The 56,183-nt window shown below is 70.9% G+C and carries 51 protein-coding genes and 1 pseudogene; 20 read left to right on the top strand and 32 right to left on the bottom strand.

The genetic code is table 11. The annotated features are described in order from the left end of the window. Positions 1 to 18 precede the first annotated feature (18 nt). Together ACWD3C_RS22690 and ACWD3C_RS22685 are read right to left on the bottom strand one after the other, a co-directional pair. Positions 19 to 756, bottom strand: coding sequence for a methionine ABC transporter permease (locus tag ACWD3C_RS22690; RefSeq protein ID WP_451146618.1), 738 nt, complete (start codon positions 754 to 756; stop codon positions 19 to 21). After that, positions 753 to 1,805 carry a methionine ABC transporter ATP-binding protein gene (locus tag ACWD3C_RS22685; protein WP_451146616.1) on the bottom strand — a complete coding sequence of 351 codons (1,053 nt, stop codon included), beginning with the start codon at positions 1,803 to 1,805 and terminating at the stop codon, positions 753 to 755. Before ACWD3C_RS22685 ends, ACWD3C_RS22690 begins: the two co-directional genes overlap by 4 nt. A gap of 564 nt (positions 1,806 to 2,369) precedes the next feature. Here ACWD3C_RS22685 and ACWD3C_RS22680 point away from each other — a divergent pair. Continuing rightward, positions 2,370 to 2,729 carry a hypothetical protein gene (locus ACWD3C_RS22680; protein WP_451146614.1) on the top strand — a complete coding sequence of 120 codons (360 nt, stop codon included), beginning with the start codon at positions 2,370 to 2,372 and terminating at the stop codon, positions 2,727 to 2,729. Between the two features lie 79 nt (positions 2,730 to 2,808). After that, positions 2,809 to 3,177, top strand: coding sequence for a hypothetical protein (locus tag ACWD3C_RS22675; RefSeq protein ID WP_451146718.1), 369 nt, complete (start codon positions 2,809 to 2,811; stop codon positions 3,175 to 3,177). 9 nt (positions 3,178 to 3,186) lie between these two features. Here ACWD3C_RS22675 and ACWD3C_RS22670 read toward each other — a convergent pair whose 3' ends face one another. The 3 genes from ACWD3C_RS22670 to ACWD3C_RS22660 form a co-directional block, all read right to left on the bottom strand. Beyond that, positions 3,187 to 3,684: a GNAT family N-acetyltransferase gene (locus tag ACWD3C_RS22670; RefSeq protein ID WP_451146612.1), complete on the bottom strand. Its 498-nt coding sequence runs from the start codon at positions 3,682 to 3,684 to the stop codon at positions 3,187 to 3,189. 44 nt (positions 3,685 to 3,728) lie between these two features. After that, positions 3,729 to 4,235 (bottom strand): RNA polymerase sigma factor, encoded by a 507-nt coding sequence (locus ACWD3C_RS22665; protein WP_451146610.1) that lies wholly within the window; start codon positions 4,233 to 4,235, stop codon positions 3,729 to 3,731. A 73-nt stretch (positions 4,236 to 4,308) separates the two neighbouring features. Next, entirely contained in the window at positions 4,309 to 5,475 is a 1,167-nt protein-coding gene (locus tag ACWD3C_RS22660) for a glycerophosphodiester phosphodiesterase (protein ID WP_451146608.1), read from the bottom strand. A 441-nt stretch (positions 5,476 to 5,916) separates the two neighbouring features. Between ACWD3C_RS22660 and ACWD3C_RS22655 the strand changes: the two genes are divergently transcribed. Then, positions 5,917 to 6,591, top strand: a complete 675-nt coding sequence (locus ACWD3C_RS22655; protein WP_451146606.1) for a lysophospholipid acyltransferase family protein — start codon at positions 5,917 to 5,919, stop codon at positions 6,589 to 6,591. A gap of 109 nt (positions 6,592 to 6,700) precedes the next feature. On the opposite strand, the gene ACWD3C_RS22650 is transcribed toward ACWD3C_RS22655, so the two are convergent. The 10 genes from ACWD3C_RS22650 to ACWD3C_RS22605 form a co-directional block, all read right to left on the bottom strand. Next, positions 6,701 to 7,957: a sensor histidine kinase gene (locus tag ACWD3C_RS22650; protein WP_451146604.1), complete on the bottom strand. Its 1,257-nt coding sequence runs from the start codon at positions 7,955 to 7,957 to the stop codon at positions 6,701 to 6,703. Next, positions 7,954 to 8,622, bottom strand: coding sequence for a response regulator transcription factor (locus ACWD3C_RS22645; protein WP_451146602.1), 669 nt, complete (start codon positions 8,620 to 8,622; stop codon positions 7,954 to 7,956). The genes ACWD3C_RS22650 and ACWD3C_RS22645 overlap by 4 nt, the downstream gene beginning before the upstream one ends. A 17-nt stretch (positions 8,623 to 8,639) precedes the next feature. After that, positions 8,640 to 9,554, bottom strand: coding sequence for a trypsin-like peptidase domain-containing protein (locus ACWD3C_RS22640; protein ID WP_451146600.1), 915 nt, complete (start codon positions 9,552 to 9,554; stop codon positions 8,640 to 8,642). 79 nt (positions 9,555 to 9,633) lie between these two features. After that, complete coding sequence (locus tag ACWD3C_RS22635; RefSeq protein ID WP_451146598.1) at positions 9,634 to 10,584, bottom strand: VWA domain-containing protein; 951 nt, start codon at positions 10,582 to 10,584, stop codon at positions 9,634 to 9,636. Beyond that, positions 10,581 to 11,522 (bottom strand): DUF58 domain-containing protein, encoded by a 942-nt coding sequence (locus tag ACWD3C_RS22630; protein WP_451146596.1) that lies wholly within the window; start codon positions 11,520 to 11,522, stop codon positions 10,581 to 10,583. The genes ACWD3C_RS22635 and ACWD3C_RS22630 overlap by 4 nt, the downstream gene beginning before the upstream one ends. Next, positions 11,519 to 12,520, bottom strand: coding sequence for an AAA family ATPase (locus ACWD3C_RS22625; RefSeq protein WP_451146594.1), 1,002 nt, complete (start codon positions 12,518 to 12,520; stop codon positions 11,519 to 11,521). The genes ACWD3C_RS22630 and ACWD3C_RS22625 overlap by 4 nt, the downstream gene beginning before the upstream one ends. Continuing rightward, the gene (locus tag ACWD3C_RS22620) at positions 12,517 to 12,765 is read right to left on the bottom strand and encodes a hypothetical protein (RefSeq protein WP_451146592.1); all 249 of its coding nucleotides are present in this window, start codon (positions 12,763 to 12,765) and stop codon (positions 12,517 to 12,519) included. Before ACWD3C_RS22620 ends, ACWD3C_RS22625 begins: the two co-directional genes overlap by 4 nt. Positions 12,766 to 13,213: 448 nt before the next feature. After that, positions 13,214 to 14,185 (bottom strand): aldo/keto reductase, encoded by a 972-nt coding sequence (locus ACWD3C_RS22615; protein WP_451146590.1) that lies wholly within the window; start codon positions 14,183 to 14,185, stop codon positions 13,214 to 13,216. Positions 14,186 to 14,280: 95 nt separating this feature from the next. Next, on the bottom strand, positions 14,281 to 15,708 hold the full coding sequence (argH, locus tag ACWD3C_RS22610; RefSeq protein WP_451146588.1) for an argininosuccinate lyase: 1,428 nt from the start codon (positions 15,706 to 15,708) through the stop codon (positions 14,281 to 14,283). 136 nt (positions 15,709 to 15,844) lie between these two features. Then, positions 15,845 to 17,038: an argininosuccinate synthase gene (locus ACWD3C_RS22605; RefSeq protein ID WP_451146586.1), complete on the bottom strand. Its 1,194-nt coding sequence runs from the start codon at positions 17,036 to 17,038 to the stop codon at positions 15,845 to 15,847. Positions 17,039 to 17,293: 255 nt separating this feature from the next. Between ACWD3C_RS22605 and ACWD3C_RS22600 the strand changes: the two genes are divergently transcribed. The 6 genes from ACWD3C_RS22600 (at position 17,294) to ACWD3C_RS22575 (ending at position 22,917) form a co-directional block, all read left to right on the top strand. Next, positions 17,294 to 18,250 carry a hypothetical protein gene (locus tag ACWD3C_RS22600; protein ID WP_451146584.1) on the top strand — a complete coding sequence of 319 codons (957 nt, stop codon included), beginning with the start codon at positions 17,294 to 17,296 and terminating at the stop codon, positions 18,248 to 18,250. A 125-nt stretch (positions 18,251 to 18,375) separates the two neighbouring features. After that, complete coding sequence (locus ACWD3C_RS22595) at positions 18,376 to 18,963, top strand: pyridoxamine 5'-phosphate oxidase family protein (protein ID WP_451146582.1); 588 nt, start codon at positions 18,376 to 18,378, stop codon at positions 18,961 to 18,963. A 2-nt stretch (positions 18,964 to 18,965) separates the two neighbouring features. Continuing rightward, entirely contained in the window at positions 18,966 to 19,667 is a 702-nt protein-coding gene (locus ACWD3C_RS22590; protein WP_451146580.1) for a L,D-transpeptidase family protein, read from the top strand. Between the two features lie 169 nt (positions 19,668 to 19,836). Further along, positions 19,837 to 21,219 carry a ferredoxin reductase family protein gene (locus ACWD3C_RS22585; protein WP_451146578.1) on the top strand — a complete coding sequence of 461 codons (1,383 nt, stop codon included), beginning with the start codon at positions 19,837 to 19,839 and terminating at the stop codon, positions 21,217 to 21,219. Positions 21,220 to 21,248: 29 nt separating this feature from the next. Further along, positions 21,249 to 22,130, top strand: coding sequence for an FMN-binding protein (locus ACWD3C_RS22580; protein WP_451146576.1), 882 nt, complete (start codon positions 21,249 to 21,251; stop codon positions 22,128 to 22,130). Between the two features lie 49 nt (positions 22,131 to 22,179). Next, a complete protein-coding gene (locus ACWD3C_RS22575; RefSeq protein ID WP_451146716.1) occupies positions 22,180 to 22,917 on the top strand; it encodes an FAD:protein FMN transferase in 738 nt (245 codons plus the stop codon). Positions 22,918 to 23,012: 95 nt separating this feature from the next. On the opposite strand, the gene ACWD3C_RS22570 is transcribed toward ACWD3C_RS22575, so the two are convergent. The 5 genes from ACWD3C_RS22570 to argC form a co-directional block, all read right to left on the bottom strand. Further along, a complete protein-coding gene (locus ACWD3C_RS22570; RefSeq protein ID WP_451146574.1) occupies positions 23,013 to 23,549 on the bottom strand; it encodes an arginine repressor in 537 nt (178 codons plus the stop codon). A gap of 7 nt (positions 23,550 to 23,556) precedes the next feature. Then, positions 23,557 to 24,780, bottom strand: coding sequence for an acetylornithine transaminase (locus ACWD3C_RS22565; protein ID WP_451146573.1), 1,224 nt, complete (start codon positions 24,778 to 24,780; stop codon positions 23,557 to 23,559). Then, positions 24,777 to 25,694: an acetylglutamate kinase gene (gene argB, locus ACWD3C_RS22560; RefSeq protein WP_451146571.1), complete on the bottom strand. Its 918-nt coding sequence runs from the start codon at positions 25,692 to 25,694 to the stop codon at positions 24,777 to 24,779. Before argB ends, ACWD3C_RS22565 begins: the two co-directional genes overlap by 4 nt. After that, complete coding sequence (argJ, locus tag ACWD3C_RS22555) at positions 25,691 to 26,845, bottom strand: bifunctional glutamate N-acetyltransferase/amino-acid acetyltransferase ArgJ (protein ID WP_451146569.1); 1,155 nt, start codon at positions 26,843 to 26,845, stop codon at positions 25,691 to 25,693. Before argJ ends, argB begins: the two co-directional genes overlap by 4 nt. 145 nt (positions 26,846 to 26,990) lie before the next feature. After that, positions 26,991 to 28,019, bottom strand: a complete 1,029-nt coding sequence (gene argC, locus ACWD3C_RS22550; RefSeq protein ID WP_451146567.1) for an N-acetyl-gamma-glutamyl-phosphate reductase — start codon at positions 28,017 to 28,019, stop codon at positions 26,991 to 26,993. A gap of 233 nt (positions 28,020 to 28,252) precedes the next feature. Here argC and ACWD3C_RS22545 point away from each other — a divergent pair, with 233 nt between their 5' ends. The 6 genes and pseudogenes from ACWD3C_RS22545 to ACWD3C_RS22520 form a co-directional block, all read left to right on the top strand. Next, on the top strand, positions 28,253 to 29,095 hold the full coding sequence (locus ACWD3C_RS22545; RefSeq protein ID WP_451146565.1) for a TnsA-like heteromeric transposase endonuclease subunit: 843 nt from the start codon (positions 28,253 to 28,255) through the stop codon (positions 29,093 to 29,095). After that, positions 29,095 to 31,131 (top strand): transposase, encoded by a 2,037-nt coding sequence (locus tag ACWD3C_RS22540; protein WP_451146563.1) that lies wholly within the window; start codon positions 29,095 to 29,097, stop codon positions 31,129 to 31,131. The genes ACWD3C_RS22545 and ACWD3C_RS22540 overlap by 1 nt, the downstream gene beginning before the upstream one ends. Beyond that, the gene (locus ACWD3C_RS22535) at positions 31,128 to 32,366 is read left to right on the top strand and encodes a TniB family NTP-binding protein (protein ID WP_451146561.1); all 1,239 of its coding nucleotides are present in this window, start codon (positions 31,128 to 31,130) and stop codon (positions 32,364 to 32,366) included. The genes ACWD3C_RS22540 and ACWD3C_RS22535 overlap by 4 nt, the downstream gene beginning before the upstream one ends. Positions 32,367 to 32,379: 13 nt before the next feature. Beyond that, positions 32,380 to 34,233, top strand: a complete 1,854-nt coding sequence (locus tag ACWD3C_RS22530) for a TniQ family protein (protein WP_451146559.1) — start codon at positions 32,380 to 32,382, stop codon at positions 34,231 to 34,233. 91 nt (positions 34,234 to 34,324) lie between these two features. Beyond that, a complete protein-coding gene (locus ACWD3C_RS22525; RefSeq protein ID WP_451146557.1) occupies positions 34,325 to 34,840 on the top strand; it encodes a putative immunity protein in 516 nt (171 codons plus the stop codon). A 368-nt stretch (positions 34,841 to 35,208) separates the two neighbouring features. Next, a pseudogene (locus ACWD3C_RS22520) lies at positions 35,209 to 35,592 on the top strand (TetR/AcrR family transcriptional regulator); the annotation flags it as partial. Between the two features lie 346 nt (positions 35,593 to 35,938). On the opposite strand, the gene ACWD3C_RS22515 reads toward ACWD3C_RS22520, so the two are convergent. Continuing rightward, a complete protein-coding gene (locus tag ACWD3C_RS22515) occupies positions 35,939 to 38,416 on the bottom strand; it encodes an alpha-L-arabinofuranosidase C-terminal domain-containing protein (RefSeq protein ID WP_451146555.1) in 2,478 nt (825 codons plus the stop codon). 173 nt (positions 38,417 to 38,589) lie between these two features. Between ACWD3C_RS22515 and ACWD3C_RS22510 the strand changes: the two genes are divergently transcribed. Then, positions 38,590 to 39,036: a DUF6314 family protein gene (locus ACWD3C_RS22510; protein WP_451146553.1), complete on the top strand. Its 447-nt coding sequence runs from the start codon at positions 38,590 to 38,592 to the stop codon at positions 39,034 to 39,036. A gap of 170 nt (positions 39,037 to 39,206) precedes the next feature. On the opposite strand, the gene ACWD3C_RS22505 is transcribed toward ACWD3C_RS22510, so the two are convergent. The 3 genes from ACWD3C_RS22505 to ACWD3C_RS22495 all read right to left on the bottom strand — a co-directional run bounded on the left by ACWD3C_RS22505 (position 39,207) and on the right by ACWD3C_RS22495 (position 42,248). Further along, positions 39,207 to 39,791 (bottom strand): histidine phosphatase family protein, encoded by a 585-nt coding sequence (locus ACWD3C_RS22505; protein ID WP_451146551.1) that lies wholly within the window; start codon positions 39,789 to 39,791, stop codon positions 39,207 to 39,209. 222 nt (positions 39,792 to 40,013) lie between these two features. Further along, positions 40,014 to 40,451 carry a GNAT family N-acetyltransferase gene (locus ACWD3C_RS22500; protein WP_451146549.1) on the bottom strand — a complete coding sequence of 146 codons (438 nt, stop codon included), beginning with the start codon at positions 40,449 to 40,451 and terminating at the stop codon, positions 40,014 to 40,016. A gap of 255 nt (positions 40,452 to 40,706) precedes the next feature. Then, positions 40,707 to 42,248 carry an aminotransferase-like domain-containing protein gene (locus ACWD3C_RS22495; RefSeq protein WP_451146547.1) on the bottom strand — a complete coding sequence of 514 codons (1,542 nt, stop codon included), beginning with the start codon at positions 42,246 to 42,248 and terminating at the stop codon, positions 40,707 to 40,709. Between ACWD3C_RS22495 and ACWD3C_RS22490 the strand changes: the two genes are divergently transcribed. Next, on the top strand, positions 42,139 to 43,119 hold the full coding sequence (locus tag ACWD3C_RS22490) for a DMT family transporter (protein WP_451146545.1): 981 nt from the start codon (positions 42,139 to 42,141) through the stop codon (positions 43,117 to 43,119). The two genes, ACWD3C_RS22495 and ACWD3C_RS22490, sit on opposite strands and share 110 nt — an antisense overlap. A gap of 95 nt (positions 43,120 to 43,214) precedes the next feature. Next, complete coding sequence (locus ACWD3C_RS22485) at positions 43,215 to 43,415, top strand: DUF1918 domain-containing protein (protein ID WP_451146543.1); 201 nt, start codon at positions 43,215 to 43,217, stop codon at positions 43,413 to 43,415. A 59-nt stretch (positions 43,416 to 43,474) separates the two neighbouring features. Here the strand turns inward: ACWD3C_RS22485 and ACWD3C_RS22480 are convergent, their stop codons facing one another. After that, positions 43,475 to 44,731 (bottom strand): glycoside hydrolase family 10 protein, encoded by a 1,257-nt coding sequence (locus tag ACWD3C_RS22480; RefSeq protein ID WP_451146541.1) that lies wholly within the window; start codon positions 44,729 to 44,731, stop codon positions 43,475 to 43,477. Between the two features lie 204 nt (positions 44,732 to 44,935). Here ACWD3C_RS22480 and ACWD3C_RS22475 point away from each other — a divergent pair, with 204 nt between their 5' ends. Next, positions 44,936 to 45,808, top strand: coding sequence for a 3-hydroxybutyryl-CoA dehydrogenase (locus ACWD3C_RS22475; protein WP_451146539.1), 873 nt, complete (start codon positions 44,936 to 44,938; stop codon positions 45,806 to 45,808). Between the two features lie 247 nt (positions 45,809 to 46,055). Continuing rightward, positions 46,056 to 46,313, top strand: a complete 258-nt coding sequence (locus tag ACWD3C_RS22470; RefSeq protein WP_451146537.1) for a hypothetical protein — start codon at positions 46,056 to 46,058, stop codon at positions 46,311 to 46,313. A gap of 38 nt (positions 46,314 to 46,351) precedes the next feature. On the opposite strand, the gene ACWD3C_RS22465 is transcribed toward ACWD3C_RS22470, so the two are convergent. The 7 genes from ACWD3C_RS22465 to ACWD3C_RS22435 form a co-directional block, all read right to left on the bottom strand. After that, the gene (locus ACWD3C_RS22465) at positions 46,352 to 46,897 is read right to left on the bottom strand and encodes an NUDIX domain-containing protein (RefSeq protein ID WP_451146535.1); all 546 of its coding nucleotides are present in this window, start codon (positions 46,895 to 46,897) and stop codon (positions 46,352 to 46,354) included. 128 nt (positions 46,898 to 47,025) lie between these two features. Then, on the bottom strand, positions 47,026 to 48,366 hold the full coding sequence (locus ACWD3C_RS22460) for a transcriptional regulator (protein ID WP_451146533.1): 1,341 nt from the start codon (positions 48,364 to 48,366) through the stop codon (positions 47,026 to 47,028). 281 nt (positions 48,367 to 48,647) lie between these two features. Beyond that, positions 48,648 to 49,508, bottom strand: coding sequence for a PP2C family protein-serine/threonine phosphatase (locus ACWD3C_RS22455; protein WP_451146531.1), 861 nt, complete (start codon positions 49,506 to 49,508; stop codon positions 48,648 to 48,650). Positions 49,509 to 49,984: 476 nt separating this feature from the next. After that, positions 49,985 to 52,534 carry a phenylalanine--tRNA ligase subunit beta gene (gene pheT / locus ACWD3C_RS22450; RefSeq protein ID WP_451146529.1) on the bottom strand — a complete coding sequence of 850 codons (2,550 nt, stop codon included), beginning with the start codon at positions 52,532 to 52,534 and terminating at the stop codon, positions 49,985 to 49,987. Next, positions 52,534 to 53,655, bottom strand: a complete 1,122-nt coding sequence (gene pheS, locus ACWD3C_RS22445) for a phenylalanine--tRNA ligase subunit alpha (RefSeq protein WP_451146527.1) — start codon at positions 53,653 to 53,655, stop codon at positions 52,534 to 52,536. Before pheS ends, pheT begins: the two co-directional genes overlap by 1 nt. 147 nt (positions 53,656 to 53,802) lie before the next feature. Next, positions 53,803 to 54,939: an ATP-binding protein gene (locus tag ACWD3C_RS22440; protein ID WP_451146525.1), complete on the bottom strand. Its 1,137-nt coding sequence runs from the start codon at positions 54,937 to 54,939 to the stop codon at positions 53,803 to 53,805. Between the two features lie 54 nt (positions 54,940 to 54,993). After that, on the bottom strand, positions 54,994 to 55,854 hold the full coding sequence (locus ACWD3C_RS22435) for a TrmH family RNA methyltransferase (protein ID WP_451146523.1): 861 nt from the start codon (positions 55,852 to 55,854) through the stop codon (positions 54,994 to 54,996). Between the last annotated feature and the right edge of the window lie 329 nt (positions 55,855 to 56,183).

The raw sequence follows: 56,183 nt of genomic DNA, 5'->3' as shown, positions 1-56,183 counted from the left end.
GGGGAGTCTGAGTGCGGGTTACGCGGCCTTGCTCACGTCCGTCGCCGCGGGCTCCTTGCCCTTGCGCAGGCGGAGCCCGGGTGCGGGTCCGGAGCGGCCGCCGCGCCGGTGGAGGGTGCGGGCCGCGTAGTCGCCGGCGAACTGGACGACCGAGATGACGACCGCGAGGATCGCCACGGTGATCCACATCAGCCCGGTCTCGAAGCGCTGGTAGCCGTACCGTATGGCGATGTCGCCGAGGCCGCCGGCGCCGACGGTGCCGGCCATGGCGGAGTAGCCGATGAGGGCGACGACGGTCGTGGTGGCCGAGGAGATCAGCGAGGGCAGGGACTCCGGGACGAGGACCTTGCGGACGACGGTCCAGGTGCTGCCGCCCATGGCCTGCACGGCCTCGACGAGCCCGTGGTCCACTTCGCGGACAGCCGTCTCGACAAGGCGCGCGAAGAAGGGGATCGCCCCGATCGCGAGCGGCACGATGGCGGCCTCGCGGCCGATCGTGCTCCCCGTGATCCAGCGCGTGAAGCCCATCAGCGCGACCATCAGGATGATGAACGGCATGGAGCGGGCGACGTTCACGATCTGCCCGACGACCTTGTTCGCGACGATGTTCCGCAGGAGCCCGTCGCGGTCGGTGAGGACGAGCAGGAGGCCCAGCGGAAGGCCGACGACGACGGCGATGAGCGTGGCCCAGCCGACCATGTAGAAGGTGTCCCAACATGCCTGCTCCAGCAGGGGCCGCGTTTCGGACCAGGTCACAGGACACCTTCCTTCACCGGCACGGACTCCTCGGCCGTCTTCTCGACGACGTCGATTGGCAGTCCCTGTTCGCGCAGGAAGCCGATGGGCACGACGTTCTCCTCGTAGCGGCCGGGCAGTTCGATGCGCATCCGGCCGACCTGGCGGCCGCCGACGGTGTCGACGGCGGCGCCGAGGATCGAGATGTCGATGTTGTAGGTGCGCGAGAGCCGCGAGATGACGGGCTGGGTGGCCGCCTCGCCGTGGAAGGTGATGTCGAGGACCGTGCGGTCGTCCGCCGAGGCGTCGCCGCCGACCGGGAAGAGCGCGGCGGCCAGTTCGGAGCCCGGGGTCGCGAGGAGTTCGCCGACCGTGCCGGACTCGACGATCCGGCCCCGCTCCATCAGGGCGGCCGAGTCGCAGACGGACTTGACGATGTCCATCTCGTGCGTGATGAGCAGCACGGTCAGGCCGAGTTGCCGGTTCAGGTCGCGCAGCAGTTGGAGGATCGAGCGGGTGGTCTCGGGGTCGAGGGCGCTGGTGGCCTCGTCGGAGAGCAGCACCTTCGGGTCGCCGGCCAGGGCGCGGGCGATGCCCACGCGCTGCTTCTGGCCGCCCGAGAGCTGGGCGGGGTAGGCCTTGGCCTTGTCGGCGAGGCCGACCAGGTCCAGCAGTTCCAGCGCCTTGCGGGACCGTTGCTTCCCCGATGTGCCGAGGATTTCGAGCGGCAGCTCGACGTTGTCCTGGACGGTGCGTGAGGACAGCAGGTTGAAGTGCTGGAAGACCATGCCGATACGGCTGCGCGCCTGCCGGAGTTCCCTGCCTGCGCGCGGGCCACGGCCGGCCAGGGCGGTGAGGTCCCGGCCGTCCACGGTCACGGTGCCCGCGGTGGGGCGTTCCAGGAGGTTGACGCAGCGGATGAGCGAGGACTTGCCGGCGCCGGACTGGCCGATGACGCCGTACACCTCGCCTTCGCGTACGTGCAGATCGACGCCGTCGAGGGCGGTGACCTCGCGGCCGTGCGAGCGGTGGGACCGATACGTCTTCGTCAGGCCCGTTGTGGTGATCACTGAGGTTTCCGTCGCTGTCGAGTGCGGGGCGTGGGTGTGCCCGGGCACGGGAGGGAAAGGGTGCGCGATGGGGTTCCCACGCCGTCAGGGCAGTGGGGGCGGCTCGGTCGCGTACGGCATCAGGGCGTACGGACGTGCCGCGGTGTCTCGCTTCGGGGCGCGAGGCTCGGGGTGGTGCGGGGGCCCTCTAGCAGGCGCGCATTCGACACAGACAGCGAGCACCGGGCGTCAGGGGCGCCTCGGTCGCAAGGGTGCGGTCGCTTGTCGTGGTCATGGGTTCAGTTAAACAGACGTATCGGCGTGGACCGCCCTCGCTGTCCGGATGGTGGACAGCGGTGGACAGGGGTCGGGCGCGGGCGGGAACCGGCCCCTCCCCCGCCGGTGACCAGCGCGGACGAGGCCGCCAGGCCGGCCGCGCCGAGGTCGGCGTCCGGCTCGTGGACCTCGTGGGCTGTGGCCAATGCCACGATGATCGTCCCGGATCGTCCCGGTGGCCCGTCTCACCGCCCGTCCCGGCTCGGGGCCGGGCGCCGCGCGGCATTTGGGCCGTAATAGGGTCACGGCATGCTTGTTCCCCTGACGGTGGCGACCGCCGTCGCCGCGCTGCTGCTCGCCGCCTGGTGCGGCTGGGCCGCCTACCGCGACCAGCCGACCAAGGACTGGCACTTCATCGGGATGGGTGTCGTGTCGCTGCTGGCCCTGGTGCAGCTGGTGGTCGGAATCGTGCAGTTGGCGCGCGGCGAGGACCCGGAGCAGGGGACCACGATCTTCGTGGGGTATCTGCTCGGGGCGCTCGCCTGCATCCCGGTCGCCGGTTTCATGTCACTGGCCGAGCGCACGCGCTGGGGCAGTGTGACCGTCGCGGCGGGCGGTGTGGTGCTCGCCGTGCTCCAAGTGCGGCTGTACGACATCTGGGGAGGCTGAGGTGGCGGCCACGGAGGAGAACGAGACGGTGACCGGGGACCGCGAGCCCGCGCGCACGCGGCTCATCAGTGGGCCGGGCATGCTGTTGGTCTGGCTGTACGGCGTGATGGTCGTCGGCGCCGTGTCGCGTTCCATCGTGCAGATCGCCACCGAGTTCGAGCACGCGCCGCTCGCCTACTCGCTGTCCGCGGTCGCGGGTGTCGTGTACGGGTTCATCACGTACACGCTCGTACGGGGCGGGGAGACGGCCCGCAGGGCGGCGCTGGTGTGCTGCGCCGCCGAGTTGGTGGGTGTGCTCGTCGTCGGTACGTGGACGCTGGTCGAGCCGTCGGCCTTCCCGGACGCGACCGTGTGGTCGGACTACGGGATGGGGTACTTGTTCATTCCCGTCCTGCTGCCGCTGTCGGCCATGTACTGGCTGCGGAAGCGCTCCGCCGGGAGCAAGTAGGACGTCGGGTCACGCCGTTGCCGCGTACGCCCCCGCCGCCTTCTCCAGGACGATCATCGGCACGCCGTCGTTGCCCTGCGACGTCCCCACCGTCTCGTACCCCACCCGCCGGTACAGGCGCAGGTTGCCCTCGCTGCGCCGGCCCGTGTGGAGGCGGAAGCGCTTGGCGCCGCGCTGTTCGGCGAGGGCGGACTCGGCGGCGCGCAGGAGGCGGGCGCCGATGCCGTGGCCCTGGAGGCGCGGGTGGACGCAGAGTTTGCCGATGGAGGCGGTGCCGTCGTCGTTGGTGGTGCCGCGCACCGAACCGACCACCTCGTCACCCAGCCGGGCCACGAACACGCAGTCCGCGGCCACCTCCCCGCGGACCGAGTCGAGGGTCTGGACCAGCGGATCGATCCGGTAGTTGCCGTACAGCGCGGCTTCGCTCTGGAAGCACAGGTACTGCAGCCGGAAGATCTGCTCGGCGTCCTGGTCGGTCGCCTCGGAGATGGTCACGCTCATGCCCATGTGTGCACGCCTCCCGCTCACCTGTCGCCTGTTGTCCCTCACTCCTATCCCCGTGGTTCGCGGACCGCAACCTCCGATGCAAGCAATCGACGCAGACATCCCAGGCATCTGGAACGTTCCGGGCCCAGACTCCCCTGTGAGATACCCAACTCGCCTGCGATCTCTCGATAGGTGAGATCCCTGGGGGACAGAAGTGCCGCGAGCAGACTCGGGCAGCGGCCCGGCAGCCGGCGCACGGCCGCGTGGAGGGTGCGGCGGCGGGCGGCGGTGAGGGCCAGTTGTTCGGGTCCGGGGCCGTGGTCGTCGGCGGGCTCGGTCACGTACGGCTGTTCGGCGCGGGCGGTACGGCGGCTGCGGCGCGCCTCGAAACGGACGGCACTGCGCAGCCAGCCCTCGGGGTCGGCGGGCGGCCCGTCGGCGTCGAGGCGTTCCAGAAGGCGCAGCCAGACGGCCTGTTCCAGGTCTCCCGAGTCCGCACCGGTCGCATGGGTCTCGGCCGAGACCTCGGCGGTGAGGAGCGGACGCAGGGCGGCAACGATCTCGTCGGTCATATGCCCTGGGACACGTCCGCCCCGGCAGAGGTTGCCGGGGCGGACGAGAGTCACCCCAATCGGGGTGGCGGGGTCAGCCGTTGACGAAGTCCCCGCGGGCCAGCAGGCCCGTGTCCGGGTTGTCGGTGAAGATGCCGTCGATGCCTGTCTCGAAGTAGGCCTGGAAGGCGCCGAAGGCGTCGCCGTACGCCGTCGGGTCGGTGCCCTTGCGGAAGTCGGCGGGCAGGAAGGTGTTCTCGTTGCGCATGGTGTACGGGTGCAGGATCAGGCCCGCGTCGTGCGCGTCGTCGACGAGGGTGGTCGGCGTGGTGAGGTTGCCGTCCGCGTCCTTCGGGATGATCAGGTCGGCCAGCGGGCCGATGCCCTGCGCGTAGGAGGCGATCCACGCCAGGCCCTCGGGCGTGATCAGGTCGGCCACGGTGCGCGGGTCGCCCGTCTCCTGGAAGTCGTACGGCCGGTCGTCGGGGGTCCACAGCAGCACCACCCGGGGCGTGCCGACCAGCCGGCTCATCCGCTCCATGCTGGTCGGCTCGAAGGACTGCAGGAAGACCGGCGAGTTCTTGCGGTGTCGGCCGTACTTGCGCAGCAGCTTCGCGAGCGGCTCCTCCAGGCCGAGGCCCAGCTTGCGGAAGTACGTGGGGTGCTTGGTCTCGACGTGCAGCCAGACCTGCCTGCCGCGCTTCCTCGACTCCTTGTCGGCCCAGCGCAGCACCTCTTCGAAGGTGGGGACCTCCCAGCGGCCGTCGTAGAGGGTGTTGTCCGGGCGGGTGCCGGGAATGCGCTCCTTGGCGCGCAGGGTCTTCAGTTCGGCGAGCGTGAAGTCCTCGGTGAACCAGCCGGTGACGGAGAACCCGTCGAGGAGTTTCGTGGCCCTGCGGTCGGCGAACTCGGGGTGGTCCGCGACGTCCGTGGTCCCGCCGATCTCGGGCTCGTGACGGCAGACCAGGTGGCCGTCCTTGGTGGGCACGAGGTCCTGCTCGATGACGTGCGCGCCCATGTCGAGGGCCAGCTGGTACGAGCCGAGCGTGTGCTCCGGCCGGTATCCGCTGGCCCCGCGGTGCGCGATGACCGTGGGCGTCGGCAGGCTCTTGTAGCCGCCGCCCCAGTGCCGCTCGCCGGCTCTCGCCGTGGCGGGCAGCCCGAGGACCGCTCCGCCCGCGCCGAGCACCGCGGCCCCGAGCAGCGCCCGCCGCCCCGTGGCACCTCGCTCCTGCCCGTCCTGCTGCTCCTGCGTCCCCATGAGCGCCCCTTCTGCCGTGCGGTTCAGCTCCTGTCAAAGCGGGACGATCTTAGGTGCGTGTACATGGCCAACGGGAGACCTCCGGCGGAACATGGAGGTGACGCTCGATGTCGTATGAGGCGTACGAGGTGAACGAGTTGACGCTTCGTCGGCTTGGGCGCGGCGGTCACGGGTAGGCGAATCGAAGCCAGGGAGCCGCCGCGGGCCGGGGTTCGCCACTCCGTGGCCGGCGCGCGGTGTGCGATCTTCGTCACATGTTCTCTCCCGGGAAACGCCGGGAAACAGGCGTACGACGGGCCGCCACCGCAGGTAAACATGTGTCGACAGTGCGTAACCACTCCGTGAACCCGGTGTGCAACACCCAGGGGGCCGAGAGTAATGTCCTCACCTGCACAGACTCATACCGAATTCCTTGACGATCCCTTGACACCGGAGGGCCTGTTGTCCCGCTTCGCGCTCATCAAGGCAGTGCTCGGACCGATCATGCGCCTGATGTTCCGCCCACGGGTGGAGGGCGTGGAGAACATCCCGGGCGACGGCCCGGTGATCCTGGCCGGCAACCACCTCACGTTCATCGACTCGATGATCCTGCCGCTGGTGAGCGACCGGCAGGTCTTCTTCATCGGCAAGGACGAGTACGTCACCGGCAAGGGGTTGAAGGGCCGGCTGATGGCCTGGTTCTTCACCGGCGTCGGCATGATCCCCGTCGACCGCGACGGCGGCCGGGGCGGCGTCGCGGCCCTGATGACCGGCCGCCGGGTGCTGGAGGAGGGCAAGGTCTTCGGCATCTACCCCGAGGGCACGCGGTCGCCCGACGGACGGCTCTACCGCGGCCGCACCGGCATCGCGCGGCTCACGCTGATGACCGGTGCGCCGGTTGTGCCGTTCGCGATGATCGGCACGGACAAGATTCAGCCGGGTGGGGCGGGGTTTCCGCGGCCGGGCCGCGTGACGGTTCGGTTCGGTGAGGCGATGGAGTTCTCTCGGTACGAGGGGATGGACCGGGATCGGTATGTGCTGCGGGCGGTGACCGATTCGGTGATGGCTGAGGTCATGCGGCTGAGTGGGCAGGAGTACGTGGACATGTACGCCTCCAAGGCCAAAGAGGCCGCCTGACGCTCCGCTGGGCGGGGTGGGGGCTGCGAGTTGTTGGCTGGCTGCCGGGTCCGTTGTGGCTGGTCGCGCCCACCCGGCCGGAGCCGCGCAATGTCACAGCCCCGCGCCCCTAACGGGGCGCGTCTTCCGGTGGGCCTCCGTTTGTAGGTTCCGCGCCCGGTGCCGGTAGCCACAGTACGAACGTCGACCCCTCGCCCACCCGCGAGAACAGGCGCACCTGGCCCCCGTGTGATTCCACGATCTGTCGCACTATGGCCAGGCCCAGACCGGCGTGGCGGTCTCGGGTTTCGCCGTTGGTCCTGGCTCGCCAGAAGCGGTCGAAGACTCGGGTCTGGTCGTCGTCGAGGATGCCGGGGCCCTCGTCGCGTACGGCGGTCCAGAGCCAGCCGTCGGTGCGGCCGGTGGAGACGGTGATGCGGGTGCCGGGTGGGGCGAGGCGTACGGCGTTGGAGAGCAGGTTGCCGACGGCGCGGCGGAGGGCGTCGGGGTCGCCGATGACGGTCAGGCCCGTGGTCAGGCGGCGGTGGAGATGGAGGCCGCGTTCGGTGGCCAGGGGGGCGAACTCCTCGCAGGCCTCGGAGGCGGCCGCGGCCAGGTCGACGTCCTGGTCGGCGAGGGCGGGCGCGGTGCGGCGGGCGGTGGCGAGGAGGTCCTCGACCAGGCGGGTCATCCGGGTCGTCGCGCGGTCCACGCTGCGGGCCGCGGCACGGCGCTCGGACTCGTCGGACTCCTCGGCGGTCAGGACGGCGTCGAGGTTGGCGCGGATGATGGCGAGCGGACTGCGCAGCTCGTGCGAGGCGTCGTCGACGAGCTGGCGCTGGGCGCGGAAGGCCTCGTCGAGCCGGTCGAGCATGGAGTCGACGGTGTCGGCGAGGTCGCGCAGCTCGTCCTTGGGGCCGTCGAGGCGGATGCGCTGGGAGAGGTCGGTGGCCTGGATCTCGGCCGCCGTACGGGAGATCGCGCGTACGGGGCGCAGGGCGCGACCGGAGAGGACCCAGCCGACGGCGAGGCTGGTGACGGCGAGGACACCGAGGACGACGTACGAGAAGTTGCGCAGGTTGGCGAGGGTCTCGTAGTTGACGGCGGCCTCGACCTCCTGGAGCTTCACGGCGTCGAACTCGTACTGGTAGACGCCGTCCACGAACTTCCGGGCCCGGAACTGCTTGGTGACGGGGTGCGCCTCGCCGCTGCGCTCGACGGCCAGGTAGGTGCCGCCGAGGACGAACGCGGTGAGGATGAACAGGATGCCGGAGTACAGGACGGTGAGGCGGAAGCGGATGGTGTGGGTGAAGGCGGGGAGACGGGGCCTCGGGCGCGGCACCCGCCGTGCCAGCACGCGCCCGAAGCGGCCCGGACGGCTGGTCATGACGTCTCCTTGAGCCGGTAGCCCTGCCGTATCACCGTCTCGATGAGCGGCTCGTCCTCGCCCGTGATCTTGCGGCGGAGTGAGCCGACCGTGACGCGCACGGTGTTGGTGAACGGGTCGGCGTGCTCGTCCCAGACATGTTCGAGGAGTTCCTCGGCCGGGACGACGCGTCCGGGGCGGGTCATCAGATAGTGCAGGACGCCGAACTCCTTGGGGGTGAGCTGGAGCGGGCGGTTGCCGCGGAAGGCCTCGAAGCGGGCGGTGTCCAGGCGGAGTTCGCCGACCTCGACGACGGCCGTGCCGCCGTCCTCGCGGCGCAGCAACGCCCTGATGCGGGCGAGGAGTTCGGGCAGCGCGAAGGGTTTGACGAGGTAGTCGTCGGCGCCCTCGTCGAGGCCGCGGACGCGGTCGGCGAGGCGGTCGCGGGCGGTGAGCATCAGGATGCGCGGGCCGCCGGGTGCGGCCCGTACCGCCCGGCAGACCGAGAAGCCGTCCCCGTCGGGCAGGTTGAGGTCCAGCAGGACCAGGTCGTAGTCGTTGACGGCGAGTTTCTCCGTGGCCGTGTCGACGTCCGGGGCGACATCGACGGCGTAACCCGCCCTGGCCAGGCCGACCTTGAGCGCGACGACCAGGTCTTCCTCGTCCTCGACCACCAGCAGTCTCATGTACGACCTCTCAGCCCTCAGCCACCGTCGATGATCGTCCGGGCCGCGTTCATGGCGTCGTTCACGGGGATCGCGAAGCCGATGCCGATGGAACCGCCCCTCTGCTGGTCCAACGTCGCGATGGCCGTATTGATGCCGATGACCCGTCCGTCGGCGTCGACCAGGGGTCCGCCGGAGTTACCGGGGTTGATCGACGCGTCGGTCTGGAGGGCGCGCCGCTGGCCGCCGCCGTCGCCGAGGCGTACGTCGCGGTCCAGGGCGCTGACGATGCCGGAGGTGACGGTGCCGCTGAGGCCGAGCGGGGAGCCGATGGCGAGGACGGTGTCGCCGACGCTGGGGCGGGCGCCGCTGGCCAGTTCGGCGGCGTCGAGTCCGCGTGCCGTCTCGGGTTCCAGTACGGCGACATCGTTGGCCGGGTCGTCCCCGACGACGTTCGCGCGGAGCCTGCGGCCGTCCTGGAGTTCGATGGACACCTCCGAACTCCCGGCCACCACATGGGCGTTGGTCAGGATGCGCCCGCGTTCGTCGAACACGAACCCCGAGCCCTGGCCTCCGGACGACTCGACGGACACCACGCTGGGCAGTACCCGCGCGGCGACCGCTTCCAGGCCGGTCGCCCCGTCCTGCGCGGAGGTCGAGGTGGACGGTTCCGGGGAGTCCCCGATCCGCCCGGCCGCGAACCCGGCGGCGCCGCCCGCGAGGACGGCCGCCAGGACGGCCGCGAGCAGGGGGCTCGGTCTGCGCGGGGGCTTGTGCGCGGCCGGGGGCTTCGTCTGCGGAACGGCGTACGGGGACGCGTACGGCTGGGCCGGGACGACGGACGGCGCGGCGAAGGGCGGCGGGGGTCGTCCCGGGAGGAACGACGGGCCGCGCGGTTCCCCCAGTCCGGGGTAACCGTCGCCGGACGGGGCGGAGTAGCGGTCGTCGGACACGATGTGCCTCCTTGGTCGGGTTCGTCGGGTTCCGGCGCCGGGACGCCTCCTCACCAGCAGTCCCCGGGGCCGGAGCCGGTCACGGAATCCGGGAGAACCAGAGCAGGGACGTCGCCGCGGCGGCGAGGGCCGTGATGAGCCCGGCGGCCACGAACCACTGCCAGATCTCCCGTTCCTCGGGGCGGTAACCGACCGAGCTGCCGATGTCCTCGTACACCTCCTGGAGTTCTTCCCCGGTCGCCGCCTCGTGGTAGTCGCCGCTGGTGCTGGATGCCAGCTCCTCAAGGGCGGGGCCGTCGACGGGGACGGGGATGCTCTCGCCGGTGGGGAGTTCGATCACGCCGTCCGGGGTGCCGTAGGCGATGGTGGAGACGGGGATACGGTCGCCGGCCGCCTCCCGGGCCGCCGACTCGACGGAGCGGCCGGAGGTGTTGGAGCCGTCGGACAGCAGCACGATGTGGGCGGGCGGCGGTTCGGTCTCGGCCTGTTTGTCGAGCGTGCGGATCGCGTCCCTGGCGGTCACGACCGCGTCGCCGATCGCCGTGCTCTGCGCCGTGGTGAGCCGTTCGATGGCGGTCCTCAGCAGTTCGCGGTCGGTGGTCGGCGGGACGGCGACGGTGACCGAGCCGCTGAAGGGCACCAGGCCGACGTTGAACCGCTCCGGCAGCCGGTCGACGAAGGCGAGGGCGGCGCGCTGGGCGGCCTCGAAGCGGGTCGGGGCGACGTCGGTGGCCTCCATGGAGACGGACACGTCGAGCGCCATCATGATCGTGGCCCGTTCGCGGGGCACCTGCACCTCGGTGGTGGGCCGCGCGAAGCCGATGACCAGCAGGGCGAGCATGGCGCAGAACGCGGCCGCGGGTATGTGCCGGCGCCAGCCGGGGTGCTCGGGCGCGACCTTGTCGAGGAGGTCGAGGTTGGTGAAGCGGACCGCGTACCGGCCCCGCCGCCGCTGTACCAGCAGATACGCGACGATCAGCCCGGCGAGCGGGACCAGGAGCAGCAGCCAGCCGGGCGAGCGCAGGCTCATGTCCCCGCTCCCCTCGACGGAGCCGGTGCGGAACCGGCCCCCGCACGGCGCCGCTGGCCCGCGACATACCGTACGACGTCCCGCACCCAGTCCCGGTCGGTGCGGAGCCGGAGGTGCGCCGCGCCCGCGCCGCGGATGGACGCCTTGATCAGGGCACGCTGCTCCAGCGCGGCCGCCGCGTACCGCTCCCGCAACTTCCGTGCGTGCGTGGGTATTTCGCGCCTGCGGCCGGTCTCCGGATCGACGACCGTGAGCAGTCCCACCTCGGGCAGCTCCAGTTCGCGCGGGTCGACGGTCTCGACGGCGAGCACCTGGTGACGGTGGGCGACCGTGCGCAGGGGCTGTTCCCAGCCGGCCTCCAGGAAATCGGAGATCACCGCGACCAGGCCGCGCCCCGGCAGCACGCGCAGGGCGCGCAGCGCGTCGGCGAGGGTGTGCTCCGCCGGTCCCGGCGCCACACGGGGGCGGTCCAGGGCCGCGTGCAGGACGGACAGCAGGTGGCGGCGGCCCGTGCGGGGCGGGATGCGCCGGATGCCCTCCGGCCCGTTGACCTGCGCCCCGAGCCGGTTGCCCGCCCGCTCCGTGAGGAACGCGACGGCCGCCGCGGCGCCCACCGCGAGGTCGCGCTTCTCCATGCGGGCGGTGCCGAAGTCCATGCTCGCGGAGGCGTCCAGGACGATCCACGTGGTGAGTTCGCGGTCGGCGAGGGTGAGGCGGACGTGCGGTTCGTTGGTGCGGGCGGTGGCGTTCCAGTCCATCCGGCGTACGTCGTCGCCGATGACGTACGGCCGGGTCTCGGACACCTCGCTGCCGGGGCCGGGGACCAGGCCGGCGTGGTCGCCCTGGAGGAGGCCGTCGGGGCGGCGGGTGAAGAGCAACTCCAGGTGTTTGAGTGCCTGTTCGGGAGTGAGTTCGCGGAGGGTCGGGCTTGCGGTCATGCGGCTTCCTCCCCCTCCTCGGCGGCGGCCTGACGGGGGCTGATCCGTGGCTGTTCGACGGCTCCGAGGACCTCGTCGACGATCTCGGCGCCGGTGACGCCGTCGGCGAGGGCGTCGAAGGAGAGCACCATGCGGTGGGCGATCACCTCGTGCGCCAAGTCCCGTACGTCGTCGGGGAGTACGTATCCACGGCCGCGCAGCAGGGCCAGGGCGCGGGCCGCGGCGACCAGGCCGAGGGTGGCGCGGGGGCCCGCGCCGTGCGCCAGCCGGCTGTCCGGGCCCGCCATGTCGCGGGTCGCGCAGACCAGTCGTACGGCGTACTCGGCGACCGCGTGGTGCACGAACACCTCGTCGGCGGCGCGCTGGAGCGCGGACAGCCGCTCGGGGGTGAGGACCCGGCGGGGCCGGGGCGGGTCGACGCTCATCCGGTAGAGGATCGCGAGCTCCTCGGACTCGCTCGGCGTCTCCACCTGGACCTTGAGGAGGAAGCGGTCGCGCTGGGCTTCGGGGAGCTGGTAGACGCCCTCGGACTCGATGGGGTTCTGGGTGGCGAGCACGAGGAACGGCTGGGGGACGGGGATGGTCGTGCCGCCGATGGACACCTGGTGCTCGCCCATGACCTCCAGGAGCGCCGACTGCACCTTGGCGGGGGCCCGGTTGATCTCGTCGGCGAGGACGAAGTTCGCGACGACCGGGCCGGGTTCGACGCTGAAGGTCTCCTGGGACGGGCGGTAGATCCGGGTGCCGGAGATGTCGGACGGGACGAGGTCGGGGGTGAACTGGATCCGGGCGAACGTTCCGCCGGCGACATGGGCGAGGGTCTTCGCGGCGAGGGTCTTGGCGACGCCGGGCACGCCTTCCAGCAGGCAGTGCCCGCGGGCCAATACCGCGGTGAACATCCGCTCCACCATGCGGTCCTGACCGACGATCACCCGCTTGACCTCGAAGAGCGCCTCTTCCAACACCTTGCCCTCGTTCCCGCCGGTGGCGGCGGTCACAGCGCTGCCGCAGGGTCGGACACGCCCTCGGAGGGCGTACCGCCGCCGCTGCCGCCCTTGTCCGGGCAGTCCTCGCGAACGGTCGAGCCGTCCGGGACGGCGGAGTCCTCCTCGACGACGAAGTGGATCCGCTCCCGCGGCGGCTCGGTACCTTCGGCGGCCAGCGCGACCCCGCCTCCGGCCAGGCCCGCCGCGGCCAGCACGGTGATGGCGGCGACAGCTGTCTTGCGTGTACGACGTGTCATGATCGGTGGCTCCTTCGGCCGTGGGGTACGACGTCGGGTACGGAGCCAAGACCATCATTCGGTAGCGAAAACGGACTTAAAGCGGGACGGGTTCGCAGGTCAAGGTGCTCACCCCGGCCGCCCCCGCCGGGCACGGACACTCGGCCCCGTCCTTCAGCGGTTGCCCTCGCGGGGCAGGGGTATGCAGGGTGGGTGTTTCGCCTCCGCCGCCCCTACCCGTCCCATCCCCGGGGCGCCGCCGCCCCTGGACCCCCGGGCCTTTGCCCACCCACCACCCGACTCGGTAGGTCAGGAAGTGGGCCTCGCGTCCCTCGGCCCTTCCGGCGTTCGAGGACGAGGCCGTAAGGCGGTGAACCACCCACCCACCCGCACTGTCTCACCCACCCGGGGGTCTGGGGGCGCAGCCCCAGCGGGGGTCCGGGGGCGGAGCCCCCTGGTGGGGTGTTCCTCAGCGCCAGGGCAGCTGCCCCCGCCGCTCCCAGTACGCGCCCGGCTCCTCGACGAGCGCGTCGAGGCGGGCCACCTGCTCCTCCTCTAGGTCGACGACGGGGGCGTGGAGGTTGGAGACGAGCTGGTTGACGGTCGCCGCGCCGGAGAGGACGACCCCGGCCCACGGCTGCCGCAGCACGAACGCGAGGGCGACCGCGTCGGCGCCCAGTTCGGCCTGCCCGGCGATGGCTTTCAGGGCATCCGGGGCCTGCGACCCGGCGAGCCGCCCGTTGGCCACGCCCTCCTTGACGATCACCGTGAGCCCGGCGTCGTGCGCCTCGGCGAGGGCGGGTGCGGCCGAGGTCTCCAGGACGTTGTACGTCGACTGGACGGTACGGAAGAGGGGCTCGCCGTCGACCGTCACGGCGAGCGCGGCCCGGATGGCATCGGCCTGGGCGGGCCCGCTGGTGGAGAAGCCGATCGTGAGCCCCTGCGCGGCGGCCTCGGCGAGCTTGGCGTGCAGTCCCTTGTCCGTGAGGGCCGGACTGTCGGGGGTCACCGAGTGGATCTGGTAGAGGTCGAGCCGCTCGCCGAGCAGTTCCGCGCTCTCGGCCCGCTGCCGCTCGTACGCGGCCACACTGTGGTCCTTGACCTCGTGCGCCTCGGCCTCGGTGCTCCATCCCGCGGTGTACGTGTACCCCCACTTGCTGCCGACCACGATGTCTTCGGCGTCAGGCCGGGCCTTCAGCCAGTCGGCGAGGAACTCCTCCGCCCTGCCGTACGAACGGGCCACGTCGAAATAGCGCACGCCCTGGGCGTAGGCGGCGTCGAGGAGTTCGTGCGAGCGGGCGCGCAGCGCGTCCACGCTGCGTGTGGCGGGGAGGTCCTCGTCCCGGCCCAGGTTGATGTAGCCGGGACGGCCGACGGCGGCGAGGCCCAGGCCGATGTGGCAGGTGGGAGTCGTTGCTGAGGCCAGTCGGGCGAAGGGCATCGCGAGCTCCGTTCGGTCGGCTCCTTGCGGCTCATGACCAACGTAACCTGCGATGACCACTGTCGTACGGCACCCGGCTCCTCGCAGGGGAGCCGCTACTTCTTGTCGTTCGCCCAGGCCTGCTGCGCGGCCACGTCCGCCTTGATCTCGGCGAGCTGTACGGCGACCGCGCTGGGCGCCGTGCCGCCGCGGCCGTTGCGGGAGGCGAGGGCGCCCGGGACGTTGAGGACCGACCGCACCTCGGGGGTGAGGTGGGCGCTGATCTTCGCGAACTGGTCGTCGGTGAGTTCGTCCAGTTCCTTGCCCTCGGCCTCGGCCGCCTTCACGCACTCCCCCGCGACCTCGTGTGCCACACGGAACGGCACGCCCTGCTTCACCAGCCACTCGGCGATGTCCGTGGCGAGGGAGAACCCGGCCGGGGCCAGCTCCTCCATGCGCTCGCGGTGGACCGTGAGGGTGGCCATCATGCCGGTGAAGGCGGGGAGCAGGACCTCCAGCTGGTCGATCGAGTCGAAGACCGGCTCCTTGTCCTCCTGGAGGTCGCGGTTGTAGGCCAGGGGCAGGGCCTTCAGTGTCGCCATCAGGCCCGTCAGGTTGCCGATCAGACGGCCCGACTTGCCGCGCGCCAGCTCCGCGATGTCCGGGTTCTTCTTCTGCGGCATGATCGACGAGCCGGTCGAGAAGGCGTCGTGCAGGGTCACGAAGGAGAACTCCTTCGTGTTCCAGACGATGACCTCCTCGGCGATCCGGGAGAGGTTGACCCCGATCATCGCCGTGATGAACGCGAACTCGGCGACGAAGTCGCGCGACGCGGTGCCGTCGATGGAGTTCGCCGAGCTGCCGTGCTCGAAGCCCAGGTCCTTCGCCACCGCCTCCGGGTCGAGGCCGAGGGAGGAACCGGCCAGGGCACCCGAGCCGTACGGCGACACGGCCGTGCGCTCGTCCCACTGGCGCAGCCGCTCCGCGTCCCGGGACAGGGACTGGACGTGGGCCAGGACGTGGTGCGCGAAGAGGACCGGCTGGGCGTGCTGGAGGTGCGTACGGCCCGGCATGGCGACGTCCGGGTGGGCCTCGGCCAAGCCGATCAGCGCCTCCTGGAGGTCGGCGATGAGGCCGCCGACTGTACGGGCGTGGTCGCGCAGGTACATACGGAAGAGAGTCGCCACCTGGTCGTTGCGCGACCGGCCCGCACGGAGCTTGCCTCCGAGGTCCGGGCCGAGGCGCTCCAGCAGGCCGCGCTCCAGGGCCGTGTGCACGTCCTCGTCGGCGATGGTGCCCACGAAGGAACCGTCGGCGACGTCCGCTTCGAGCTGGTCCAGGCCCGCGATCATCCGCGTCAGCTCGTCCTCCGTGAGGAGCGCCGCCTTGTGCAGCACGCGCGCGTGGGCACGCGACCCGGCGATGTCGTACGGCGCGAGCCGCCAGTCGAAGTGGACGGACGCGGACAGCTTCGCCAGGGCCTCGGCGGGACCGTCGGCGAAACGGCCGCCCCAGAGCCGTACGTCACCGCTGTTGCTGCTCACTTGCGTTGCTCCTCGGGAGGGTGTTTCAGGAGGGTGATTCAAGAAGGTGTTGATGTGCCACCGCCTCCCCACGACATGAGTGGGGAGGCGGTTGTCAGGCTAGTGCGTGTGGGATGTCTCTCGGGCCGTACGAGGCCTACGCCAGGTCCCGCTTCGCCGCGATCTTCGCCGACAGGCTGTAGATGTCGATGAAGCCCTGCGCCTTGGACTGGTCGAAGGTGTCGCCCGAGTCGTAGGTGGCGAGGTTGAAGTCGTACAGCGACGACTCGGAGCGCCGGCCGGTGACGACGGCGCGGCCGCCGTGCAGGGTCATCCGGATGTCGCCGTTGACGTGCTGGTTGGCCTCGTTGATGAAGCCGTCCAGGGCGCGCTTGAGCGGGGAGAACCACAGGCCGTCGTAGACGAGCTCGCCCCAGCGCTGCTCGACCTGCCGCTTGTAGCGGGCGAGTTCGCGCTCGACGGTGACGTTCTCCAGCTCCTGGTGGGCCGTGATCAGCGCGATCGCGCCCGGCGCCTCGTAGACCTCGCGGGACTTGATGCCCACGAGCCGGTCCTCGACCATGTCGATCCGGCCGATGCCCTGGGCGCCGGCGCGCTCGTTGAGCTGCTGGATGGCCTGGAGGACGGTGACGGGCCTGCCGTCGATGGCGACCGGGACGCCCTCCTTGAAGGAGATGATCACCTCGTCGGCCTCGCGGGGCTCGGCCGGGTTGGAGGTGTACTCGTAGATGTCCTCGATCGGGCCGTTCCAGATGTCCTCCAGGAAGCCCGTCTCGACGGCGCGCCCGAAGACGTTCTGGTCGATGGAGTACGGGGACTTCTTGGTGGTGGCGATCGGGAGCTGCTTCTCCTCGCAGAAGGCGATCGCCTTGTCGCGGGTCATCGCGTAGTCGCGGACCGGGGCGATGCACTTGAGGTCGGGGGCGAGGGCGACGATGCCGGCCTCGAAGCGGACCTGGTCGTTGCCCTTGCCGGTGCAGCCATGGGCGACGGTCGTGGCGCCGTGCTTCTTGGCGGCGGCGACGAGGTGCTTGACGATCGTCGGCCGGGAGAGGGCGGAGACCAGCGGGTAGCGGTCCATGTAGAGGGCGTTGGCCTTGATCGCCGGGAGGCAGTACTCGTCGGCGAACTCGTCCTTGGCGTCGGCGACCTCGGCCTCGACGGCACCGCAGGCGAGGGCGCGCTTGCGGATGACGTCCAGATCCTCGCCGCCCTGGCCGACGTCGACCGCGACGGCGATGACCTCGGCGCCCGTCTCCTCGGCGATCCAGCCGATGGCGACGGAGGTGTCCAGACCGCCCGAGTAGGCGAGTACGACGCGCTCGGTCACGGGTTTCTCCTCACAGTGCACTTGCTGACATGCATGAGTATGCAGAAGCCTGCATGATTCGTCAATCCAGGGTCCGGGCCAGAGACCCGGCGGGGAAATTTGAGGCGCCCTTGAACAAGGGAACGCGCTTACTCGTACCCCTCCCCGAACGCAGGCGCCGCGTTTGTAAACAGGGATCAATCAGGAACCAGCGGAACAGGCCCTCCGGCCCGATGACCGGACGGCCCCACCCCAGACCCCGAGTGAGGCATCTGCATGTCCAGGGCACTTCCGAAGTACCACAAGCGTCGCGTGGCGATCATCGGCGGCGCTGCCGCGGTGGCGTTGTCCGGAGCCGTCATCGCCGGATCGGCCTTGGCCGGGGAGACGTCCAAGAGCAGCAACCAGGCCAGCACTCTGGCCTCGCCCGGGACGATCAGCTGTCCGGCGGTCCAGTCGAGCCTGCCCGCGATCCCGGCCTCCGCACAGGCCGAGGTCGACCGCAACCTCGCCCTGCTCAACACGCAGGTCGCCGAGGCCAACCAGCGACTCGTCGACACCGTCGGCCAGGGCGGCCCCAACTTCGTCCAGAACGCCATCCTCGGCCCGCTGGAATCCAAGCGCGTCGCGACGCTGAACCGCATCGAGACCGCCATCGGCCGCGCCGCGGCGAAGCCCGAGGGCCTCGAAGCACTCGCGCCCTGCACCCTGAACGCCGACGGAGCCGCGGAGGCGGGCGCGGGCGCAGGGGCCGGCGCAGGTGCCGGGGCCGGCGCAGGTGCCGGGGCCGGCGCAGGTGCCGGGGCCGGCGCAGGTGCCGGGGCCGGCGCAGGTGCCGGGGCCGGCCAGGAAGAGGCCGCGCAGCCGGAGGCACCGGCCACCGAGGAGGCGGGCGGCGCCGAGGACACGGGCCAGGCTGCCGGTAACGGCGCTGCTGCCGCCGGCACGATCAGCTGCCCGGCCGTCCAGTCGAGCCTGCCCGCGATCCCGGCCTCCGCACAGGCCGAGGTCGACCGCAACCTCGCCCTCCTCGACACCCAGATCCAGGAAGCGAACCAGCGACTCGTCGACACCGTCGGCCAGGGCGGCCCCAACTTCGTCCAGAACGCCATCCTCGGCCCGCTGGAATCCAAGCGCGTCGCCACTCTGAACCGCATCGAGACCGCCATCGGCCGCGCCGCCGAAAAGCCCGAAGGCCTCGAAGCATTCGCCACCTGCACGCTCAACCAGTGACGTGACAGGTGCTGTGGCCGCCCCGAGAGAACGCCGGCCGGGGCGGCCACGGCAGTTCCGCACCCAGGTCAATACCCACGTCAATTCCTTAGACAGGCGAAAGAACGTCGCCGACAATCGTCGGTATGGGAAAGACGTATGAACGCATAGACGGCCGCCTGCGCACGTTCATCGAGGCTCAGCCCCTCTTCTTCACCGCCACCGCGCCCCTCACCGCCGACGGCACCGTCAACCTCTCCCCCAAGGGCCTCAAGGGCTCCTTCGCAGTCGTCGACGAACTGACCGTGGCCTACCTCGACTTCGCCGGAAGCAACGCCGAGACGATCGCCCACCTGCGGGAGAACGGCCGCATCACCCTCATGTGGTGCGCCTTCCAGGGCCCGCCCAACATCGTCCGCGTCCACGGCCGCGGTGAGCCGGTCTTCCGCGACGACCCGCGCTTCGCCGACCTCCTCGCGCGCTTCCCGGACATCGACCCGGGCCCGCACGGACTGCGCTCGATCATCCTCGTGAGGGCCGAACTCATCCGCGACACCTGCGGCTACGCGGTGCCCCTCATGGCGTACGAGGAGGACCGCGACCTCCACGGCAGGCGCTTCGCACGCGAGGACGACGACTCGCTCAGCGCGTACTTCCGTTCGAAGGAGCACGTGGAGACCAGCCTGGACGGACTACCCGGGCTGCCGTTGCCGCTGCCGCCCTCTAGCGTCTGAGCATGCGCTCTGGTGTCGTCGCCGCCCTCGCCTCCGCCGCCCTCCTCCTCGTCGGTGCCGCCGCGCCCGGCGGCGGCACACCGCTCCCCGACCGCATGGCCGACACCGGCGGCGGCACCCAGCTGATCACCGCCGAGGCCCCGCGTGCCTCCTCCACCACCGGCACGGTCACGTGGTGGGACCGACGCGACGGCCGGTGGCTGAAGGCCGGTTCGGCGCCCGCGCGGTTCGGCGCCAAGGGGCTCGTCGAGGGCCGCTCCCGCAAGCAGGGCACGAACACGACGCCCACCGGGCTGTACGGCCTGCCCTTCGCCTTCGGCATCGAGAAGGCGCCCGCCGGGACCACGGCCCCGTACCGCCGCGTCCGCCAGAACTCCTGGTGGTGCCAGGACAACGACTCCCGCTCGTACAACCGCTGGACCGAGCCCCGCCCCGCCGACTGCCGCGCCCCCGAGGCCGAGCATCTCGTCTCGTACGGCACGCAGTACGCGTACGCCTACGTCATCGGCTTCAACTACGCCAAGCCCGTGCGCGGCCGGGGCGCGGGCATCTTCCTGCACGTCAACGGGCGTGGGGCGACGGCCGGTTGTGTCTCCGTGCCGACGGACGCGATGCGGCGGATCCTGGACTGGGCCGATCCGAGGCGGCACCCGCACATCGCGATCGGGACGACGGGCGGGGCGACGGCGATCACGCGCTACTGAGCGCGGTGCCGGGCACGGTACTCGACAGGCGCTGAGCAGGCACTGAATCCCGTGCTCGTCAATGCTCACGTTCCTTACGGTCGTTGAACGCATTCGGCGTACCGCACGTATCTCTGGGCCAAGGGGCCGCTCGGCCCGCCCCGTCTTCACGGAGGACCACGGAGGAACCGTGTCCACGACGATCGCCGGTGGTCGCGCCGCACGCCGCCAGACGCTGCGCCGCATCCGACCTCGCCGCTCCCCCGCAGTCCCGCTGCTGCTCGCTGTCGGGGCGGGGGCCGTCGGGGTGGTCTGGCTCTGGTGGGACAACACCCCGTCCCTCGCGGACAACGCCAGCCGGGTTCTCGCCGCGGGCCGGATCACCGGGCTGCTCGCCGGGTATCTGATGGCGCTGGTGGTGCTGCAGATGGCCCGGGTGCCCGCGCTGGAGCGCCGGGTCGGTTCCGACCGGGTGGCGCGCTGGCACGCGATGAGCGGCCGCTACACGATCTGTCTGGTCCTCGCGCACATCGTCCTCACGATGTACGGGTACGCGATGCAGGCCGGGCTCGGCTTCGGCTCCATCGTCCAGCAGACGATCGATTCGATCAATCAGCTGCCGGACATGGGCAAGGCCGCGATCGGCACCGGTCTGCTGGTGTTCATCGCGCTGATCTCGATGGGGCCGGTGCGGCGGAAGATCCCGTACGACCTCTGGTACCACGTGCATCTGCTGACGTACGCGGCCACCTACCTGGGCTTCTGGCACCAGCTGTCCACGGGCAACGAGTTCGCCGTCCAGCCGGTCGCGAAGACGGCCTGGTACGCGCTGTACGGGTCGGTGACCGCGCTCGTGGTCTGGTACCGCATCCTCACGCCGATCCGGCTGAACATGCGCCACCGGCTGCGGGTCGAGGCGGTCATCGAGGAGGCCCCGGGGATCGTGTCGGTGCTGATGAGCGGGCGGAAGCTGCACCGCATGGGTGCGGAGGCCGGGCAGTTCTTCCGGTGGCGGTTCCTCGCGCCGGGCATGCGGTTCAGCTCGCACCCCTACTCCCTGTCCGCGGCGCCCCGCCCGAACATGCTGCGCATCACCGTGAAGGCGATCGGCGACCACAGCTCGGCGCTGCGCGATCTGGAACCCGGCACCCGCGTGTGGGCCGAGGGTCCGTACGGGGCGCTGACGGCGGGCAAGCGCAGCCGCGGCAAGGTGCTGCTGGTGGCCGGAGGTGTGGGCATCACGCCGATGCGGGCCCTGTTCGAGACGCTGCCCGGCGCGTCCGGTGACCTCACGCTGCTCTACCGGGCCAACAGCACCCAGGACCTGGCCCTGTGGAACGAACTGGCGCAGATCGCCGAGGAGCGCGGGGCGCGGCTGATGTACGCGGTCAACAGCCCCGGCGGCGAACGTCCCGACATCTCACCGGAGAGCCTGCGCCGGAAGATCCCGGACATCGACCGCCATGACGTCTTCATGTGCGGGCCGCCCGGCTTCGCACAGCAGGTCTACGAGGCACTGCGCGGCGCAGGCGTACCGGCCCGCCGTATCCATCACGAGTCGTTCGAGATGTGAGCGACGGGGATTTCAGGAGCTCAGGAGCGATGAAGAAGAGTCATCCCGTTCGACGCGTCATGCTCGCGACAGCCGCCACGGTGTCCGGCATCGTGCTGCTGCTGTCGCTGAAACCGGCGGACGACCCGGGAGCGGTCTCGGCGGGCGGTGCCGCACCGCAGCAGACGGCTGCGGCCGGCCAGGCGCCGTCGGCGCAGGGCGGCCAGGCCCAGACGCTGACCGGCGATGTCGCGCAGACCGAGTACGGGCCCGTCCAGGTCCGTATCACCGTCAGCGGCGGAAAGATCACCGGCGCCGAGGCGATGCAGGCGCCGAGCGGCGGCCGCAGCACCCAGATCACCCAGACCGCCGTGCCACAGCTCAACCAGGCGGCCATGACCGCGGGCAGCGCCGACATCGACGCCGTCTCCGGCGCCACCTACACCAGTGGTGGCTACAAGGAGTCCCTCCAGTCGGCGCTGGACAAGGCGGGCAGCGCCGACAACGCACAGGGCTCGGACGCGCAAGGCTCGGACGCACAGGCAGGCTCGGGGCAGGCCGACTCAGGACAGGCAGGCCCCGGGCAGGCCGACTCAGGACAGGCAGGCTCGGGCCAGGCAGGCTCCGGGCAGGCGTCCGGTGGCGGTGCCACGCAGGAGGCCCAGACCCTCACGGGTGATCTCGTCCAGACCGAGTACGGCCCGGTCCAGGTCCGGGTGACGGTCAGCGGCGGCAGGATCACGCAGGCCGAGGCGCTCCAGTCGCCCAGCGGCGGCCGCAGCACCCAGATCAGCGGCAACGCCATCCCCCAGCTCAACCAGGCGGCCATCGCCACGGGCAGCGCCGACATCGACGCCGTCTCCGGCGCCACCTACACCAGCGGTGGCTACAAGGAGTCCCTCCAGTCGGCGCTGGACAAGGCCGGTGGCTGATCCGGACGAGGCGGCGCCGCTGCCGCAGCTGCGCCATGCGGAGGAGGTCATGGGCACGGTCTTCTCCTTCGACGTACGGGGAGGGGAGTCCGGGACGGTCAAGGCCGCGCTGGACGAGGCCGTGGCCGGGCTCCACGCCGTGGACGAGGTGTTCAGCACCTACCGCGAGACCAGCCGGATCTCCCGGCTCGCCCGGGGCGAGCTGACCATCGAGGAGTGCCCTCCCGAGGTCGCCGAGGTCCTGGAGCTGTGCGCCGAGGCCGAGCGGCTCAGCGACGGGTGGTTCAGCGCCACGTACGAGGGCCGCTTCGACCCGACGGGGTTGGTGAAGGGGTGGGCCACCGAGCGGGCCGCGCTCCGCCTCATGGCGGCGGGCGTGAGCGGGGTGAGCGTGAACGGCGGCGGTGACGTGCAGCTCTGCGGCGTACCGGGGCCCGCCCGGCCGTGGCGCGTCGGCGTCTCGGACCCCCTGCGGCCCGGCGCGCTGGCGGCCGTGGTCTCCGCCGCCGGTACCGACCGGCTCGCCGTCGCCACCTCCGGCACCGCCGAACGCGGCGCCCACGTCGTCGACCCCGGCACCGGCAAGTCCGCCGTCACCGACCTCGTCGCCGTCACCGTCGTGACCCCCAGCCTGACCTGGGCCGACGCCTGGGCCACAGCCGCCTTCGCGATGGGCGCGCGGCAGGCCTTGACGTGGCTGGAGTCCTTGCCGGACACGGAGGCTCTGCTGATCACGGCGGGGGACGAGGTGCGGTGCACGGGAGGGCTGGCCGCGAGACTTGGGTGACTGCCGCGCCCCTGCAGGGGCGCGGGGCTGTGACATATGCGGCTCCGCCGCGTGGGCGCGACCAGCCACAGACGCCCCGCAGCCAAGACACGAGCTCAGTGGTTGTTCTGAGCCAACCGCAACAAGTGATCCGCCAGTGCCTGCCCCCCGGTCGGTTCCCTGCTGATCAACAACAACGTGTCGTCACCGGCAATCGTGCCCAGAATGTCGTGCAGCTCAGCCTGATCGATGGCCGAGGCGAGAAACTGCGCCGCCCCCGGAGGGGTCCGCAGGACCACAAGGTTCGCGGACGCCTCCGCGGAGATCAGCAGCTCCGCGGAGAGCCTCCGCATCCGCTCCTCCTTCGCCGACTCGCCCAGCGGAGCACGCGGCGTGCGGAAACCGCCCTCGCTCGGAACCGCGTAGATGAGATCGCCGTCGTTGTTGCGGATCTTCACCGCGTTCAGCTCGTCCAGGTCCCGGGAGAGCGTCGCCTGAGTGACGCTCAGCCCGTCGTCGGCGAGAAGTTTGGCCAACTGGCTCTGCGACCGCACCGGTTGCCGGTTGAGGATGTCCACGATCCGGCGGTGGCGTGCGGTGCGGGTCTGCGGCACGGCGGGCCCTGCCTGCTCGTGGTCCTGCGCCTGGCTCATCGTCGTCTCATTCTCCGGCTCGTCCGTCCCCGTTGTCCGTGGTGTCAGCGGTGGCAGCGCTCGCTGCGTCGAGGATGCCGGGGAGCGCCCGGAGCAGCGCGTCCACCTCGTCGTCGCCGACGTTCAGTGGCGGCATGAGCCGTACGACGTCGGGGGCGGGCGCGTTCACCAGGAAACCGGCCTCCTGAGCCGCCTGCTGCGCCAGAGGCGCGAGCGGCTCGGTGAGCACGATACCCAGGAGCAGACCCGCGCCACGGACATAGTCGATCTTTGGGTGGCCGAGTGACTCGATCCCGTCGCGGATCTTCTCGCTCTGCCGCTTCACGTTCTCCAGCAGGCCTTCGGCCTCGACGGTGTCCAGTACGGCCACTCCGGCGGCGCACGCGACCGGGTTCCCGCCGAACGTGGTGCCGTGCTGGCCGGGCTGCAGCAGCTCGGCCGCCCGTCCGAAGGCGACGGTCGCGCCCAGCGGCAGTCCGCCGCCGAGACCCTTGGCGAGGGTGACGACGTCCGGGAGGACGCCCTCGTGGGCCTGGTACTCGAACCAGCCGCCGGTGCGGCCGACGCCGGTCTGCACCTCGTCCAGCACCAGCAGCGCACCCGTCGCCGCGGTGATCGCCCGGGCCGCCTTCAGATAGCCGGCCGGGGGCACCACGACCCCGTTCTCCCCCTGGATCGGCTCGATGATCACCAGAGCCGTCTCCTCCGTCACCGCGGCGGCCAGCGCCTGCGCGTCGCCGTACGGGACGTGCGTGATGTCACCGGGCAGCGGCAGGAAGGGGCCCTGCTTGCCGGGCTGGCCGGTGAGCGCGAGGGCGCCCATGGTCCGGCCGTGGAAGCCGCCCTGGGTGGCGACCATGTGCGTACGCCCGGTCAGCCGGCCGATCTTGAAGGCGCCCTCGTTGGCCTCGGCGCCCGAGTTGCAGAAGTACACCCTGCCGTCCCGACCGAAGAGCTGGAGCAGCCGTTCGGCGAGCGCGACGGGCGGCTCGGCGACGAAGAGGTTGGAGACATGGCCGAGGGAGGCGATCTGCTTGCTCACGGCGTCGACGATCGCCGGGTGGGCGTGGCCGAGCGCGTTGACCGCGATACCGCCGACGAAGTCGAGGTACTCCTTGCCGTCGGCGTCCCACAGCCTGGTGCCCTCACCGCGGACGAGGGGGAGCTTCGGGGTGCCGTAGTTGTTCATGAGCGCGCCCTGCCACCGCGCGGTCAGGTCCTGGTTGCTCATGAGTCCCCCTCGGTCTCGTCGGGCACGACCATCGTGCCGATGCCCTCGTCGGTGAAGATCTCCAGCAGGATCGAGTGCTGGACCCGGCCGTCGATGACGCGGGCGGTGGTGACGCCGCCCCGCACGGCGTGCAGGCAGCCCTCCATCTTCGGCACCATGCCGGACGACAACTCCGGCAGGAGTTTCTCCAGTTGGGATGCGGTGAGGCGGCTGATCACCTCGTCGCTGTTGGGCCAGTCCTCGTAGAGGCCCTCGACGTCCGTGAGGACCATGAGGGTTTCGGCGCCAAGAGCAGCAGCGAGTGCCGCAGCCGCCGTATCAGCATTGACGTTGTATACTTGGCCCTTTTCGTCAGAGGCGTCCTGGCTACGGGCGATCGAGGAGACGACCGGGATACGGCCGTCGGCGAGCAGAGCCTCGATCGCGCCCGTGTCGATCGCGGTGATCTCGCCCACCCGCCCGATGTCGACCAACTCGCCGTCGATCTCGGGCTGGTGCTTGGTGGCGGTGATGGTGTGCGCGTCCTCGCCCGTCAGGCCCACGGCCAGCGGCCCGTGCTCGTTGAGCAGTCCGACCAGCTCGCGCTGCACCTGCCCGGCCAGCACCATGCGTACGACGTCCATGGCGTCCTCGGTCGTGACGCGCAGGCCGGCCTTGAACTCACTGACGATGCCGTGCCGGTCGAGGGCGGCACTGATCTGAGGGCCGCCGCCGTGCACGACGACGGGCTTGAGCCCAGCCTGGTGCAGGAAGACCACGTCCTGCGCGAACGCCGCCTTCAGCTCCTTGTCGATCATGGCGTTGCCGCCGAACTTGATGACGACGGTCTTGCCGTTGTGCCGGACCAGCCAGGGCAGCGCCTCGATGAGGATCTGGGCCTTGGGAAGGGCGGTGTGTTTGCGAGTGCTGCTCATGAGGAATACGCGCTGTTCTCGTGGACGTAGTCGGCGGTCAGGTCGTTGGTCCAGATGGTCGCGGTCTCGCCGCCCGCGGCGAGGTCGGCCACGATGTGGACCTCGCGGTAGCGCATGTCGACCTTGTCGCGGTCGTCGCCGACTCCGCCGTTCTCGCATACCCAGACGCCGTTGATGGCGACGTTGAGCCGGTCGGGCTCGAAGGCGGCGGATGTCGTTCCGATGGCGGACAGGACGCGGCCCCAGTTGGGGTCCTCGCCGTGGATCGCGCACTTGAGGAGGTTGTTGCGGGCGATGGAGCGGCCCACCTCGACGGCGTCGTCCTCGGTCGCGGCGTTGATCACCTCGACCTTGATGTCCTTGCTGGCGCCCTCGGCATCGCGGATGAGCTGCTGGCCGAGGTCGTCGCAGACCTCGCGTACGGCTTCGGCGAACTCGGCACGGTCCGGGGTGATCCCCGCGGCCCCCGAGGCGAGCAGGAGCACGGTGTCGTTGGTGGACATGCAGCCGTCGGAGTCGACGCGGTCGAAGGTCGTGCGCGTGGCGGCGCGCAGGGCCTTGTCCAGTACGTCGCTCTCGACGTCGGCGTCGGTGGTGAGCACGACGAGCATGGTGGCCAGGCCGGGGGCGAGCATGCCCGCGCCCTTGGCCATGCCGCCGACGGTCCAGCCGTTCTTGGTCACGACGGCCGTCTTGTGCACGGTGTCGGTGGTCTTGATGGCGATGGCGGCCTTCTCGCCGCCGTGCTCGGTGAGTTGGGCGGCCGCGGTCTCGACACCGGGCAGCAGCCTGTCCATCGGGAGCAGTACGCCGATGAGGCCGGTGGAGCAGACGGCGACCTCGCCGGCGTTGTGGCCTTCGAGTACCTCGGCGGCCTTCTCCGCGGTGGCATGCGTGTCCTGGAAGCCCTTGGGTCCCGTACAGGCGTTGGCGCCACCGGAGTTGAGGATCACGGCGGAGACCTGGCCGCCCTTGAGGACCTGCTCGGACCACAGGACCGGCGCGGCCTTCACACGGTTGGAGGTGAACACGCCCGCGGCGGCGAGGCGGGGCCCGTTGTTGACCACGAGGGCCAGGTCCGGGTTGCCGTTCTCCTTGATCCCGGCGGCGATTCCGGCCGCCGTGAACCCTTTAGCTGCCGTGACACTCACTGCATCTCCTTGTTCGCCCCGCCGCGGTAGCGGCTGATGTCACTGCCGCCCGTGCAGCGCAGAGGTGCGGCTTTCTCCCCCAGTGCCTTAAGGGCCTGGGAGGTACCCCCAGTTGTCTGCGGCCGAGTGGCTGCACGTGCGTCGCTCACGGTGCGACTCCGATCGTGGAAAGCCCGGTGGTCTCGTCGAGCCCGAGGGCGAGGTTCATGCTCTGGACGGCACCGCCCGCGGTGCCCTTGGTCAGGTTGTCGATGGCGCTGATCGCGATGATGCGCCGCGCGGCCTCGTCGTACGCGACCTGCACCGATACGGCGTTGGAACCGTGGACGAACGCCGTGGCGGGCCACTGCCCCTCGGGGAGGAGGTGGACGAACGGTTCGTCGGCGAATGCCTTGTCGTACGCGGCACGGACGGAGTCGGCGGTGACGCCGGGCTTGGCCTTGGCGGAGCACGTGGCGAGGATGCCGCGGGGCATCGGCGCGAGGGTCGGCGTAAAGGAGACGCTGACGGACTCACCGGCGGCCGCGCTGAGGTTCTGGATCATCTCCGGGGTGTGCCGGTGGCCGCCACCGACGCCGTACGGGGACATCGAGCCCATGACCTCGCTGCCCAGCAGGTGCGGCTTGGGCGCCTTGCCCGCGCCGGACGTGCCGGACGCGGCGACGATCACGGCCTCGGCCTCGGCCAGCCCGGCCGCGTACGCCGGGAAGAGGGCCAGGGAGGCGGCCGTCGGGTAGCAACCGGGTACCGCGATGCGCCTGGACCCCTCCAGCGCGGCGCGGGCACCCGGCAGTTCGGGGAGGCCGTAGGGCCAGGTCCCGGCGTGCGCGGAGCCGTAGAACCTCTCCCAGTCGGCGGCGTCCTTCAGCCGGAAGTCGGCGCCCATGTCGACCACGAGCACGTCCGGCCCGAGCTGCTCGGCGACGGCGGCGGACTGCCCGTGCGGCAGCGCGAGGAAGACGACATCGTGCCCGGCGAGCACCTCGGCGGTGGTCGGCTCCAGCACCCGGTCGGCCAACGGCAGCAGGTGCGGCTGCAGCGCGCCGAGGCGCTGGCCCGCGTTGGAGTTGCCGGTCAGGGCACCGATCTCGACCTCGGGGTGCACGAGAAGCAGACGCAGCAGTTCCCCGCCCGCGTAACCACTCGCTCCCGCAACCGCTGCACGTACCGCCATGAAATCCTCCTCCTGGATGGCATGACTATACGTTTCGATGCACGTTTATGCAATCCTGGAGCAGGGTGGTCGTGCCGGGAGCTGTGACTGAGTTCTTGAGCTGGCCCGTGAGCGCTTGAGTTGGCCTTGGTGAGCGTCAGGGGTGGCCCGCAGGGTAGCGGTCGCTGGTCTCACCTGCGCAGTTTTCGTGGGAAGTGGTACGCGCGGGCCTTCGGGCGGGTTGTTCTGGGGGCATGGAGGTAACAGTCCGTACGCCGCCGGTCGAGGCGGGGCCTGTGTGGTCGCATGACTGCACCCTCGATGATCTCGTCGTGCCGTACGCCCTCGCTCCGGATGCGGCCGACAGGCTGGAGACGGGGCGCGGGTGGGCGCGTCGGTGGACAACGGTGTGGAAGGCGTCCCGGGCGAAGGTGGTCTGCCCGGTTCAGGGCCTGGCGGGCTTTCCCGCGCTCGCTTCGGCGCCGGTGCGTGGTTTCACCTGGCGGGCCGGTCAGCGGCACCGGCCGGGGCTGAAGTTCGTGCTGACCACGGGCCGGATGCACGGATTCGAGAGCTTGGAAGAGCGACGCCTGCTGCTGGCCCTGGACTTCACGGACGGTGTGAGCGAGGTGTTGTCCCAGCCGTTCACGCTGAAGTTCACCACCGTCGGCGGTGCCGAGGAGCACACCCCGGATTTCCTCGTGCTGCTGCCCGGGACGGCGTTGCTGATCGACGTGAGACCGGGGCGTTTGGTCAAGGACAAGGACCTCGTGAAGTTCGCCGCGGCCGAGCGGGCGGCGGCAGCAGCCGGCTGGCGCTACCTGGTCGTGGCCGGCTGGCGCCGTCACGTGACCACTGGGCTGGACTCGTTGTCCGCCCGGCGCCGGCCGATGGCCGACCGGCTCGGACTGCACGATGAGCTGCTGGAACTGTGCTCCGAACGTCCGTGGCAGTTCGCCGAGTTGGCGGGTGCCACGTCGCTGCCTGCTGTCGCTCGCGCGCATGTCGTGCATCTTCTCTGGCACCGGCGTCTGGCGATGGATCTTGCCCAGCCGTTGGGCGACGCCGCGTGGATCTATCCGGTGGGGAGGTCGTGATGGGTGAGGGACGTCAGCGGACCGGGGTTGAGGATCTTCAGGATCACGACCTGACCAGGGCGCGGATCAGGGAGGCACACCTGCTGGAGGTCCAGACCGGCTACCGCAGCGGCAGCCGGCATTGGGCACGGCCGGGAGAGCCCCGGCCTGAGTACGACCCGGCGCACACCACGCTGACCGAGCGGCGCCGGGCGAAGGCGGCCGAGCTGAAGGGTCTGGACCGCCAGGAAGCCAGACACCTGGGGCTGGAGTGGTTCAGCGAACGCTCGCTGAAGCGCATGGCGGCCCAGTACGCCGAACACGGGCTGATCGGCCTGGCGGACGGGCGGTGGACACCGCCGCTGCGCGGGCGGCGGGCGGTCACCGAAGAGGTCGCCGAGGCGATCCGGGCTGTTCACGCCGAGTGTCTGCACCGCTCGAAGGTGAGCATGAAGACCAAGGAGCGGATGATCCATCAGTACGTGACCGAGAAGTTCGGCGCTGAGGTGCACGTTCCGCACTACACCACGCTGATGAAGGTGTGGAAGGAGTGGTTCGACAGCGGCCGCGCGCGACAGCGTTATGTCCGCTCCGCCGCGGCGGTGGAGACGGGGAAGGCGAAGGTCGTGATCACCCGCCCGGGGCAGGTCGTCGCGCTGGACACCACGCCGCTGCCGGTGAAGGTCCTCGACGACGTGTTCGGCACCCCGATCACCGCCCACCTCACTCTCGCTCTGGATGCCTACTCGCATTCCCTGGTCGCGTTCCGCCTCACGCCGGTGTCGGAGTCGTCGGTGGAGGTGGCGATGCTGTTGCGGGATGTGCTGCGGCCGCTGCCGATGCGGCCGGACTGGGGCGAGGAGATGGAGTGGCCTTACCCCGGTGTCCCGGCCGCGCTGGTCGCCGAGTTCGCCGGGCACGAGGTGGCGGGCCTGCCGTTCTTCGCCCCGGAGACGGTGACCAGTGATCACGGCAGCGTCTACAAGAACCATCACATCGTCTCCGTCGCCCGCCGGTTGGGGATCGATCTGCTGCCGGCCCGCGCGATGCGGCCGACCGACAAGGCAGCCTGCGAGCGCGCGTTCGCGGGAGTCCAGTCGCTGCTGCTGGAACTGCTGCTCGGCTACCGGGGCGTCGATGTCGCCGATCGGGGCACCGATCCGGAAGGCGACGCGGTCTGGACGCTCTCGCAGATGGAACATCTGCTGGCGACATGGATCATCTCGGTGTGGCAAAACCGCAGGCTGGAGCAGTATGCGCCCGCCTGGGACCCGGGCGGGCGGCACAGCCCGAACACGCTGTTCGCCGCCGCGGCGGCCCGCGACGGAATCAGCCTGGAGATGCCCGAGCCGGAGCTGTACTACGAGTTGCTGCCCGCTCACTTCGGGAAGATCGACCGCAGGCGCGGGGTGAAGATCGGCGGACTTTGGTACGGCGGCACCGACCCGGTGCTCGACAACTACCGCGGCCAGCGCTCGAACCGCAGCGGCCAGCACGCGGGCAAGTGGGTGGTGCGTCGTGATCCGCGGGACTGCCGACAGGTCTTTTTCGAGGACCCTGCGCAGCCCGGATGCTGGCATGCCTTGGACTGGAACGGCCTGCCGCCCGGGGACGATGTCCCGGCCTTCAGCGACACACGCGTACACGAAGTCCTCGCCGAGGCGGCCCGCGCCGGGCTCAAGCCTCAAGGCGACCGTGAACTGCTGCCGGTGCTGCTGAAACTCCTGGCCGCGCGGACACCAGTGACCGAGTGGCCCACTCAGCTGACGGCCCCGCAGGAGACCGAACGGGCCCGCGAGCTGGCCAGGGCCCACGCGGCCGCCATGGACCGGCCGCCTGTTCCGCTTGCAGCGCTTCCCGAGCCGGCCCGGCCGACAGAGCTTGCAGCCTCCACGCGCCGGGCCGTGACCACGGACAGGCAGCGCAGGCGTGAGGCGGCCGTCTCCTCGCGTCCGCCGACGCCGCCACCCCTGCTCGGCGAGGCCCTGCGGGAGCGCAACTTCTTCCTGGTGCCCGGCGACCAGGACGACGACCCACCGATCCCGGGGCCCGCATGAGCAGGCCGGCGCCGCTTCTCACACCCGGCTCGCCGCCCATGCGGGACACGGTCGCGGGCTGGCGGCAGTGGGTGGCAACCCGGAACGACTTCGTTCCCGCACCGCAGCTGAACCTGACCCAGTGGCGTCTGCTGAGTCCGAAGGACAAATCGCTGCACGACCTGCACCGCGCGGTCACTCACGCCAACCTGCCACTGCTGCAGACCCCGATGAGCCTGGCCGTCACCAAGCTGCTGCGCGGACGGGTCACGAGCAACGCGGCGAAGCGGAAGCCGACCACTCTGTCCGGTGTGATGATCAGCGGCGGCGGCTACCAGGGCAAGACTGAGACGGCCTGCGAGTGCCTGGCAGCCTTCGAGGAGGGCTGGCTCCAGCTGCACCGCCACCTCAACCCCGAAGCCGTCCCCGGCACCCGTGACCTGCACGTCCCCGTCGCCTACGTGCAGACGCCAGTGACCGCGAAACCCAAGAGTCTCTGCAAGGCGATCCTCAACTTCTACGGCGCCCCGCTGAGTTCGCGGATGGACCTGCCGGACCTGATCCGCCAGGTCGCCCTGTCCCTGCACGAAAACGGCACAAAGGCCCTGTTGCTGGATGACATTACGAGGCTTCGCATGCACCGCGCCGATGACCAGGACACCCTCGACCTGATCCGCGCCTTCATGAACATGCACGTCACCCTCGTCCTGGTCGGCGTCGACATCCCGCGCTCCGGCCTGCTACGGGAAGGCCGCCACGACCCAGGCAGCGGCCAGGTCCTGTTCCCTCCCTCCCGACACGCGGTGAACGGCGCGGAGCCGACGCAGACCGAGCGGCGCTTCGACCTGGTGGAACTCGACCGCTTCCACTACGACACCGACGAGGAGATCACGGCCTGGACCGACCATCTCGCCGGCGTCGAGTCCCAGCTCCGCCTCATGAAAGCCGAGCCGGGCATGCTCACCTCAGGCGTCATGCCCGAGTACCTCTTCGAGCGCACTGACGGCGTGGTCGGCCTGCTGGAGCGTCTCCTGGAGGACGGCTGCCGGGAAGCCATCGACTCGGGCACCGAGTGCCTGACCGAACCGCTGTTGAACGGCATCGCGATCACCCCCGGTCCTCCGGGGCGTGACCGCGCCGCCGGGGAGATCCCCGACATTCCCGAGCCGAAGCGTCCTGCGAAGAAGACCGGCGGCAGGCGTCCCCGCAACACCGTCCTTGACGACCAGGGCCCCGGCGCGGCCACTGGAAGCTGAAGGCCGCCGACGCATGCCGCCTCCTCTTCCGCGAAGTCTCGACCCTCTGCCCGGTGAGGGCCTGCCCGGATACCTGCTGCGACTCGCTCACCGGCTCGACCTCTCGCCCGCCGATCTGGCCCGACGCACCGGACTGCTGCCCACCGGCTGGCACAGCCTCTTCCACCTTCGCCACCACTTGCTCATCGATCCGGCCCCGGACGACCTCGCCGCCTTCGCCGACGCGACCCGACTGACCCGCGAGGAAGCGGACGCGCTCACGCTCCGCGGGCTGCGCGATCACTACCCGCCCCTGGCCCGCAGTTTGGAGCGAGCCCCCGACACCGGACGCCGTCGCATCGACGGCTGGCTGTTCACCGGCTTCCCCCGCTTTTGCCCGAAGTGCCTGGCCGGGGACGGCTCGTCCATCCAGCAGACCCATGGCGGCCCGTGGAAGAAGGAATGGAACCTAGCGGTCGTCTTCGCCTGCCCCGAGCACGAATGCTTCCTGCAGCACCAGTGCCCCACCTGCCATCGCCCCGACCAACGTCTCGCCGGCGGCCCCCTGGTGATCCGGCCCGGAGCCCGTCACCTGCACCCCGCCCAGTGCCGCTTCCCTGCCCCCGATTCCGGACGCGGCATGCACGGCAGAGCCTGCGGCGCCCGGATCGAGCTCGCCGAAAACCCCATCCGGCTCGGCCGCAACCTCCTCGATGTCCAGCGCGACATCCTGAACGAACTCGACCCGAACCTGTCTCCGGTCCGCACCGCCGAGAGCTTGACTGACCTGCGGCTGGTCACGGGTTTCATCGCGGCCTCCTGGCCTCAGCCCCGGCACCTGCTCGACTCCCACCTCGTCGACACCGTGAACGCGTACTTCCAGGCGAACAAGGAGCATCATCCGGGCAAGCTCCGCGGCCACCACGTGAACTCTCTGGACAAGGCCCCGCCGGACGCCGTGGTCTTCGGCGCGCTGATCGGCATCGCCGACAAGCTGCTGTTCGCCGACAACGTCCAGCAGCGGATCACCGGCCTGTTCGACGCCGCTTTCCACACCCGCGAAAGCCGCACCTCCTGGGCACGGTTCTTCGCACATCACGAACACACTTGCTCCACCCGGCTCCGGGAGATCATGCGATCCCTGATCAGCGCATATCCCGGAATCATCGGCCGGGGCATTGCCACGTTCCGCGGCTCGGGCATGGGCTTCGCGCCGCACCAGATCCCCGCGTTCCTGGAGCAGGACTGGTACGAGCGCTTCATCCGGCCTACCAAGTTCCCCGTCGACGAGCGACGCGTCCGCCGCACCGCGGCCGCCCACCTCGTCTGCCGGTCCGCCCAGTGCACCCTCCGCGAAGCCGCACTCATTCTGGGCATCCCTCCAGGCTCGGTCCGCGACGATGTCAACGACGACGCCTTCTGGAAGGGAGCCAAGGACGCCCCGATCGACTTTCGCTTCGCCGTGGTCGGGCTGGGCACGCATCTACGCGATGTCGCCGATCAGCTTCCCGACTACAAGCGGCGCCGCGACATCCTGAGCGACTGGGTACTCCCCGAGGAGACGTGGAGAGAGCTGACCGCCCGCCTCCCCGAGATCCCTGGTCCCGTGCTCGACGACCGGAAACGCCAGATCGCCTCCATCTTCATCTGGACGCGCATCACCGCCGGGGAGCACCTCTTCGCTCCCCGGCCCCTCGAACAGGTCCAGCCCGAGCAGATCCGCCAGGCATGGGCAGCGCGCCGCCCCACCACCTGGCACCAACTCGCCGGCCGCCGCGACCCGGGTCCGCACTACGCCGCCCTGCGCCAGCTCCTCACCGAGTACGCAGACAAACTGGCCAAGGAGATCGATGCTGGGGACCCGCTCGCCAACGGCGCGGTTACATAAGATGCATCGCCCTTTGCCAGAAGCTGCGTCAGCCGGTCGTGGGTGCGCGCTCTCGGGCGTGGAGCGGATACCAGCAGAAGGAGTACCAGTCATGATCCTCCCGAAGGTCCGGGACCCTCGTTTCGTGACGATCCGCCGCGGCGGGACCCTCACCGACACGGATCACCATCTCCTCGCCCTGTGGGCGGCATCGTGCGCGGAGCACGTCCTGGACCTCTTCGAGTCGGTTCGGCCCGAGGATCCACGACCGCGTCAAGCGATCGAGCATGCCCGCGCCTGGGTGCGCGGCGAGGTCAAGATGATGCAAGCTCGCGCGGCGGGAGGCCATGCGATGGGCGCTGCCCGAGACCTACGTGGCGCAGCACGGCATGCCGCATACGCCGCCGGCCAGGCCGGGGTCGTCGCACACGTCGCCGCCCACGAGCTGGGTGCGGCTGCCTATGCGATCAAGGCTGCACGTGCTGCCGCGCAGGAAGACGAGGGCGAAGCAGCTGGGCGACTTGAGTGCCAGTGGCAGCGTGACCAGCTCCCGGAAGCGATCCGCGAGCTCGTACTTGACGATCAGCAATTGCGGAACGACATCTGCTGGTCGGTGTTCGACTGCTGAGCGTGAGCCGGGGCGCCAGCTACCCCGGCACCTTCCGCTACAGTAATACCTCTTCACCGGCGGCTTCGAGCGCACAGCGGAGGACCTCCAAGACCCCGTGCGCTGATCCGCGGGCCACCCCCGACGCTCACCCGGGCCAACTCAAGCGCTCACGGGCCAGCTCAAGAACTCAGTCTCAGGAGCTGTGACGCCGGCGGGCCCTGGCGGCTTGCTGGGGTGTCCGTTTCGAGCGGGCGGCGCCGGTGCGTCAGTTCCGCCGACCCAAGGGTGGAGCAGCCGTTTCGGCTGCATCGGCACGACGGCCACCGCAGGCCGGTCGTACCGGGCCAGGCCCGGCCTTTGCGACGAGGTCCGGCGACATCGCACAGCACGTCGCCGACTTCGACGCCTTCCTCGCGGAGCTGGTGCGGGACCGCATCGCCCGGATCGACGACCAGGCCGCCGCCCTGCGCGACTCCACCGGCACCGTCGCCGACAACCTCACCGGCGCGCCGATGGACCTGTTCGGGTCGGTCGCCATGGCGATCGTCGGCCTCGTCATCGCCCGGGACGGACTGCGCGCCCGGCCGCGCGCCACGACACCGACCGGGGTCCCTCTCCTGACGGAGACCACGGCCATGGTCGCCTCCGGCCTCACCGCCGAGCGCGAGGGGGGCCGTATCGCGGCGGACGCCGACGTCGGCACACTCGCGCCCACGCTGACCGGGGCGGCCCATCCGCTGTTCGCCGACTGCGGGCGGCCCGGGAGCTGAACTCCGGGGCCGGTTCGCCGATCAACCGGTACAACTCGGTGACGGCGGCCTCGGCCCTGGACCGGTCGGCCGGGCCGCGAGGCCGTACGTGAGCCGGTCCTCGCTCAGCAGCCGCGCCAGAGCGACGCGGTCGTGCGAGGAGTCAGGCTGCGGGAAGGTTCTGCGCGGGGTACGCGCGCCACGGGAGGTTCCCCCTCGGGGAGGTGTCACGGGGCTCACCGGAGGACTTCGAGGTCCGCCTTTCGTATCATCATGCTCAGGAGCCTGACGCCAACGGCCGTGACCCGCAAGGAACTTACCGTGCGGGCGGCCCGGACGCGCTTCAGCTCCCGGGCCGCCCACCGAGTCACTGCTGCTTGATCCTCAGGAACGTGACCGAGTTCGCCGGGAACGTGTACGTGAACTTCTCGGCAACCCCTTCGAAGGTGGACGTCACCGGAGCGACCGGTGTCTCCGTCTCCGTGTTCACCGCGTCGGGCGCGGCCGTGAGGGTGGTCACCCGGGCCTTCGAGGCGACCTTCGCGCCGCCGAGGTCGAGGGCCGTACGGGCGTCCGCGGACTGGGCGTTGACGACCTTGACGATCAGGTCACCGGTCTCGGCGTCCTTGGTCACGACCTGGCGGAAGGGCTCCGCCGGCTTGTCGTCGGTGAAGCTGCCCCACTCCTGGCCGTCGAGGTAGAGGGTCACCTGGCGGCCGCGCACCTTGATGTCGATGTCGTACGCGCGATCCGTCTCGATCGACCCGGCCTTGGAGATCAGCGTCGACTTGCCGCCGCCCACGGCCTGTTCGACGGCGGAGAGGGTGTTGTTCCAGCCGCCGAGGTTCCACCAGTAGTAGTTGCCGGTGTCCTTGACGCCGAAGGCGACGAGGAAGCCCTCCCTGCCGGACTTCTTGGTGGCCTTCACATGCAGGTCGTAGTCGCGCCAAGAGGTGTCACCGGCCGAGACCATGGTGTTCTCGGCGGCCACGTCGGTCTGCACGTACTGCCCGTCCTGGATGGTCCAGCTGCCGCCGCCCGTGTGGGTCCACTGCGAGGCGTCACCGCTGAAGTCGTCGGCGAGCAGGGTCGTGCCGTCCGCACTCGTGACCTCGACGTCGTCGTACGCGGCGGTCGTCGCCCAGGTCGACAGGCCGACGGCGCCGGTGATGGGGCCGCTGACCGAGGGCGTGCTCGTGGCCGTGCTGGGCACGACCCGGTCCCCGACGTTGGTCATGAAGAGCTTCTGCATCTCGTAGTTGGCCGAGCCCCACGAGGCGTGGTTGTTGAACCAGATCATGTCCGGCCGCCACTGCACGTAGTCCTCGTTGGCGAGGAGCGGCGCGTACGAAGCGAGCTTGACGATGTCCGCGTTGCGCTCCAGGCCGGTCATGAACGCGGCTTCGGTGAGGGCGTTGTTGAAGGTGTTGCCCTGGGAGGCGTACTCGCCGAGGAAGACCTCGGGGCCGTTCCTGTCGTAGGAGTCGTAGCGGTCGTTGTTCTGCAGGAACCACTGCGGGCTGTTGTAGTAGTGCTCGTCGACCATGTCGACGTTCGTCTCGCGGTTCAGCCTCCACAGGGTGTCGAAGGTCGAACCGGTGTCGTCCGGGCCGGAGTTGGAGATGACGGTGATGCCGGGGTACTCGGCCTCGATGGCGGCGCGGAACCGCTGGAAGCGGGCGAAGAACTCGTTCGGCAGGTTCTCCTCGTTGCCGACCGCGAGGTGAGTGAGGCCGAAGGGCTTCGGGTGGCCCATCTGCGCGCGCTTGCGGCCCCACTCGCTCGTCACCGGCCCGTTGGCGAACTCGATGAGGTCGAGGGTGTCCTGGATGTGCCGATTCAGCAGCGCTTCGTCGTCGGTGGCCCGGTTCTGGCCGCAGCCGGTGACTAGGGCGGGCACCACGGGCAGCGGCATCGCGCCCACGTCCTCGGAGAACTGGAAGTACTCGTAGTAGCCGAGGCCGTAACTCTGGTTGTAGCCCCAGAAGTTGGCGTTGGTCGCGCGCTGCTCGACCGGACCGATGGTGTCCTTCCACTGGTACGAGCGCCGGCGTTCCCAGCCGGAGGCCTCGCTGTAGTCCTCCATGCTGCCGGTGTTGACCAGGCAGCCGCCGGGGAAGCGCACGAACCCGGGCTTCAGGGCGGCGATCTTCTCGGCGAGGTCCTTGCGCAGGCCGTGGCCCTTGTAGGTGTCCCGGGGCAGCAGGGAGATCATGTCGAGCGCCACGGGGTTGTCGGTGGCGACGGTGAGCCGGCCGACGGTGGTGTCCCGGCTCGCGGTGAACCGCGCCCGGTACTTGGCCCAGCCACCGCGTACGGCGACCCGGCGGGCCCGCACGAGCTCGCCCTCAGCGTCCTGGACCGTCACGGTGAGGGTGGCCGGTGCGTCGTCGGCCCGGGCCCACACGGAGAAGTCGTACGCCTTGCCCTGCTCCACCCTGATCCCGGTGTTGTAGCCGGAGTTGGTGACGGACGAGTCGGCGTCGAGGGCGAGGTAGGTGCGGTTGCGCTCGTGGAGGCGGCCCTCGTCGTTCACGGTCCGCGCGGTGCCGGTGACCGACCAGGAGGTGAGCGGCGTGTAGGAGCCGTTGTCGGCGGTGCTGTACTCGAAGGAACGGTTCTGGACGAGCTCGGCGTAGAGCCCGCCGTCCGCCGCGCGGTTGATGTCCTCGAAAAAGACGCCGTACATCGTGTCGTCGATCGCCGCGCCCTGGGCGGTCGGGTCGACGGTGATCGCGTAGTCGGTGACGTCCTCGGCGTTCGCGGGTGCCGGCAGGGCGGTCGAGGCCACCAGGAGCGCGGTGGCGGTGAGACCGATTCTCCAGCGGGTGCGGGTGCGTGACATGGATACTCCGCGGCTCTTGAAGGAGGTTGTTCAAGGGAGTCGTTCAGGGAACTGCTCAAGGAGGTTGTTCGAAATATCGGACATTGATCAGCACTTCGAACGGCAAGATAGGGAGGGGGCCGGAGTGCGTCAATGGGTCGCGCAGCAACGGATGGGACGAAAGGCGGGGCGGAATGGGCGAGTTCTGGCCAGTCGCCGACGCACCGACGTATCTCGCCGGGAGGTGGCACGTGGAACGGTCCGTGCGGGATCTGGCGAGCGGGGCAGAGGGCCACTTCACGGGAACGACGGTTTTCGGCCCGTACGGCGGCGATGGACTGCTCCACCACGAGTCGGGCACTTTCACGTGGGAGGGCGCCGCCCGTCCCGCCGAGCGGACCCTGCGCTTCCGCCCCGGCGACAAGCCCGGCACGGCCGCCGTCCACTTCTCCGACGGGCGCCCCTTCCACGACCTCGACCTGACCACCGGCCACTGGATCGCGGACCATCCCTGCGCCGCGGACCTCTACCGGGGCGAGTTCACGACGTACGACGAGGACCACTGGCGCACGGTGTGGCGGGTGCGCGGCCCGGCGAAGGACCAGGTACTGGTCACCGACTACACGCGTCTGCCGGGCTAAGCGCTCCGCCGGCTGTGTCGATGTGCGGCTCCGCCGCGGGGCCGCGATGTGCCGTCGATCGTCTGCGGCGCCGTCGTGGCTGGCCGCGCCCCGCGGCGGAGCCGCACATGTACACAGCCCCGCGCCCCTTCAGGGCGCTGCCGAACCGCAGCGGACTTCGCCCGACCCGCTCAGACCCGCTGCGGCGCCCCGTCCAGACGCAGGTTCCAGCGGCCGGCGTGGCCCGCGACGGTGGCCGTAGACAGGGGGCGGACGTCGATGTTCCAGTACGTCGACGGCGGGGCCTTGAGCGCGTAGACGAGGGCGGCCCGGACGACCGAGGGTTCGGCGACGGCGACGATACGGCCACCGTCGTCGGCGGGGCGGGTGTCGAGCCAGCCGCCGACGCGGGTGATGAACTCGATCAGCGACTCCCCGCCGTGCGGATGGGACCGCGGGTCGCCGAGCCAGGCGTCCACGGCCGAGGGCTCGCGGGCCATCGCCTCGCCGAGCGTGAAGCCGCGCCAGCGGCCCATGTCGCAGTCCCGCAGGGCGGGCTGGGCCAGCGGCGCGTAGCCGAGGGCGTCACCGGTGGCACGGCTGCGCGGCGTGGGCGAGCAGTAGCGCAGTTCGGCCGCCGCCAACGGCACCAGCGCATGGGCGGCACGCTGCACCTCGTCCCAGCCCGCCTGGTCCAGCGGCCGGTCGTCCTCGAAGCGCTCCGCGAGCAGCGAGGAGCAGCGCGCGGCGGCGACGAACGTGACCCGAAGATGCATGCGGCGATGGTGGAACGAGAGACTCCGCAGGTCAAGGGGCGTTGCTCAGGAGTTACCGAACATGCCGGCCCCTTTACCGACGCCCGCCCGACGGCCCGGGGCCTGTCCTGCGGATCACGCCCGGGCCGCGGCTTCGCTCGGCTCGCGCGGGGGCACCCCATGACCCGCTCACCGGCGCTTCCAGGGCACCGAGGCCGAAGCCGGACAGGCCCTCGCGCCACCTCACTCGAAGGCGAGCACCATCCACTGGTCCGGCTTGTCGAGCGCCGTGAAGCCGACCTTCTCGTACACGGCGTGCGCGTCGTGCGTGGCGAGCAGCATGCGCCGCAGCCCGTACGGCAGCAGGTGCTCGCGCACGGCGCCGACCAGCGCGGTGCCGATCCCCTTCCCCCGCACCGCCCGGTCGACGTACACGTCGCAGAGCCACGCGAAGGTCGCCCGGTCGGTCACGACACGCGCGTACGCCGCCTGCTCGCCCGACGCCCTGTCGTACACACCGAAGTTGAGCGAACCGGCCATGGCGCGCTCCAGCTTCTCGCGGGGCCGGCCGAGGGCCCAGTACGCGTCCGTGGAGAGCCAGCGGTGAACGCGGTCGATGTCGACACGGGCGGCGTCGGTGGAGAACTCGTAGCCCTCGGCGAGGCTCAACAGGTCGGTCATGGCGGAAGGCTGGCAGGTCAGGGGTGCCGGCGTCGAGCGATTTCCCCGCCCGGCGGAGCCCCCGGTCCGGCGCCCTCTCGGCTGAGCGGGTCGGGCGAAGTCCGCTGCGGTTCGGCAGCGCCCTGAAGGGGCGCGGGGCTGTGTACATGTGCGGCTCCGCCGCGGGACGCGGCCAGCCACGACGGCGCCGCAGACGAACGACGGCACATCGCGGCCCCGCGGCGGAGCCGCATATCCGCACAGCCGGCGGAGCGCTTAGAGCATCGCATCGCAGGCCGTCCGCAGTCTCCGTACCCCCTCCGTGATCTCCCCCGCTCCCCCGACCCCCGCGAAGCTCAACCGCAGATGGCCGGCCGGAGGCTCGGCGCTGAAGTAGGGGCGGCCGGGGGTCACGGCGACGCCGGCACGGAGGGCCGTGGCGACCAGGGCGGATTCATCCGTGCCGTCGGGGAGGCGGAGCCAGAGGTGGTAGCCGCCGGACGGGACGTGCGGGAGGGAGAGGCCGGGCAGCTCCAGCCGCAGTGCGGACGTCATCATGTCCCGGCGGATCTTCAGCTCTCGTGAGACCGCCCTCAGATGCCGGGGCCAGGCCGGCGAGCCGACCAGTTCGAGGGCCGCCTCCTGAAGGGGCCGTGGGACGAAGAAGGTGTCGACGACCTGGATGGCGCGGAGCCGTTCCAGCACCGGGCCGCGGGCGGCGAGCGCGCCCACGCGGAAGCTGGGCGAGGTCGCCTTGGTCAGTGAGCTGACGTGGACGACCACCCCGTCGGGGTCCTCGGCCGCCAGCGGACGCGGCAGCGGCCCCGCGTCCTCGTGCACCAGGCGCCGTACGAAGTCGTCCTCGACCACGAACGCGCCCGCCTCCCGGGCGATCCGCAGCACCTCGCCCCGCCGCTCGGCGGAGAGCACGGCACCCGTGGGGTTCTGGAACAACGGCTGGCAGACGAACACCCGGGCGCCGGAAGCCCGGAAGGCGTCGGCCAGCAGCGACGGCTTCACGCCCTCCGCGTCCACCGGGACCGGCACGGGCCGCAGTCCCGCCGCCCGTGCGATCGCCAGCATGCCCGGATAGGTGGGCGACTCGACGAGGACCGGCGCGCCCGGCGGGGCGAGTGCGCGCAGGGCGGTGGTCAGCGCGGACTGGCCGCCCGCCGTGATGAGCACCTCGGCCGCGGTGATCGCGCCGCCGATGCTCCGCGCACACCATTCCCGCAGGTCCGGCACCCCTTCGACCGGCGGGCGCGCCCATGCGCCGGGGCGCCGGCCTGCACGGGACAGCGCGGCGCCCATGGCCCGCTCGGGCTGCAGCGACGCGTGCAGATAGCCGCCGTTGAACTCGATCACCCCCGGCGGCGGGGCCGCGAGCGAAACCAGCACGCCGGAGGCGTCCACCGTGCGCGGTACGAGTTCGGTGGCGCCGTCGGCACTCAGCACGACCGTCTGCCAGGACGTGTCCCCCACGACCGGCCCACTCTCGCGCGATCGCGCCCGGAACGCCCCCGCCCCCGGCCGGGTCACCACCAGCCCCTCGGCGACGAGCTGGGCCAGGGCCCGGGAGACGGTCACGGGGCTCACCCGGAAGCGTTCGACGAGGGCTCGGCTCGACGGGAGCTTTCCACCGGGCGAGTAGCGGTCCAGTTCCGTTCGCAGTTGTTCCGCCAGTTCACCGACACTGCTACGCTCATACATGAAAGCAGAGAGTAGCGCTACCGGGGACAGGTCAGTAGCAGTCGGCACACCCCGCAACGGCACCACCGAACCGCACACGACCGAGCCCGGCACCACCGAACCCCGCACCGCCAAGCCTCGCGGGACCGGAACCGGCACCCTGCTGGCCGCCCTCGGCGTCACCGCCTTCTCCCTCACCTTCCCCGCCACGGTCTGGGGTCTGGAGGGCTTCGGCCCGTGGTCCCTGGTGGCCTTCCGCACCGTCCTCGCGGCCCTCGTCGCGGGCGGCTGCCTGCTGGCGCTGCGGGTACCGTTCCCCGGGCGCCGCCACTGGCCGGGGCTCGCCGTGGTCGCCGCCGGTGTCGTGCTCGGCTTCCCGCTGCTGACCACCCTCGCCCTGCGGACGTCGACCACCGCGCACGCCGCCGTCGTGGTCGGGCTGCTGCCGCTGACGACCGCCCTGCTGTCGGCGCTGCGCGTCGGGACCCGCCCCTCTCGCACCTTCTGGATCGCCGCGCTCACGGGTGCGTCGGCGGTGGCCGCGTTCACCGTGCAGCAGAGCGGCGGCGCCCTCACCACGGCCGACCTGTACCTCTTCGCCGCCCTGCTGGTGTGCGCGGCCGGCTACACCGAGGGCGGCCGGCTGGCCCGGGTGATGCCCGGCTGGCAGGTCATCGCCTGGGCGCTGGTGCTGTGCCTGCCGTTCACCGTGCCGGGTGCGCTGCTGGCCCTGTCGTACGAGCCCGTGGAGCTCACCGCGCACAGCCTCGCCGGGCTGCTGTGGGTGGCCGTCGGCTCGCAGTTCCTCGGCCTGGTCGTCTGGTACCGGGGCATGGCCTCGATCGGTATCCCGAAGGCCAGCCAGTTGCAGCTTGCGCAGCCGCTGCTCACACTGGTGTGGTCGGTGCTGCTGCTCGGCGAGCGGCTCACCCCGGCCGCGCCCCTCGCGGCCGCCGCCGTCCTGGTGTGCATCGCGGTCACGCAGCGGACGAAGGCCTGACCGTATGCATACACCGGTCCCAACCGACGGCACCCGCCGTAGACTTGGACCACGGACCCCCACTCACTCCCTTGCGAGACGAGGAGGCCCCTCCGATGCAGGCAACTGTAGGTGACACTCTGCTGGTGCACGGCAGGACCGTCGGACAACACGACCGGACCGCGGAGGTCATCGAGGTCCTGGGGCCGGACGGCAGTCCCCCCTACCGGGTGCGCTTCGACGACGGTCACGAGGCCCTGATGTCACCGGGGCCGGACACGGTCGTACGCCACATCGAGGAGGAGCGCACCGAGTAGGCGCCCCGCACGTCCACGGGCCCGCGGAACCGTAGACCCGCGGACCCGTGCCGATCACGTCAGCGCGGTGTCGCCGCCCCCTGGTAGTGGTCGGCGACCACCTGTGCCATGGCGCCGTTCGCGTCGGCCGCCACCTCCTTGGCGGAGAAGAAGACGTGCCCGCGCGCCTGCGGGTAGTCGCGGGCGAGGGTGAGGTGGCGGGAGAGCTCGGCCGGGTCCTGCCAGGCCGCGGGCTGCGCCGGGTCTCCCGCCTTGTACAGCGCCTCACCGATGTACAGCTTCGTCGCCGAGTCCCGCGCGACCTCCGCCCACCAGGGCAGGAGCTTGGCGTAGTCGGCGGCGGCGAAGCCGATGTTCCAGTAGATCTGCGGGCAGATGTAGTCGATCCAGCCCTCCCGCACCCATGTCCTGGTGTCGGCGTACAGATCGTCGTACGTCTGCACCCCGGCCCTGGTGTCCGAGCCGAGCGGGTCCGTGCCCACGTTGCGCCACACGCCGAAGGGGCTGATCCCGAACTCCGTGCCGGGGCGGACGCTCTTGATGCGGGCCGCCATCTCGCGCACCAGCTTGTCGGTGTTGGCCCGGCGCCAGGCCGCCCGGCTCGTGAAGGAGCTGCCGTGCCGGTCGTAGGCCGCGTCGTCGTCGAAGGTCTGGCCCGCGACCGGGTACGGGTAGAAGTAGTCGTCGAAGTGCACGGCGTCGACGGGGTACTTCTTCACCGCGTCGAGCATCGCGTTCTGGACGAAGGCGCGGACCTCGGGCAGCCCGGGGTTGTAGTACAGCTTGCCGCCGTAGGCCACCACCCACTCGGGGTTCTTGCGGGCGGGGTGGGAGGCGATGAGCCGCGTCGGGTCGGCGTGGTTGGCGATCCGGTACGGGTTGAACCAGGCGTGCAGCTCAAGGCCGCGGGCGTGCGCCTCCTCGACCGCCGTGCCCAGCGGGTCCCAGCCCGGGTCCTGGCCCTGGGTGCCGGTGAGGTACTGCGACCAGGGCTCGTACGGGGACGGCCACAGGGCGTCGGCCGTGGGGCGGACCTGGAAGATCACCGTGTTGAGGCCGCGCTCCACGGCCGTGTCGAGGTGTGCGAGGAGCTCGGCGCGCTGCTCGGCCGCGGTCAGGCCCGCTGTGGAGGGCCAGTCGCGGTTCACCACGGTCGCCAGCCACATGCCGCGCATCTCACGGGTCGTATGACGGCGACGGTCCGGTTCCGATCCGCCCGCCATGGCGATGCCCGCCACCGCGCCGCCCGCCACCACGAGCCCCGACAGGGCACTCGCCGCGAAGGCCCGCCGTGACATCCGTGGTTTCCGATGCATCCTCATACCTCCGTGCGCCATTCCCGCCCCGTCGCGGGCCGTCCGCGGAACAGCCTGCCATGCGGCACCCGGACAATTGATCAACAGTTGCCGAAGGTAACGTGCAGGTTTGCAGCAGGTGCCGAACCACAGGGACCTGCGAGGCCCGGAGCACCTGAGAACCCTAGAACCTTCGAGAACCCTGAGAACAGCGAAAGGGACGATGTGACCGACAGTTGGGGAGACATCGCACGCGTCGGCGTGGTGGGCTGCGGCCAGATGGGAGCCGGTATCGCCGAGGTGTGCGCCCGCGCCGGCCTGGACGTGAAGGTCGCCGAGACCACCGGCGAGGCCCTGGAGATCGGCCGGACCCGGCTGTTCAACTCGCTCTCCAAGGCCGCCGAGCGCGGCAAGCTCTCCGAGGAGGACCGGGACGCCACCCAGGCGCGGCTCGGCTTCACGACCGACCTCGGCGAGTTCGCCGACCGTGATCTGGTGATCGAGGCCGTCGTCGAGAACGAGCAGGTGAAGACCGAGATCTTCCAGGTGCTCGACCAGGTGGTGACCCGCCCGGACGCGATCCTGGCCTCCAACACCTCCTCGATCCCCCTGGTGAAGCTGGCGGTCGCCACCTCGCGGCCCGACCAGGTCATCGGCATCCACTTCTTCAACCCGGCGCCCGTGCAGAAGCTCGTCGAGCTGATCCCGGCGCTGACCACCTCCGAGGGCACCCTCGGCCGGGCGCAGCTGTTCACCGAGAAGGTGCTGGGCAAGCACGCGATCCGCGCCCAGGACCGCTCGGGCTTCGTGGTCAACGCGCTGCTGATCCCGTATCTGCTCTCCGCGATCCGGATGTTCGAGTCGGGCATCGCCAGCCGCGAGGACATCGACAACGGCATGGAGCTGGGCTGCGCCCACCCGATGGGCCCGCTCAAGCTGTCCGACCTGATCGGCCTGGACACGGTCGCCTCGGTGGCGTACTCGATGTACGAGGAGTACAAGGAGCCCCTGTACGCCGCTCCCCCGCTGCTCCAGCGGATGGTCGACGCGGGGCGGCTCGGCCGTAAGTCGGGGTCGGGCTTCTACGCGTACACCTGAGCGCCACGTACGCCTGAGCACCGCATACGCCTGAACATCACGCGCCACCGCGTCCCGTCACAGTCCGTACAACTTCATGCCCGCGTGGGCCCGGCACCGTACTCGGTGCCGGGCCCATGGCATTCACACACCGTGTGAGCACCGGACACGCATATGCCCCTCGCACACGCTCCCCACTCACCCACCAGGGGAGTTGACTTTACGTGCGCATGCAAGGCCCCTAACGACTACAGAGAGGAGTCGACTCGTGGCCACCGACCCGGAGCATCCCGTGCTCCACGGTGAACTCGCAGAGTTACGTCGTCGTCTGGACGTGGCGCATGCCCACGTCGAGGGAGGACTGACTCTGCTCAGCCACCGCGCCGAACAGACCGCCAAGGAAGTCGACGACCTGAGCGCACGGGTCGCCGCTCTGGAGCACGCCCGCTGGCCCTTGCCCGCGGTCGCGGTGCTCACCGCGGTGGGCGCGCTCGTCGTGGCGGTCTGGCAGTCACTGGCGCGCTGATCCCCCGCCATCGGGGTCGGTCGGGGCGTGGCGAGGGATCAGGGCATGGTGTCCTGTCCGAGCCTCAGGTGGTGCAGGAGGAGCAGTGCGGCCGCCATGTTCGCGGCCGGGACCTCGCCGCGGGCGACCATGTCGGGAACGAGCTTGAGCGGAACCCATTCCCGGCGGTCCGATTCGAAGTCGTCCACGGGGTGACCCGTATACGCGCCCTCATCGGCCCAGTAGATGTGGTGCCGGGCGTCGGTGAGCCCGTTGGAGGGCTCGACGCTCATCAGATGGCGCAGGGGTCCCGGTCGCCAGCCGGTCTCCTCCTCCAGTTCGCGGGCCGCGGCCTCGGCGATGTCCTCGCCGTCCTCGACCACACCCGCCGCGAGTTCCCATCCCCAGCTGTCGGTGATGAAGCGGTGCCGCCACAGGAGGAGTACCTCATTGGCCTCGTTCACCACCGTGGCCACGGCGACGGGCCGCAGTCGTATGAGGAAGTGATCGATGTGCCGCCCGTCCGGCAGCGCGACATCTGCGAGATTGACGCTGAACCAACGGTTTGAGTACATAGTCTGTTCGTTCTGTTTCGTCCACTGCACGGTTCTGCCACCTTCCGCCGAGTAAGTGGCAATATCGCAGCAGGAGCGTCCTGACATCAGGCAGCGGCAGGCCGCTCACAGCGCAGCGGTAGGCGCAGGGTTCCGGCGGTTCCCCTCCACCGCGGTGTTCACAGCGGTACGCGCAGTGCCCCGTCGATGAGTTCGGCGGCCTCGGCAGTGCCCGCGCAGCCGCTGCGCACCAGGTATTCGCGTACCGCCCGCAATCTGTCACGCAGCCGCTGGGACTCCATCCCCCGCGCCCGTTCGGCCATTTCCACGGCGGTCGCCACCGCCTTGTCGGCGTTGCCCTGCCGCAGCTCGATCTGGCTGAGAATGGCGAGCCGATGCACGCGTCCCCGGTCGTGCGCCGGGGTGTCGACCGCGGCCGTGGCGTGCTCCGCGGCCGCCGCCAGGTCGCCGAGGCTGAGCAGCGCCTCCGCCACCTGTACGTTGACCAGGCCGGGCTGGACATAGCCGGTCTCGTCCGGTTCGTATCCGCGCCGGATGCGCTCGGCGGCCTGCTCGGCCCGCCGGATGCAGGACAGCGCGCTGGTGCCGTCGCCGAGGTGCGCGTACGCCTTGGCCTGCATCGCGTAGAGGTCCGAGGCGAGCGCCGGGGTGATGTGCTTGCCCGCGGCACGCAGCGCGGCCTCGGCGAAGGCGACGGACTGCCGGTACTCCTTCATGAACAGCGACTGGTTGACGAGCAGGGCGATCACATACGCGCCAAGTCCCCGGTCCCCGCTGGCCTTCGCGAGCCTGAGGGCCTGGTGGAAGTACCGCTGGGCGAGTCCGTGGGCGTCGGAGTCGTACGCGCAGATGCCCGCGACGGCCACCAAACCGCCCGTGGCGCGGTGGAGTTGGCGGCCGGTGGCGTCGGTGTAGCCGCCGCGCAGCAGGGGCGCGGCCTCGGCGTTCAGGAAGCCGACGATTCGGGTGCGGGTCGCGATGCCGCCGGCCTTGCGGTACATCTGCTCGTAGTGGGTGCGGGCCGCGCGCAGCATCTCGATGTCGGCCATGCTGACGTGGTGCCGTCCGCCGCGCGAGACGTCCACGTCCTCGGGCGGGTTCTCCCACTCCCACACGGGCATCACGGCGGGCGTGCCGGTGACGGCGGGGGCGCCGAGGACATGCGGGCGCTGCTGTTCGTCGGAGCGCCACAGGGCGGTGGCCCGCTCCACGAAACCGGACAGGGTGGAGGCGTGCGGCGAGGCCGGTTCGCCCGGGACGCCGAGGCCGATGTCGTCCAGGGTCACCTGCCGGTGCAGCCGGGCGGCGAGCACCTCGCAGATCAGGTCGGGCACCTGGCCGCGCGGGCGCTGCCCCTTCAACCACCGTGCCACGGCGGTGTGTTCGTACCTGAGCGCGAGCCCGCGTGCCCGCCCCGCCTGGTTGACGTGGGCGGCGAGTCCCGCATGGGAGATCCCGGCCTCGTCGAGTATCGCGTCGAGCAAGGTGTTGGGCTGCATGAAGGCCCTCCGGTGGCTCGGTGCGGGCGGTGTCCTACCGTAGCGCCTCTCTGTTCACACCCCGTGTGAACGGAGTGCTCGAATCCGCGCTGTGCGCGCGCTGTTGCGGAGAGTTTTGGACCGGTTGACTGAAATGCCTCGCAAGAGGCCGGCCGGGCCGCCGGCTCCCCCTCGTACAGTGCGGCGGCCCGACTCCGCGCCGTCCGCCCAGCTGCCTGCCCGACACTCCGTGGCGGGGCGGACGGCTGCCGCCGGCGCGCTCCGCTGGAAACGAGGGGGAACTACAGGTGGTTTGTCGGCTGCGGGTAGGTTGTGGCTGGTCGCGCCCCGGCGGCGGAGCCGCCTATGTCACAGCCCCGCGCCCCTATCGGGGCGCACCCGGGTTGACGGTCGTTCCTTAAGACGAGCATGGCCACGTCGTCAGTGGGTCTGCCCCCGGTGTGGCGGCGGAGGCGGGTGAACACGGCTCGCAGCACGGACTGCGGAGAGATCGGCCACGTACGTACGGTCTCGGCGAGCACGGCGGGCAGCGGAAAGAATCGGCCACGCCCGTCACGGGCGTCCTCGACACCATCCGTGTGCAGGAACAGGGCCTCGCCGGGCAGCAGTTGACCGCAGTGGGCGACCGGCAGCTCGGCGGGGAGTGGGAACAGTCCGAGTGGAGGCAGGGGTTCGGCTTGGGCGAGCGGCTCCGCGCAGTCGTCGCCGAGCCGGTACGGCCAGGGGTGGCCGCAGTTGAGGGCGCGTACGTCGCCGTCCGGCCCGATCTCCAGGAGCAGCACGGTCACGAACTCCTCGGCCACCGGGTTCTCGGGGTCGGGACCCGCGGAGGGGTGCTCGTCCTTGGCCCGCTCCCGCAGATGCCGGGCGAGCGCCCGATCCAGCCGTCGGAGCACACTGCCCAGTTCGGGTTCGTCGTGCACGGCCTCCCGGAAACTCCCGAGTACGGCGGCCACGGTGCCGATGGCGGAGAGCCCGTGCCCGCGCACGTCGCCCATCACCACCCGTACGCCGTGCTCGGTGGCGGTCACCTCGTACAGGTCCCCGCCGACGCGGGCGCCACGGTCGGCGGACAGCTGCGCCGCGGCCGTGGCCAGCCCGTCGATCCGCGGCGGCAGCGGCCGCAGCAATATGCTCAACATTCCTGTGGGCGAGAGCGCCCCTCAGCCGGGCCTGGACCCGCGCCACGAAGCCCGCCCCGGTCACCGCTCGTGAGTGGTACCCGGGGCCACGCCCTACGGGGAGCCCCAGCGTCTCTGACTGGCTTGGCCTGAGCGTTGCTCAGGCGGTGTGAGCCAGTCGCCTTCGTGCCCTGGTACTGAACAACGGAAGCCGTCAGCCCGCGTGACACGTCCCTCCGGACGCTTGTCGGTGAGGTCTCGCGGCCCCGCCGAGGAGGGTGCCCGACGTCGCCTGGGCGCCGGGCATGCGCGTAACACTCTGCCACAGAATCACTACGTTGCGCTAATCCGACTGCTGAGCCTCGATTGCGAATCATGCCGACGGCCTCCCAGTGGGGGGGTGTCGGTGGCGTAGCCCTCACAAGAGGCGCGGGGGAACTGCGCGACCAGCCACGGCAAACCCGCACCCGGCCGGACAACGCAGTCCCCCACGGCGGCTAGCCGCGCAGCACAGCCCCCATACGCTCGCCCGCCAACGCAACCGCCGCATCCCGAGCAGCCGAGGCCTCGTCCACGGTCAACGTCCGGTCACCCGCGCGGAAGCGCAACGCGTACGCCAGCGACTTCCGCCCCTCGCCGAGCTGCTCGGCGTTCTCGTAGACGTCGAACAGGCGGATGGACTCCAGCAGTTCACCAGCGCCCTCACGCAGCGCCGCCTCGACATCCGCCGCGGGGACGAACTGGTCGACGACCAGGGCGACATCCTGTGTGGCGACCGGGAACGTGGAGATGCCCGGCGCCTGCGGGACACCGTCACCGACCCGCTCCAGGGCGTCCAGGTCGAGCTCCATCGCGCAGGTACGCGCGGGCAGACCGAGGGCCTTGACCACCCGCGGGTGCAGCTCACCGGCGTGGCCGACGACCTTCTCGGCACCGTCGACGGTGACCGCCAGCTCGGCGCACCGCCCCGGGTGCCACGGCCCGTACTGGCCCTTGCGCACGATCAGCTCGGCACCGGCCTCACCGGCGACGGTCCGGGCGGCCTCGACCGCGTCGGCCCAGTCGGCCGGGCGGCCCTTGCCCCACCAGCCGGCCTGCTCGCGGGCGCCCGCGAGGACGACGGCGACGTGGCGCGGCTGCGCGGGCAGAACGGCGGTCAGCGAGGCGATCTCCTCGTCGGTCGGGCGGCGGTCGACGGGCAGGTGCCCGGCCACACGCCGCTCCTCGCTCGGGTGGAAGACCAGGTCGGCCTCGAAGAGGGCCAGGTCGTGCGAGCCCCGGCCGTCGTTGCGCCGCAGCGCGCCCAGCAGGCCCGGCAGCAGCGACGTACGCAGCGCGGGCTCCTCGTCGTTGAGCGGGTTGACCAGCTTGACGACGCGGCGGGCCGGGTCGTCGGCCTCCAGGCCGAGCTGGTCGAAGACCTGCTCGCTGACGAACGGGTAGTTCGGCGCCTCGACATAGCCCGCTCCGGCCAGCGCGCGGCCGACCCTGCGGTGCAGCCGCTGCCGGTGGGTCAGACCACGGCCGGACGGCGGCTTGGGCAGCGTGGAGGGCAGGTTCTCGTAGCCCTCCAGGCGGATGACCTCTTCGGCCAGGTCGTTCGGTTCGAGGAGGTCGGGCCGCCAGGACGGCACGGTGACGATCAGCTCGTCCTGCCCGTACACGTCGCAGCCGATCGCCTGGAGTCGCCGTACGACGGTCTCGCGGCCGTAGTCGACGCCCGCGACCTTGTCCGGGTGGCCGGCCGGGAGAGTGATGGTGTGCGGCGCGGACGGCGCGATGACCTCGGTGACCCCGGCGTCGGCGGTGCCGCCCGCGAGCAGCACCAGCAGGTCGACGGTGCGCTGGGCGGCGGCGGCCGCGGCCAGCGGGTCGACGCCGCGCTCGAAGCGGCGGGACGCCTCGGAGGACAGCTTGTGGCGGCGGGCCGTACGCGCGATGGCGACCTGGTCGAAGTGCGCGGCCTCGATCACGACCTCGGTGGTCGCGTTCTCGACGTCGATGGGGGTCCCCCCGGTCGAGTCCATTCGAGACTGGGGGAGGTCGGCGATCTCGGTGTTGGCGCCGCCCATGACGCCCGCGAGGCCGATCGGGCCGCGCTCGTCGGTGATCACCAGGTCCTCGGCGTGCAGAGTGCGCGTGGCGCCGTCGAGGGTGACGAGCTTCTCGCCCTCCTGGGCGCGGCGCACGCCGATGGTGCCCTCTACCAGCCCCCGGTCGTAGGCGTGCAGCGGCTGGCCGAGTTCCGTCATCACGTAGTTGGTGATGTCGACGGCGAGCGAGATCGGGCGCATGCCGACCTTCTGCAGCCGGCGCCGGAGCCAGATCGGGGAGCGTGCCTCCGGGTCGAGGCCGGTGACGGTGCGGGCGGTGAAGCGGTCGCAGCCGACGGGATCGGAGACCTCGACGGGGTAGCCGAACGCGTTCGGGCCCGGGACGTCGAGCAGCGCCGGGTCGCGCAGCGGCAGACCGTAGGCGATGGCGGTCTCGCGGGCGACGCCGCGGATGGACAGGCAGTCGCCGCGGTTGGCGGTGACGGCGATGTCCAGGACCTCGTCGACCAGTTCGAGCAGCTCGATGGCGTCCTTGCCGACCTCGGTCTCCGGCGGCAGCACGATGATGCCCTTGGTGCCGTCGTCGCCCATGCCCAGCTCGTCGCTGGAGCAGATCATGCCGTGGGACGTCTTGCCGTAGGTCTTGCGGGCGCTGATCGCGAAGCCGCCGGGCAGCACGGCGCCCGGCAGCACCACGACGACCTTGTCGTCGACGGCGAAGTTGCGGGCGCCGCAGACGATCTCCTGAGGCTCACCGGTGCCGTTGGCCTGGCCGACGTCGACCGTGCAGAAGCGGATCGGCTTCTTGAAGCCCTCCAGCTCCTCGATGGTCAGCACCTGGCCGACGACGAGCGGCCCCTTGAGGCCGTCGCCGAGCTGCTCGACGGTCTCGACCTCCAGACCGGCCGAAATGAGCTTGGCCTGCACATCGCGGCCGGTCTCGGTGGCCGGCAGGTCGACGTACTCCCGCAGCCAAGAAAGCGGGACCCGCATCAGATCTCCATCCCGAACGGCCGGGTGAACCGGACGTCACCCTCGACCATGTCTCGCATGTCCTCGACGTTGTGGCGGAACATCAACATCCGCTCGATGCCGAACCCGAAGGCGAAGCCGCTGTACTTCTCCGGGTCGACGCCGCAGGCGGTGAGCACCCGCGGGTTGACCATGCCGCAGCCGCCGAGCTCGATCCAGCCCTCGGAGGAGCAGGTACGGCAGGGCCGGTCGGGGTTGCCGACGGACTCGCCGCGGCAGACGTAGCACACCATGTCCATCTCGGCGGACGGCTCGGTGAACGGGAAGAAGTTCGGCCTGAGCCGGGTCTTCATGCCCTCGCCGAACAGCGACTGGACCATGTGGTCCAGGGTGCCCTTCAGGTCGGCCATGGTCAGGCCCTCGTCCACGGCGAGCAGCTCGACCTGGTGGAAGACCGGGGTGTGCGTGGCGTCCAGCTCGTCGGTGCGGTACACGCGGCCGGGGCAGATCACGTACACCGGCAGCTCACGGTCGAGCAGCGAGCGGATCTGCACGGGCGAGGTGTGGGTGCGCAGTACGACGCCGGACTCGGAGCCGCCGTCCGGGCCCTGCACGAAGAAGGTGTCGGCCTCTCCGCGGGCCGGGTGGTCCGGGCCGATGTTCAGCGCGTCGAAGTTGAACCACTCGGCCTCGACCTGCGGGCCCTCGGCGACCTCGTAGCCCATGGCCACGAAGATGTCCTCGATGCGCTCCGACAGCGTGGTGAGCGGATGGCGGGCGCCGGCCGGTACGCGGTCGTACGGCAGCGTGACGTCCACGGCCTCCTCGACCAGCACGCGCGCGTCCCGCTCGGCCTCCAGTTCTGCCTGGCGGGCGGCCAGGGCCTTGTTCACGGCGCCGCGGGCCATGCCGACGCGCTTGCCGGCCTCGGCCTTGGCGTGCGGGGGCAGGGCGCCGATCTCGCGGTTGGCGAGGGCCAGCGGGGAGGTGCCGCCGGTGTGGGCGACCTTGGCCTCCTGGAGCGCGTCGAGGGAGTCCGCGGCGGCGAAGGCGGCGAGCGCCTCGTCCCGCATGCGCTCGATCTGTTCCGGTTTCAACGCCTCGACCTCGACTGGGTCGTACGACTTATTGGGTGCCGACATCTCTTCCCGTGCTTCCGGTTGGCTGGCTGAAGGTCCCCGTCACCGACTCGTGGACGTTTCGTCTCCAGTGGTGGGACACAAAGGTGCCAAAGGCCGAGTCTAACGGGGTTGAGGTGTGCGAATGCGCCCGTGGGGCTTCGGTCGGCGTCACTGCAGATACGCCGGGGCCCCCACGGGCAACATAAATCGGAACTCGGCGCCGCCATCGGGGGCGCGGCCGACCGTGATGGTGCCGCCGTGGGCCTCGACGATGCCTTTGACGATGTACAGCCCGAGGCCGGTGCCACCGCGCTTGCTGCCCCGCCAGAAGCGGGTGAAGACGCGGTTCATGGACTCCTCCGGGATGCCGGGGCCCTCGTCGCTCACCGTGACCGACGTACCGGCGTCCTCACGTTCGCGCGGGGACGCCGAGGGCGTGACGTCAATCGTGACGGTTCCCTCGCCGTGCCGCACGGCATTTTCGAGAAGGTTGCTCAGCACCTGGTCGATCTTGTCGGGGTCGGCCCAGAGGTCGGGCAGCGGCTGTTCCATCCGGAGCAGGAACCGGTCGGCGGGCTGACCGGCGGCGACGTACGCCTGGATGTGCCGTCCGACGGCGGCGCCCATGTCCACGGGCTGGCGGCGCAGTTCCAGCCGGCCGGAGTCGATCCGCGAGATGTCGAGCAGCTCGGCGATGAGCCGCGTCACGCGGTTGGCGTCGGCATCGACGGTCTCCAGCATGAGCTTCTTCTGATCGTCGGTGAACCGCTCCCACTTGGCGAGCAGGGTGGCGGTGAAGCCCTTCACCGAGGTGAGCGGCGAGCGCAGTTCATGGGCGACCGTGGCGATCAGCTCGGCGTGGCTGCGCTCGGTGCGGCGGCGGGCCTCGGTGTCCCGGAGGGAGACGACGACCCGGTGGACGGGCCCGGTGGGCTTCGTACGGACGTAACGCGCCGTTACGAGGACCTCGCGCCCTCCCGGCAGCAGCAGGTTCCGCTCGGGCTGACCGACCCGGATGGCGAGCCCTCCGTAGGGGTCGGTCAGCTGCCACCAGCGGCGGCCTTCGAGGTCCTCCAGCGGAAGGGCGCGTTCGAGGCGCTGTCCGAGGGCGTCGGCGGCGGACACGGCCGTGATGCGGGCCGCGGCGGCGTTGAAGCAGATGACACGGCCGTGTTCGTCGGCGATGACGAGACCGTCGGGAAGGTCGTCGGGGTCGATGCCTAACCCGGCCGGATCACCGTGCCGGGTCGAGGCCGGTCCGCCCACGTCCCGCACCCCCGGTGCCCTGCTCGTGCCGACACTCATCCCCGTACCCCACCTCTCGTGCGACGCAAGTGGGCCCCCGAGCCCGTCACCCTACTAGCTGGTGGTGACGGAGCGGCACCCTCCAGGGGCGCGCTGTGCACGGGCGGACGCGTAGAGACATACGGCGGCGGCGGTCGCGAGGTTCAGGCTCTCCGCCTTTCCGTGAATCGGGACCCGTACGACGGCGTCGGCCAGCGCCCGCGTCTCCTCCGGCAGGCCCCATGCCTCGTTCCCGAACACCCAGGCCGTGGGCCCGCCCATGGTGCCGTTGTCCAGCTCGTCGTCGAGATCGTCGTCCCCGGCTCCGTCCGCGGCGAGGATGCGTACGCCCGCGTCCTTGAGCCCTTCCACGGCCCGCTCCACGGGTACGCCTACGGCGACGGGGAGGTGGAAGAGGGAGCCGACGGAGGCGCGTACGGCCTTGGGGTTGTACAGGTCGACGGACGCGTCGGTGAGGACGACGGCCTCGGCACCGGCGGCGTCGGCGCACCGCAGCACGGTGCCGGCGTTTCCGGGGTCCCGTACGTGTGCGAGTACGGCGACGAGCTTGGGGCGTGCCTGCAGGATCTCCTCGAAGGGGGTGTCGAGGAAGCGGCAGATCCCGACGAGGCCCTGGGGGGTGACCGTGGTGGAGATGTCTGCGATGACCTGCTCGTCGGCGAGGTGTACGCGGGCGCCGGCCGTGCGGGCCTCTCCGACGATGTCGGCGTACCGCTCCGCGGCCTCGACGGTCACGAACACCTCGACCAGGCTCGGTCGGCCGTCCACCTCGTGCCCCGCCGCCTCCCGCACCGCCTGCGGACCCTCCGCCAGGAACAGCCGCTCCTTGCCCCGGAAGTTCCGCTTGGCCAGTCGGCGGGCGGCGGTGACGCGGGGTGAGCGGGGGGAGATCAGCTCGGGAGTGGCGGGCTGCATGGGGTCACCTTTGGTGCGGTTGCGGGGTGGGGTGGGGTGGGGTGGGGTGGGTCTTCTGGCCGTGGGGAGGGTGGGCGCCGGGGTTTGTTTCGCCCCCGCCGCCCCTACCCGTCCCATCCCCGGGGCGCCGCCCCGGAGCCCCGCTGGGGGCTGCGCCCCCAGGCCCCCGGGCGAGGAGTGTTCGGGGTGGGTGGGACCGTGCGGGTGGGTGGGTGGTTCATCGGCCTTCGGCCTCGGGGGGGGGGGGCGGGCGGGGGGGGGGGGGGGGGGGGGGGGGGTGGAGATTTTAGGCGGCGCCCGCGGGGGGGGGGCGGGCACCCCCAAACCCT

It is taken from the genome of Streptomyces sp. NPDC002845, from assembly GCF_053591955.1.
Note: the sequence above shows the minus strand (reverse complement) of the source record. Positions and strands in the feature narration are given on the sequence as shown.

Bases quoted from the DNA above. Each gene is read 5' to 3' on its own strand.
- ACWD3C_RS22650 (WP_451146604.1), bottom strand. From the start codon at position 7,957: ATGACCAGCCGTCCGGGCCGCTTCGGGCGCGTGCTGGCACGGCGGGTG.
- ACWD3C_RS22665 (WP_451146610.1), bottom strand. From the start codon at position 4,235: ATGACCGACGAGATCGTTGCCGCCCTGCGTCCGCTCCTCACCGCCGAG.
- ACWD3C_RS22480 (WP_451146541.1), bottom strand. From the start codon at position 44,731: ATGCATCGGAAACCACGGATGTCACGGCGGGCCTTCGCGGCGAGTGCC.
- ACWD3C_RS22540 (WP_451146563.1), top strand. From the start codon at position 29,095: ATGGGTGAGGGACGTCAGCGGACCGGGGTTGAGGATCTTCAGGATCAC.
- ACWD3C_RS22575 (WP_451146716.1), top strand. From the start codon at position 22,180: ATGGGCACGGTCTTCTCCTTCGACGTACGGGGAGGGGAGTCCGGGACG.
- ACWD3C_RS22485 (WP_451146543.1), top strand. From the start codon at position 43,215: ATGCAGGCAACTGTAGGTGACACTCTGCTGGTGCACGGCAGGACCGTC.
- ACWD3C_RS22535 (WP_451146561.1), top strand. From the start codon at position 31,128: ATGAGCAGGCCGGCGCCGCTTCTCACACCCGGCTCGCCGCCCATGCGG.
- ACWD3C_RS22490 (WP_451146545.1), top strand. From the start codon at position 42,139: ATGAAAGCAGAGAGTAGCGCTACCGGGGACAGGTCAGTAGCAGTCGGC.
- ACWD3C_RS22580 (WP_451146576.1), top strand. From the start codon at position 21,249: ATGAAGAAGAGTCATCCCGTTCGACGCGTCATGCTCGCGACAGCCGCC.
- ACWD3C_RS22530 (WP_451146559.1), top strand. From the start codon at position 32,380: ATGCCGCCTCCTCTTCCGCGAAGTCTCGACCCTCTGCCCGGTGAGGGC.
- ACWD3C_RS22525 (WP_451146557.1), top strand. From the start codon at position 34,325: ATGATCCTCCCGAAGGTCCGGGACCCTCGTTTCGTGACGATCCGCCGC.
- ACWD3C_RS22595 (WP_451146582.1), top strand. From the start codon at position 18,376: ATGGGAAAGACGTATGAACGCATAGACGGCCGCCTGCGCACGTTCATC.
- ACWD3C_RS22440 (WP_451146525.1), bottom strand. From the start codon at position 54,939: ATGAGTGTCGGCACGAGCAGGGCACCGGGGGTGCGGGACGTGGGCGGA.
- ACWD3C_RS22565 (WP_451146573.1), bottom strand. From the start codon at position 24,780: ATGAGCAACCAGGACCTGACCGCGCGGTGGCAGGGCGCGCTCATGAAC.
- ACWD3C_RS22570 (WP_451146574.1), bottom strand. From the start codon at position 23,549: ATGAGCCAGGCGCAGGACCACGAGCAGGCAGGGCCCGCCGTGCCGCAG.
- ACWD3C_RS22600 (WP_451146584.1), top strand. From the start codon at position 17,294: ATGTCCAGGGCACTTCCGAAGTACCACAAGCGTCGCGTGGCGATCATC.
- ACWD3C_RS22645 (WP_451146602.1), bottom strand. From the start codon at position 8,622: ATGAGACTGCTGGTGGTCGAGGACGAGGAAGACCTGGTCGTCGCGCTC.
- ACWD3C_RS22620 (WP_451146592.1), bottom strand. From the start codon at position 12,765: ATGACACGTCGTACACGCAAGACAGCTGTCGCCGCCATCACCGTGCTG.
- argB (WP_451146571.1), bottom strand. From the start codon at position 25,694: ATGAGCAGCACTCGCAAACACACCGCCCTTCCCAAGGCCCAGATCCTC.
- ACWD3C_RS22635 (WP_451146598.1), bottom strand. From the start codon at position 10,584: ATGAGCCTGCGCTCGCCCGGCTGGCTGCTGCTCCTGGTCCCGCTCGCC.
- pheT (WP_451146529.1), bottom strand. From the start codon at position 52,534: ATGCGGGTCCCGCTTTCTTGGCTGCGGGAGTACGTCGACCTGCCGGCC.
- ACWD3C_RS22590 (WP_451146580.1), top strand. From the start codon at position 18,966: ATGCGCTCTGGTGTCGTCGCCGCCCTCGCCTCCGCCGCCCTCCTCCTC.
- ACWD3C_RS22435 (WP_451146523.1), bottom strand. From the start codon at position 55,854: ATGCAGCCCGCCACTCCCGAGCTGATCTCCCCCCGCTCACCCCGCGTC.
- ACWD3C_RS22460 (WP_451146533.1), bottom strand. From the start codon at position 48,366: ATGCAGCCCAACACCTTGCTCGACGCGATACTCGACGAGGCCGGGATC.
- ACWD3C_RS22675 (WP_451146718.1), top strand. From the start codon at position 2,809: ATGCTGTTGGTCTGGCTGTACGGCGTGATGGTCGTCGGCGCCGTGTCG.
- pheS (WP_451146527.1), bottom strand. From the start codon at position 53,655: ATGTCGGCACCCAATAAGTCGTACGACCCAGTCGAGGTCGAGGCGTTG.
- ACWD3C_RS22500 (WP_451146549.1), bottom strand. From the start codon at position 40,451: ATGACCGACCTGTTGAGCCTCGCCGAGGGCTACGAGTTCTCCACCGAC.
- ACWD3C_RS22670 (WP_451146612.1), bottom strand. From the start codon at position 3,684: ATGGGCATGAGCGTGACCATCTCCGAGGCGACCGACCAGGACGCCGAG.
- ACWD3C_RS22660 (WP_451146608.1), bottom strand. From the start codon at position 5,475: ATGGGGACGCAGGAGCAGCAGGACGGGCAGGAGCGAGGTGCCACGGGG.
- ACWD3C_RS22510 (WP_451146553.1), top strand. From the start codon at position 38,590: ATGGGCGAGTTCTGGCCAGTCGCCGACGCACCGACGTATCTCGCCGGG.
- ACWD3C_RS22680 (WP_451146614.1), top strand. From the start codon at position 2,370: ATGCTTGTTCCCCTGACGGTGGCGACCGCCGTCGCCGCGCTGCTGCTC.
- argC (WP_451146567.1), bottom strand. From the start codon at position 28,019: ATGGCGGTACGTGCAGCGGTTGCGGGAGCGAGTGGTTACGCGGGCGGG.
- ACWD3C_RS22615 (WP_451146590.1), bottom strand. From the start codon at position 14,185: ATGCCCTTCGCCCGACTGGCCTCAGCAACGACTCCCACCTGCCACATC.
- ACWD3C_RS22515 (WP_451146555.1), bottom strand. From the start codon at position 38,416: ATGTCACGCACCCGCACCCGCTGGAGAATCGGTCTCACCGCCACCGCG.
- ACWD3C_RS22630 (WP_451146596.1), bottom strand. From the start codon at position 11,522: ATGACCGCAAGCCCGACCCTCCGCGAACTCACTCCCGAACAGGCACTC.
- ACWD3C_RS22455 (WP_451146531.1), bottom strand. From the start codon at position 49,508: ATGTTGAGCATATTGCTGCGGCCGCTGCCGCCGCGGATCGACGGGCTG.
- ACWD3C_RS22545 (WP_451146565.1), top strand. From the start codon at position 28,253: ATGGAGGTAACAGTCCGTACGCCGCCGGTCGAGGCGGGGCCTGTGTGG.
- ACWD3C_RS22505 (WP_451146551.1), bottom strand. From the start codon at position 39,791: ATGCATCTTCGGGTCACGTTCGTCGCCGCCGCGCGCTGCTCCTCGCTG.